This window comes from Cupriavidus sp. AU9028, assembly GCF_019795295.1.
In the GTDB taxonomy this organism is placed as follows: domain Bacteria; phylum Pseudomonadota; class Gammaproteobacteria; order Burkholderiales; family Burkholderiaceae; genus Cupriavidus.
The window spans coordinates 56,006-112,635 of record NZ_JAIMCG010000013.1 but is presented as its reverse complement, the minus strand read 5'-3'; the positions used below and the strand labels follow the sequence as shown (position 1 = coordinate 112,635).

The 56,630-nt window shown below is 65.8% G+C and carries 53 protein-coding genes, 1 tRNA gene and 2 pseudogenes (2 of these 56 running past the window's edge); 47 read left to right on the top strand and 9 right to left on the bottom strand.

The genetic code is table 11. The features are described 5' to 3' along the window. The 4 genes from ccsB to msrQ all read left to right on the top strand — a co-directional run. Positions 1-980 carry the 3' portion of a c-type cytochrome biogenesis protein CcsB gene (gene ccsB, locus K6V06_RS15175; protein WP_222244746.1) on the top strand. Its footprint begins 205 nt before the window's first position, so the window shows 980 of its 1,185 coding nt (coding positions 206-1,185); the start codon falls outside the window, past its left edge; it ends in the stop codon at positions 978-980. A 308-nt stretch (positions 981-1,288) separates the two neighbouring features. Next, positions 1,289-1,645 carry a hypothetical protein gene (locus K6V06_RS15170; protein WP_304524124.1) on the top strand — a complete coding sequence of 119 codons (357 nt, stop codon included), beginning with the start codon at positions 1,289-1,291 and terminating at the stop codon, positions 1,643-1,645. 77 nt (positions 1,646-1,722) lie between these two features. Then, positions 1,723-2,745 carry a protein-methionine-sulfoxide reductase catalytic subunit MsrP gene (msrP, locus tag K6V06_RS15165; protein WP_222244743.1) on the top strand — a complete coding sequence of 341 codons (1,023 nt, stop codon included), beginning with the start codon at positions 1,723-1,725 and terminating at the stop codon, positions 2,743-2,745. Further along, the gene (msrQ, locus tag K6V06_RS15160) at positions 2,745-3,449 is read left to right on the top strand and encodes a protein-methionine-sulfoxide reductase heme-binding subunit MsrQ (RefSeq protein WP_222244741.1); all 705 of its coding nucleotides are present in this window, start codon (positions 2,745-2,747) and stop codon (positions 3,447-3,449) included. The genes msrP and msrQ overlap by 1 nt, the downstream gene beginning before the upstream one ends. A 38-nt stretch (positions 3,450-3,487) precedes the next feature. On the opposite strand, the gene lysA is transcribed toward msrQ, so the two are convergent. Further along, on the bottom strand, positions 3,488-4,756 hold the full coding sequence (lysA, locus tag K6V06_RS15155) for a diaminopimelate decarboxylase (RefSeq protein ID WP_222244739.1): 1,269 nt from the start codon (positions 4,754-4,756) through the stop codon (positions 3,488-3,490). Between the two features lies 1 nt (position 4,757). Next, entirely contained in the window at positions 4,758-5,009 is a 252-nt protein-coding gene (locus K6V06_RS20755) for a lipoprotein (protein WP_255581872.1), read from the bottom strand. A gap of 146 nt (positions 5,010-5,155) precedes the next feature. Here K6V06_RS20755 and cyaY point away from each other — a divergent pair, with 146 nt between their 5' ends. After that, positions 5,156-5,491: an iron donor protein CyaY gene (gene cyaY, locus K6V06_RS15145; RefSeq protein ID WP_222244738.1), complete on the top strand. Its 336-nt coding sequence runs from the start codon at positions 5,156-5,158 to the stop codon at positions 5,489-5,491. A gap of 46 nt (positions 5,492-5,537) precedes the next feature. Here the strand turns inward: cyaY and K6V06_RS15140 are convergent, their stop codons facing one another. Continuing rightward, the gene (locus K6V06_RS15140; protein ID WP_222244737.1) at positions 5,538-7,913 is read right to left on the bottom strand and encodes a penicillin-binding protein 1A; all 2,376 of its coding nucleotides are present in this window, start codon (positions 7,911-7,913) and stop codon (positions 5,538-5,540) included. A gap of 349 nt (positions 7,914-8,262) precedes the next feature. Between K6V06_RS15140 and K6V06_RS15135 the strand changes: the two genes are divergently transcribed. The 9 genes and pseudogenes from K6V06_RS15135 (at position 8,263) to K6V06_RS15095 (ending at position 22,061) form a co-directional block, all read left to right on the top strand. Next, a complete protein-coding gene (locus tag K6V06_RS15135; protein WP_222244736.1) occupies positions 8,263-8,991 on the top strand; it encodes a PilN domain-containing protein in 729 nt (242 codons plus the stop codon). Then, positions 8,981-9,889: a hypothetical protein gene (locus tag K6V06_RS15130; protein ID WP_222244735.1), complete on the top strand. Its 909-nt coding sequence runs from the start codon at positions 8,981-8,983 to the stop codon at positions 9,887-9,889. Before K6V06_RS15135 ends, K6V06_RS15130 begins: the two co-directional genes overlap by 11 nt. Positions 9,890-9,999: 110 nt before the next feature. Further along, positions 10,000-11,421, top strand: a pseudogene (locus K6V06_RS15125) (type IV pilus secretin PilQ); the annotation flags it as partial. Between the two features lie 175 nt (positions 11,422-11,596). Next, complete coding sequence (locus K6V06_RS15120; RefSeq protein ID WP_370637479.1) at positions 11,597-12,292, top strand: shikimate kinase; 696 nt, start codon at positions 11,597-11,599, stop codon at positions 12,290-12,292. Continuing rightward, positions 12,279-13,385, top strand: coding sequence for a 3-dehydroquinate synthase (aroB, locus tag K6V06_RS15115; RefSeq protein WP_222244733.1), 1,107 nt, complete (start codon positions 12,279-12,281; stop codon positions 13,383-13,385). Before K6V06_RS15120 ends, aroB begins: the two co-directional genes overlap by 14 nt. Before the next feature lie 136 nt (positions 13,386-13,521). Continuing rightward, a complete protein-coding gene (locus K6V06_RS15110) occupies positions 13,522-14,661 on the top strand; it encodes a deoxyguanosinetriphosphate triphosphohydrolase (RefSeq protein WP_222244732.1) in 1,140 nt (379 codons plus the stop codon). A gap of 72 nt (positions 14,662-14,733) precedes the next feature. Next, positions 14,734-15,444 carry a transposase gene (locus K6V06_RS15105; protein ID WP_222244730.1) on the top strand — a complete coding sequence of 237 codons (711 nt, stop codon included), beginning with the start codon at positions 14,734-14,736 and terminating at the stop codon, positions 15,442-15,444. Between the two features lie 390 nt (positions 15,445-15,834). Next, positions 15,835-20,502: a glutamate synthase-related protein gene (locus K6V06_RS15100; protein WP_255581871.1), complete on the top strand. Its 4,668-nt coding sequence runs from the start codon at positions 15,835-15,837 to the stop codon at positions 20,500-20,502. A gap of 95 nt (positions 20,503-20,597) precedes the next feature. Beyond that, on the top strand, positions 20,598-22,061 hold the full coding sequence (locus K6V06_RS15095) for a glutamate synthase subunit beta (RefSeq protein WP_222244726.1): 1,464 nt from the start codon (positions 20,598-20,600) through the stop codon (positions 22,059-22,061). Positions 22,062-22,152: 91 nt separating this feature from the next. On the opposite strand, the gene K6V06_RS15090 is transcribed toward K6V06_RS15095, so the two are convergent. Beyond that, a complete protein-coding gene (locus K6V06_RS15090; RefSeq protein WP_222244724.1) occupies positions 22,153-22,743 on the bottom strand; it encodes a GNAT family N-acetyltransferase in 591 nt (196 codons plus the stop codon). Between the two features lie 209 nt (positions 22,744-22,952). On the opposite strand from K6V06_RS15090, the gene K6V06_RS15085 reads away from it, so the two are divergent. From K6V06_RS15085 to K6V06_RS14960, 26 genes are all read left to right on the top strand, one after another. Beyond that, positions 22,953-24,122 carry a tripartite tricarboxylate transporter substrate binding protein gene (locus K6V06_RS15085; RefSeq protein ID WP_222244723.1) on the top strand — a complete coding sequence of 390 codons (1,170 nt, stop codon included), beginning with the start codon at positions 22,953-22,955 and terminating at the stop codon, positions 24,120-24,122. Between the two features lie 121 nt (positions 24,123-24,243). Continuing rightward, positions 24,244-25,092 (top strand): ABC transporter ATP-binding protein, encoded by an 849-nt coding sequence (locus K6V06_RS15080; RefSeq protein WP_222244722.1) that lies wholly within the window; start codon positions 24,244-24,246, stop codon positions 25,090-25,092. Positions 25,093-25,100: 8 nt separating this feature from the next. Then, positions 25,101-25,880: a lipid asymmetry maintenance ABC transporter permease subunit MlaE gene (gene mlaE, locus K6V06_RS15075; RefSeq protein ID WP_222244787.1), complete on the top strand. Its 780-nt coding sequence runs from the start codon at positions 25,101-25,103 to the stop codon at positions 25,878-25,880. A gap of 47 nt (positions 25,881-25,927) precedes the next feature. Beyond that, positions 25,928-26,407, top strand: a complete 480-nt coding sequence (gene mlaD, locus K6V06_RS15070) for an outer membrane lipid asymmetry maintenance protein MlaD (protein ID WP_222244721.1) — start codon at positions 25,928-25,930, stop codon at positions 26,405-26,407. Next, a complete protein-coding gene (locus K6V06_RS15065; RefSeq protein ID WP_222244720.1) occupies positions 26,404-27,273 on the top strand; it encodes a VacJ family lipoprotein in 870 nt (289 codons plus the stop codon). Before mlaD ends, K6V06_RS15065 begins: the two co-directional genes overlap by 4 nt. A 253-nt stretch (positions 27,274-27,526) precedes the next feature. Next, complete coding sequence (locus K6V06_RS15060) at positions 27,527-28,150, top strand: phospholipid-binding protein MlaC (RefSeq protein ID WP_222244719.1); 624 nt, start codon at positions 27,527-27,529, stop codon at positions 28,148-28,150. 128 nt (positions 28,151-28,278) lie between these two features. After that, a complete protein-coding gene (locus K6V06_RS15055) occupies positions 28,279-28,563 on the top strand; it encodes a lipid asymmetry maintenance protein MlaB (RefSeq protein WP_222244718.1) in 285 nt (94 codons plus the stop codon). Positions 28,564-28,948: 385 nt separating this feature from the next. Beyond that, complete coding sequence (locus K6V06_RS15050; protein ID WP_222244716.1) at positions 28,949-29,899, top strand: ABC transporter ATP-binding protein; 951 nt, start codon at positions 28,949-28,951, stop codon at positions 29,897-29,899. After that, on the top strand, positions 29,896-30,744 hold the full coding sequence (locus tag K6V06_RS15045) for an ABC transporter permease (protein ID WP_255581866.1): 849 nt from the start codon (positions 29,896-29,898) through the stop codon (positions 30,742-30,744). Before K6V06_RS15050 ends, K6V06_RS15045 begins: the two co-directional genes overlap by 4 nt. Positions 30,745-30,771: 27 nt before the next feature. Next, positions 30,772-31,023: a BolA family protein gene (locus K6V06_RS15040; RefSeq protein ID WP_222244714.1), complete on the top strand. Its 252-nt coding sequence runs from the start codon at positions 30,772-30,774 to the stop codon at positions 31,021-31,023. A 13-nt stretch (positions 31,024-31,036) separates the two neighbouring features. Beyond that, positions 31,037-32,290 (top strand): UDP-N-acetylglucosamine 1-carboxyvinyltransferase, encoded by a 1,254-nt coding sequence (murA, locus tag K6V06_RS15035; protein ID WP_222244712.1) that lies wholly within the window; start codon positions 31,037-31,039, stop codon positions 32,288-32,290. Positions 32,291-32,349: 59 nt separating this feature from the next. Beyond that, complete coding sequence (gene hisG / locus K6V06_RS15030) at positions 32,350-33,012, top strand: ATP phosphoribosyltransferase (RefSeq protein WP_222244710.1); 663 nt, start codon at positions 32,350-32,352, stop codon at positions 33,010-33,012. A 27-nt stretch (positions 33,013-33,039) separates the two neighbouring features. Beyond that, positions 33,040-34,380 (top strand): histidinol dehydrogenase, encoded by a 1,341-nt coding sequence (gene hisD, locus K6V06_RS15025; RefSeq protein WP_222244707.1) that lies wholly within the window; start codon positions 33,040-33,042, stop codon positions 34,378-34,380. A gap of 207 nt (positions 34,381-34,587) precedes the next feature. After that, positions 34,588-35,688 carry a histidinol-phosphate transaminase gene (hisC, locus tag K6V06_RS15020; protein ID WP_222244705.1) on the top strand — a complete coding sequence of 367 codons (1,101 nt, stop codon included), beginning with the start codon at positions 34,588-34,590 and terminating at the stop codon, positions 35,686-35,688. A 4-nt stretch (positions 35,689-35,692) separates the two neighbouring features. Further along, positions 35,693-36,280, top strand: a complete 588-nt coding sequence (hisB, locus tag K6V06_RS15015; protein ID WP_222244704.1) for an imidazoleglycerol-phosphate dehydratase HisB — start codon at positions 35,693-35,695, stop codon at positions 36,278-36,280. Positions 36,281-36,377: 97 nt separating this feature from the next. Further along, positions 36,378-37,031, top strand: a complete 654-nt coding sequence (gene hisH, locus K6V06_RS15010; RefSeq protein ID WP_222244702.1) for an imidazole glycerol phosphate synthase subunit HisH — start codon at positions 36,378-36,380, stop codon at positions 37,029-37,031. Between the two features lie 79 nt (positions 37,032-37,110). Beyond that, positions 37,111-37,857, top strand: coding sequence for a 1-(5-phosphoribosyl)-5-[(5-phosphoribosylamino)methylideneamino]imidazole-4-carboxamide isomerase (gene hisA / locus K6V06_RS15005; protein WP_222244700.1), 747 nt, complete (start codon positions 37,111-37,113; stop codon positions 37,855-37,857). Between the two features lie 67 nt (positions 37,858-37,924). Beyond that, complete coding sequence (gene hisF / locus K6V06_RS15000) at positions 37,925-38,695, top strand: imidazole glycerol phosphate synthase subunit HisF (protein ID WP_222244698.1); 771 nt, start codon at positions 37,925-37,927, stop codon at positions 38,693-38,695. Positions 38,696-38,697: 2 nt separating this feature from the next. Continuing rightward, positions 38,698-39,102: a phosphoribosyl-AMP cyclohydrolase gene (hisI, locus tag K6V06_RS14995; RefSeq protein WP_222244696.1), complete on the top strand. Its 405-nt coding sequence runs from the start codon at positions 38,698-38,700 to the stop codon at positions 39,100-39,102. Continuing rightward, on the top strand, positions 39,102-39,482 hold the full coding sequence (locus K6V06_RS14990; RefSeq protein WP_222244695.1) for a phosphoribosyl-ATP diphosphatase: 381 nt from the start codon (positions 39,102-39,104) through the stop codon (positions 39,480-39,482). The genes hisI and K6V06_RS14990 overlap by 1 nt, the downstream gene beginning before the upstream one ends. Before the next feature lie 50 nt (positions 39,483-39,532). Next, entirely contained in the window at positions 39,533-39,931 is a 399-nt protein-coding gene (locus K6V06_RS14985) for a hypothetical protein (protein ID WP_222244694.1), read from the top strand. Positions 39,932-39,996: 65 nt separating this feature from the next. After that, a complete protein-coding gene (locus K6V06_RS14980) occupies positions 39,997-40,353 on the top strand; it encodes a histidine triad nucleotide-binding protein (RefSeq protein ID WP_222244693.1) in 357 nt (118 codons plus the stop codon). A gap of 147 nt (positions 40,354-40,500) precedes the next feature. Next, positions 40,501-40,746, top strand: a complete 246-nt coding sequence (gene tatA / locus K6V06_RS14975) for a Sec-independent protein translocase subunit TatA (protein ID WP_222244692.1) — start codon at positions 40,501-40,503, stop codon at positions 40,744-40,746. 272 nt (positions 40,747-41,018) lie between these two features. After that, positions 41,019-41,549 (top strand): Sec-independent protein translocase protein TatB, encoded by a 531-nt coding sequence (gene tatB, locus K6V06_RS14970; RefSeq protein ID WP_222244691.1) that lies wholly within the window; start codon positions 41,019-41,021, stop codon positions 41,547-41,549. A 39-nt stretch (positions 41,550-41,588) separates the two neighbouring features. Continuing rightward, a complete protein-coding gene (tatC, locus tag K6V06_RS14965; protein WP_222244690.1) occupies positions 41,589-42,377 on the top strand; it encodes a twin-arginine translocase subunit TatC in 789 nt (262 codons plus the stop codon). A 369-nt stretch (positions 42,378-42,746) separates the two neighbouring features. Continuing rightward, complete coding sequence (locus tag K6V06_RS14960) at positions 42,747-43,817, top strand: porin (protein ID WP_222244689.1); 1,071 nt, start codon at positions 42,747-42,749, stop codon at positions 43,815-43,817. 574 nt (positions 43,818-44,391) lie between these two features. Here the strand turns inward: K6V06_RS14960 and K6V06_RS14955 are convergent. Then, positions 44,392-45,585 carry a Do family serine endopeptidase gene (locus K6V06_RS14955; RefSeq protein WP_222244688.1) on the bottom strand — a complete coding sequence of 398 codons (1,194 nt, stop codon included), beginning with the start codon at positions 45,583-45,585 and terminating at the stop codon, positions 44,392-44,394. A 19-nt stretch (positions 45,586-45,604) separates the two neighbouring features. Here K6V06_RS14955 and K6V06_RS14950 point away from each other — a divergent pair, with 19 nt between their 5' ends. Next, positions 45,605-46,351, top strand: a complete 747-nt coding sequence (locus tag K6V06_RS14950) for a Nif3-like dinuclear metal center hexameric protein (protein WP_222244687.1) — start codon at positions 45,605-45,607, stop codon at positions 46,349-46,351. A 41-nt stretch (positions 46,352-46,392) separates the two neighbouring features. Here the strand turns inward: K6V06_RS14950 and mscL are convergent, their stop codons facing one another. Beyond that, complete coding sequence (mscL, locus tag K6V06_RS14945) at positions 46,393-46,812, bottom strand: large conductance mechanosensitive channel protein MscL (RefSeq protein ID WP_222244686.1); 420 nt, start codon at positions 46,810-46,812, stop codon at positions 46,393-46,395. Between the two features lie 263 nt (positions 46,813-47,075). On the opposite strand from mscL, the gene petA reads away from it, so the two are divergent. The 6 genes from petA to K6V06_RS14915 all read left to right on the top strand — a co-directional run bounded on the left by petA (position 47,076) and on the right by K6V06_RS14915 (position 51,447). After that, positions 47,076-47,693: a ubiquinol-cytochrome c reductase iron-sulfur subunit gene (petA, locus tag K6V06_RS14940; RefSeq protein WP_222244685.1), complete on the top strand. Its 618-nt coding sequence runs from the start codon at positions 47,076-47,078 to the stop codon at positions 47,691-47,693. Between the two features lie 2 nt (positions 47,694-47,695). After that, positions 47,696-49,099, top strand: a complete 1,404-nt coding sequence (locus tag K6V06_RS14935; protein WP_222244684.1) for a cytochrome bc complex cytochrome b subunit — start codon at positions 47,696-47,698, stop codon at positions 49,097-49,099. Positions 49,100-49,129: 30 nt separating this feature from the next. After that, on the top strand, positions 49,130-49,873 hold the full coding sequence (locus K6V06_RS14930; RefSeq protein WP_222244683.1) for a cytochrome c1: 744 nt from the start codon (positions 49,130-49,132) through the stop codon (positions 49,871-49,873). Positions 49,874-50,127: 254 nt separating this feature from the next. Then, positions 50,128-50,739 (top strand): glutathione S-transferase N-terminal domain-containing protein, encoded by a 612-nt coding sequence (locus K6V06_RS14925; RefSeq protein WP_222244681.1) that lies wholly within the window; start codon positions 50,128-50,130, stop codon positions 50,737-50,739. Between the two features lie 55 nt (positions 50,740-50,794). Beyond that, entirely contained in the window at positions 50,795-51,322 is a 528-nt protein-coding gene (locus tag K6V06_RS14920) for a ClpXP protease specificity-enhancing factor (protein ID WP_222244680.1), read from the top strand. A gap of 49 nt (positions 51,323-51,371) precedes the next feature. After that, positions 51,372-51,447: transfer RNA gene (locus K6V06_RS14915), tRNA-Thr, on the top strand. 168 nt (positions 51,448-51,615) lie between these two features. Here the strand turns inward: K6V06_RS14915 and K6V06_RS20750 are convergent. From K6V06_RS20750 to K6V06_RS14905, 3 genes and pseudogenes are all read right to left on the bottom strand, one after another. Beyond that, positions 51,616-51,895, bottom strand: a pseudogene (locus K6V06_RS20750) (nucleotide pyrophosphohydrolase). A gap of 178 nt (positions 51,896-52,073) precedes the next feature. Then, the gene (locus tag K6V06_RS14910; protein ID WP_255581865.1) at positions 52,074-54,176 is read right to left on the bottom strand and encodes a DUF2357 domain-containing protein; all 2,103 of its coding nucleotides are present in this window, start codon (positions 54,174-54,176) and stop codon (positions 52,074-52,076) included. 180 nt (positions 54,177-54,356) lie between these two features. Further along, a protein-coding gene (locus K6V06_RS14905; protein ID WP_222244678.1) for an MrcB family domain-containing protein crosses the window boundary here: on the bottom strand, positions 54,357-56,630 show its 3' portion. 471 nt of this gene lie beyond the right edge of the window; only the last 2,274 of its 2,745 coding nucleotides appear in the window; its start codon lies off the right edge, out of view; it ends in the stop codon at positions 54,357-54,359.

Sequence of the window (56,630 nt, the reverse complement as noted above, 5' to 3'; positions counted from 1 at the left end):
CCACTTTCGCGCTGCTGGGCTGGTACTGGAAGCCGGTGCGTCCGTTGATGGCAGGGCTGGCGGTGCTGTCACTGCTGGCCGTGCAGCTGTACCAGGGCGAACTGGCGCGCGCGGAGCAGGTCTTCCTGCTGAAGTACGCGCTGTCGAGCCAGTCGGCGATCCTGTGGATGTGCGCACTGGTCTTTCTTGCCACGCTGTTCTACTGGGGCGGCCTGCTGGCGCGCTCGGAAACCGGCTATGCCATCGGCAGCCGCATGGTCTGGGCCGCGGTCGTGCTCGGCTTTACCGGCATGCTGGTGCGCTGGTATGAGTCGTACCTGATCGGTCCCGACATTGGCCATATCCCGGTATCGAACCTGTACGAAGTGTTCGTGCTGTTCGTGCTGATTACCTCGCTGTTCTACCTGTACTACGAGGGCCGTTATCGCACCCGCGCATTGGGGCCGTTCGTGCTGCTGGTGGTGTCGGCCGCTGTCGGCTTCCTGCTCTGGTACACCGTCAGCCGCGATGCGCACGAGATCCAGCCGCTGGTGCCGGCGCTGCAGAGCTGGTGGATGAAGATCCATGTCCCTGCCAATTTCGTCGGCTATGGCACCTTTGCGCTGGCCGCGATGGTGGCGGTCGCCTGGCTGCTGAAGCAGCGCGGCATCCTGGCCGAGCGGCTGCCGTCGCTGGAACTGCTCGACGATGTCATGTACAAGGCCATCGCGGTGGGCTTCGCCTTTTTCACCATCGCGACCATTCTGGGTGCGCTCTGGGCCGCGGAAGCCTGGGGCGGCTACTGGAGCTGGGACCCGAAGGAAACGTGGGCGCTGATCGTCTGGCTCAACTATGCGGCCTGGCTGCATATGCGGCTCATCAAGGGGTTGCGGGGCGCCATGGCGGCGTGGTGGGCACTGATTGGCCTGTTGATCACGACCTTCGCGTTCCTCGGCGTCAATATGTTCCTGTCCGGCCTGCACAGCTATGGCGAGCTGTGACTAAAGGGATACTTTTCTTGAGAGACGAAAGAAAACCTGCCGCTGTTGGCAGGTTTTTTTTTGCTTCAAGGGAACAACACGCCGCGTGGCGGTGTTTACTACAGAGCGAGGCGCCGACAGTCGGCGCCCCTTTTCTGGAGAACGACACCATGGCTCTTACGCGCTTTCTTGCTCGCCGCAGTCCCGGTACGTCCGTCGCAACCCTTGCCTCGCCTTCAGGCAGGCGCGCGCGCGCGGGGTCCTCGGCCGTTCTTCGCGCGGCCGTGCCGGCTGCGGTTGCCGCGGTACTGCTGAGCGCATGCTCCGGGATGGGAGGAAAATCGGCGGATGCGGGTGCGAAGGGCGGCGGCAACATGCCGCCCACCGTGCGCGTCACCAATGGCGTACTGACCGATCCGCAGGGGCTGACGCTGTACACCTTCACGCGCGACCAGGCGGGCAGCGGCAAGAGCGTCTGCAACGGGCAGTGCGCGGTTGCGTGGCCGCCGCTGCTGGCGCAGCCGGGAACCGCCCCGACCGGCGAGTACACCATCATCACGCGGGACGACGGCACCCGGCAGTGGGCCTATCGTGGCATGCCGCTGTACCGCTTTGCGAAGGACGCCAATCCGGGTGACCGCTCCGGCGATGGCGTCAACAATGTCTGGCGGATAGCCAGGCCGTAACCAGCGCGGGCGCCGCACCGTGCCGTCGCAGACGGGGGTGCGGCGCTTCGCCAGACTCAGGCATGCGAGGCAACACCATGCGCAATCCATCGCTGCGCCGGCTGCGCGGAGACCATAGCGACCATCGCGAGGCGATCGCGCCGAGCGAGATCACGCCACAGGCATTGTTCGAGTCGCGCCGACGATGGATGGCGATGGTGGCCGCAGGGGCGGCCGGCGGTGCGCTGGCCCCGTGGGCCGCGCGGCAGGCCTTTGCGCAGAACGGCGCGCATGGCGCCAGGCTGCCGGCCACGCCGAACAAGGCCTACGCGCCGCCCGACAAGCCGACGCCCTGGGAGGACGTCACCACCTACAACAACTTCTACGAGTTCGGCACCGACAAGCGCGATCCGGCCCGCAATGCCGGCAGCCTGCGTCCGCGCCCCTGGCAGGTATCGGTCGAAGGGCTGGTCAGGCAACCGAAGGTGTACGACCTCGATTCGCTGCTCAAGCTCGCGGGCATGGAGGAGCGGATCTACCGTTTGCGCTGTGTCGAGGGCTGGTCGATGGTGATTCCGTGGGTGGGCTATCCGCTCGCGGAACTGATCCGCCGCGCGGAGCCGCTGGGCAGCGCGAAGTACGTGCAGTTCGTCACGCTGGCAGACCGCAAGCAGATGCCGGCTCTGGGCAGCCCCGTACTGGACTGGCCGTACAGCGAGGGGCTGCGGCTGGACGAAGCCATGCACCCGCTGACGTTGCTGACCTTCGGCCTGTACGGCGAGGTGCTGCCGAATCAGAACGGCGCGCCGGTGCGGCTGGTGGTGCCGTGGAAATACGGCTTCAAGAGCGCCAAGTCGATCGTGCGCATCCGCTTTCTGGACAGCGAGCCGCGCACCAGCTGGAACGTGGCCGCGCCGCAGGAGTATGGCTTCTATGCCAACGTGAACCCCGAGGTCGACCATCCGCGCTGGAGCCAGGCGACCGAGCGCCGCATCGGCGAGGACAATGGCGGCGGGTTTGCGGCGCTGTTCGCGCCCAAGCGCAAGACCCTGCCTTTCAATGGCTATGCTGCCCAGGTCGCCTCGCTGTACCAGGGCATGGACCTGCGCAAGTTCTACTGATGGCGGCCGATCCCCGGCCGGCGACGCCGCCTGGACCTGCCGCGGGAACGCGGCGGGCCGCGCCATCGCAGTGGTCCGCCACGCAGGTGCGGGGGCTAAAGGCGGCGATCTGGCTGCTGGCCCTGCTGCCGTTCGCCCGGCTGCTGTATCTGGGCGCGACCGGCCAGTTCGGCCCCAACCCGCTCGAATTCGTCACGCGCTCGACCGGGACATGGGCGCTGGTGCTGCTGTGCGTGACGCTCGCCGTGACGCCATTGCGGCGCCTGACCGGCTGGACCGGGTTGCTCCGGCTGCGCCGTCTGTTGGGGCTGTTCGCCTTTTTCTACGCCGCGCAGCACTTCCTGCTGTGGCTGGCGGTGGACCGCGGCTTCGACCTGGGCTCGGTGGGCGCGGACGTGCTGAAGCGGCCGTTCATCACCGTGGGGTTTGCCGCGTTCGTGCTGATGCTGCTGCTGGCGGCGACGTCGCCGCACGCGATGGTGCGCCGGCTCGGCGGCAGGCGCTGGCAGGCGCTGCACCGTTCGATCTACGCGATCGCGGTGCTGGTCATCCTGCATTACTGGTGGCACAAGGCAGGCAAGAACGACTTCGGGGAGGTGTCGATCTATGCCGCCGTGGTAGCGGTCCTGCTTGGCTGGCGGCTGCTCTGGTGGTGGCGCGGCCGCAAGAACCGGCAAGGCGCGACGACCGCCAGCGCGCGCTAGCCTTGCCTGGTGCCGGCCTTGGCTGCGTGTGCCGGCGCTCAGGCGCCCGGCAGCAACCGCTCGTTGCGGAACAGGTCCTCGACCCGCTCGCGCTCGCGCACCAGGTGGATCGCTTCGCCATCAACCATCACCTCGGCGGCACGGCCACGGGTGTTGTAGTTCGAGCTCATGACGAAGCCATAGGCACCGGCGGACATCACCGCCAGCAGGTCGCCCGGCTGCACCGCCAGTTCGCGGTCACGGCCGAGCCAGTCACCCGATTCGCAGACCGGGCCGACCACGTCGTAGATCGATGCTTGCACGCCGGCCTTGGCCGCCGCGACGGGTTCGATGCGGTGATAGGCCTCGTACATCGCCGGACGCGCCAGGTCGTTCATCGCCGCATCGACGATGCAGAAGTTCTTGGCGGCGCCGGGCTTCAGGAACTCGACCGTGGTCAGCAGCACGCCGGCATTGCCGACCAGCGAGCGGCCCGGCTCGAACAGCACTTCCCGGTGACCGTGGCCACGTTCGGCGACGCGATCGAGCAGGGTGCGGGCGAAGCCGGTGGTATCCGGCGGCGTCTCGTCGGCGTAGGTAATGCCCAAGCCGCCGCCCACGTCGATATGCGACAGCACGATGCCTTCGCGCTCCAGTGTCTCGACCACGTCGAGCACCTTGTCCAGCGCTTCCAGGTACGGCGAGACCTCGGTGATCTGCGAGCCGATGTGGCAGTCGATGCCGACCACCTCCAGATGCGGCAGCGCTGCCGCGGCGCGGTAGGTCGGCAGCACGTCCTCGAACGCCACGCCGAACTTGTTCGCCTTCAGACCGGTGGAGATATACGGGTGCGTGCGCGCATCGACATCCGGGTTGATCCGCAGCGAGACCCGGGCCCGCTTGCCGACACGGCCGGCGACCGCGTTCAGGCGGTCCAGTTCGGGGATCGATTCGACGTTGAAGCACAGCACGTCGTGCGCCAGCGCCAGTTCCATCTCCGCTGCGGATTTGCCGACACCGGAGAACACCACCTTGCGGGGATCGCCGCCGGCCGCGATCACGCGCTTGAGCTCGCCACCGGAGACGATGTCGAAGCCGGCGCCCAGTTGCGCGAACACCTGCAGCACGGCCAGGTTGGAGTTGGCCTTCATCGCATACTGGATGCGGGCACGCCGGCCTTCGCAGGCCGCGGCGTAGGCCCGGTAGGCGGCGGTCAGCGCGCCGCGGGAGTAGACATAGGTGGGCGTGCCGAACTCGGCCGCGATGCGCGCGAGCGCAACCTGTTCGACGGCGAGGGCGCCGTCGCGACGATGGAAAAAGGGGGTCATCTTAGCGGGAGGGGGCGGGCTGGGACGGCGACGCAGCGGCGCCGTTGCCGGCGCCAGTGGTTGCGCCGGTAGGTGCGCCGGTCGATGCACCGGTCGATGCACCGGTCGATGCACCGGTCGATGCGCCAGAGGAGGCGGCCGGCGCCTCTGGCTGCGACAGCCCCGGATCCGGCACGCTCGGGGGCACCGGCGCGGGCGGGCGCTGCGGCATGTAGAGCGGGCCGCGGATTCCGCAACCTGCCAGCAGGGGCATCGCAAGGCTGGCGGCAAAGGCCGCTACAATCGCAACACGACGCAACATCGGGTCGTCCTTCCATGGGTCCGTCCGGACCCGGTCAATCAATCGATATACGCCAGCACGGCCGGCGCGCGGGGTGCCTGGCGGTCTTGGAGTGTAGCATGCCCCTTTTGAGCGAAAGCGAGTTCCTGGCCCTGGCCGAGCAAGAGCTGGACCGCCTGGAAAACGCCATCGAGGCCGCCGCCGACGCGGCCGATGCCGACATCGAGATCAATCGCACCGGCAATGTGATGGAGCTGGAGTTCGAGGACGGATCCAAGATCATCATCAACAGCCAGGCACCGATGCAGGAACTGTGGGTCGCGGCGCGCGCCGGCGGCTTTCATTTTCGCCGCGATGGGGAGCGCTGGGTCGATACGCGAGAAGGCACCGAGATGAATGCGGCGCTGTCGCGCTACCTGAGCCAGCAGGCCGGGGCGACGATCCAGCTGGGCTGACCGTCGCCGCCGACGGAGCGGTTCCCCCGAGGGGGAAACCGCTCGATCAACCTCCGCCGAACATCTCCAGCACGCGGCGCTTCTCGGCTTCGTGCTCGGCCTGCGATTGCGGTGTTTCCTCGGCCTTGCCCGGCCACGGATCGCCCAGGCCGACCGACGCCACACCCGCACCACCGGCGTTCTCTTCGAGTGTCCAGTCGCCTGCCACCATCAGCACGCCTTCGGGCGGCTGACGGTCCGGACTTTCCGGCACGCCCTTGAGCATCTTGCCCATGTAGCTGATCCAGATCGGCAGCGACAGGCCGCCGCCGGTCTCGCGCACGCCCAGGCTCTTGGGCTGGTCGTAGCCCATCCATGCGACCGCCACCAGATTGGGCGTATAGCCGGCGAACCAGGCATCCACCGCGTCATTGGTGGTGCCGGTCTTGCCCGCGAGGTCGTTGCGGCCCAGCCGCTGCTTGGCGCTGTAGGCAGTGCCGGTGCGCACCACGTCGCGCAGCATGCTGTCGGCGATAAAGGCGGTGCGGGCGTCGAGCACGCGGACGGCGTCCTCGTCGGCCCGCTGCGGCTTGGTCTCGGACAGCACATGGCCGCGCGAGTCGACCACCCGTTCGATCAGATACGGATTGACGCGATAGCCGCCGTTGGCGAATACGGAGTACGCGCCCGCCATCTGCAGCGGCGTGACGCTGCCAGAGCCCAGTGCCATCGGGAGGTAGGCCGCGTGCTTCTCGGCGTCGAAGCCGAAGCGGGTGATGTACTCCTGGGCGTACTGCGTGCCGATCGCGCGCAGGATGCGCACCGACACCAGGTTCTTGGACTTGGCCAGCGCGCGACGCATGGTCATCGGACCTTCGAACTTGCCGTCGTAGTTCTTCGGCTCCCAGACCTGCCCGCCGGTATCCGGACCGATCGACAGCGGCGCGTCGTTGATGACGGTCGCGGGCGAAAAGCCCTTCTCCAGCGCCGCGGTATAGATGAACGGCTTGAAGCTCGAACCGGGCTGGCGCCATGCCTGCGTGACGTGGTTGAACTTGTTGCGGTTGAAGTCGAAGCCGCCGACCATCGCGCGGATGGCGCCGTCCTTCGGGTTCAGCGAGACGAAGGCCGCGGCCACTTCCGGCAGCTGGGTCACCGTCCAGGCGCCCTTGCTGTCCTGCGTCACGCGGATGATCGCACCGGGGCGGATCTTGACCTTGGGCTGGGCATTGGCCGCCAGCGACGAGGCGATGAAGCGCAGCGCCGGGCCTTCGATCACGACCTCTTCGCCGGAGATCAGCACCGCGCGCACCTGCTTGCTGGACGCCGCGGTGACCACGGCCGAGCGCATGTCGTCGCTGGCCGGGTGCTCGAGCAACGCGTCGTCGATGGCCTGCTCGCGCTCGGCCGCGCTGGCGGGCAGGTCGATGAACGCCTCCGGTCCGCGGTAGCCGTGCTTGCGCTCGTAATTCATCACGCCGTCGCGCACCGCTTCATAGGCGGCATCCTGGTCGGCCTTGGTCAGCGTGGTGTAGACGGTCAGGCCGCGGGTATAGGTTTCCTCGCGATATTGCGTGTACATCAGCTGGCGCACGATTTCGGCGACGTACTCGGCGTGGGTCGAGAACTCGTTGCCCTCGCTGCGCACCTTCAGTTCCTCGGCGATCGCCTGCGCGTACTGTTCCGGCGTGATGTAGCCAAGCTGGTGCATGCGGGTCAGGATGTATTCCTGCCGCACCTTGGCGCGCTTGCGGTTGACCACCGGGTTGTAGGCGGACGGCGCCTTGGGCAGGCCGGCCAGCATCGCGGCCTCGGCCACGGTGACGTCCTTGATCGACTTGCCGAAGTAGACGCGCGCGGCGCTCGCGAAGCCGTAGGCGCGCTGGCCCAGATAGATCTGGTTCATGTACAGCTCGAGGATCTGATCTTTGCTCAGGTTCGCCTCGATCTTGTACGCGAGCATCATCTCGTAGATCTTGCGCGTATAGGTCTTCTCGCTGGAGAGGAAGAAGTTGCGCGCCACCTGCATGGTGATGGTCGAGGCGCCTTGCGACAGACCGCCGCGCAGGTTGGCCAGGCCCGCGCGCAGCACGCCGACGAAGTCCACGCCGCCGTGCTCGTAGAAGCGATCGTCCTCGATCGCCAGCACGGCTTTCTTCATCACATCGGGAATCTCGGCAATCGGCACGAAATTGCGGCGCTCCTCGCCGAATTCGCCGATCAGCACGTTGTCCGCCGTATAGATGCGCAGCGGAATCTTCGGCCGGTAGTCCGTGATGGTATCCAGCGACGGGAGGTTCGGGGCCGCGACCAGCAGCGCGTAGCCGAGCAGCAAGGCCGCGGTGACGACACCCGCCGCCAGCAGACCCAGCCCCCAGTACATCGCGCGCAGCCAGAGCGGGCGGCGAGCCGGTTGGGCCGGCTTCTGTTGTGCTGTAGCCATGGGAAATACCTAGATTGGAGTGCCCGGATTATATCGCCCGGTCCGCCGGCATACCGGGGTGGCCGACCGCACATTGCGCCGGGGCGCTGTTACAAGTTGTAAGGCTGCGCGCCCTCGGGCAGGTGCGGTGGCGTGCCAGCCGCCTCATGCGTGCGCGCATCTGAGAACCGGGTGCCTGTCTCATTGCCGGTGGGCGGGCGGCATGGAGAATGAAGCGGTAGCGGTCGCGGCAGGGGTGAGGACCCGGGAAAGGGCGCGGCCCGGATGACGTCGGGCGGACCTTGCTCCTCCCGGTGGACGCCCCGCTTAGAGCGGCCCGGGACTGCCGAGTTCAATCAGGGGAGAGCCGATGACGGATGCATGGTGGTCAGTCGCGGGCAGGGCGTTCGGCCGGCCGATCTGGGCGCCCAACTGTGAGGCGGAGCGGCAGGCGGCGGTCTGGCCGGACCTTGCGCTGCCGTCGGATCGGGAGCCGCCGGCAACGAGGGAAGGCAGCGACGAGGCGCTGGTCCTGCGCTATCGAGCCGACCTGGCCGCGCGCCGGCGGCGGGTGGCGTGGCGGCTTCTGCTCGCCGGCGCCATGGGCACGGCGTTGGCGCTTGCGGGGGCGCTGCTCGCGTCGGTCGCGCTGGCGCGGCAGCTCGAGGCGGCGCAATTGCGTAACGCCCCGTTGCGCGAGCGTCTGCACGGACTGCGGCAACGCGGCGGGGCGGCGGCGATGCTCCAGCAGCGTATCGCCGCGCTCGAGCAACGCGAATCGATGCTGCGCACGCTGCGGGACCAGGCCGGCGTGCTGGCAGGCCAGTTGACGAGCATGGCGCAGGCGGCGCCGGAGCGGTTGACGGTGACACGGATGCGGCAGGTGGGCGAGACGCTGCAGGTGCATGGCGTGGCGGCGTCCCAGCGGCAGGTCGCGCAGTGGCTCGCGGCGCTGCGGGGGCTCCCGGGCCAGCCGGGCCTCGGGGCGACGCTGGAGGAATCGCACGCGGCGGACGAGCGGCCCGCGGGCGGCGCCTCCACGGCATTTACGGTGCGGATTGCCGGGCTGGCGCTGCTGCCGGGGCCGCATGACAACTGAACGCGCGGGAGAGCGGCCGCCCATGCTGGCCGGCGCCGTGGCCATTGCCATGGTCATGCTGACCGGGGCCGCGGCATGGCACTGGCATTGTGGGCCGGCATGGCAGGCGCTGCGGCGAGAGGAGGCGCGCACCGCGGCGCTGCATCACGCAATGCTGCAGGCCGGCGCGGCGGCCGCCGAGCTCGCCAGCCTGCGCCAGAGGGATGAGGCCGTGCGCCGGCGCGTGGCGGAGCTTGAGCGGGAATGGCAACCGTATCCGGTTCAGGCGCTGCTGCTTGCCTTGCCCGGTGCGGCCAGCGCATCGGTAGCGGTGGAGTCGCTGCGCCCGCTCGGCATGGGCGCGTCCGGGTCCGGCGCACCGGTCGGCCTGGCGATGCAGCTTGCCGGCCGATTTCCGGCCATCGTGCAATGGATCGCGCGGGTCCCGACGCTGCCCGGCGTGACGGCGATCGACCGCTTTGAACTCGCCTCGACCGGGGCCGACGGGATGGCACGTCTGAGCGTACGCCTGCAGGCGTACCTGGATGGCGCGCCCGTGGGGTCGATGGTGCCGCCGCTGCCAGCGGCATGGGCGCGGCTGGGGGCGCCTGCAGCGGGTCCCATTCCGGACCTGCTGGCCGGCGATCGGCAGCGGGCGGCTGAGCGGCGGTCGCTGCCCGGCGAGATCGCCGTCGAAGCGTTGCAGCTGCACGGCACCATCCGCTCCGGCCGGGACGCGGCGGCGCTGCTGAGTGCGCAGGGCGAGCTCTTCCTTGCCAGGGCCGGGCAGCAGCTGGACCGGCAGGGAACCCGGCTGTGCCGCATCGAGGCGCGGCAAGTCGAACTCTGTGTGCCGGAGGGGCATGCGGGCCGGCGCGGATCGGCCAGTCGGGTGACCCGGCAGCAGGGGCCGGCATGAGGACCGCATCGCTGCCGAGGCTGGCGCTCCTGCTCGCCCTGGGTCCGCTGGTCACGCTCGCGCCGGCCGTGGCCGCAACGGACGATCTGCCCGCCGATGCGCCACAGCGGCGCATCTCCCTCGATTTCACCGGCGTCGGCGTGCGCCAGCTGCTGCCGGTATTCGGCGACTTCACCGGCCTGAACATCATCGCCAGCGATAGCGTGCGGGGAGAACTGACGCTGCGGCTCAAGGACGTGCCCTGGCCCCAGGCCCTGCAGGTGGTGCTCGATGCGGCGGGCCTCGCCTCGCGCAGGGAGGGCAACGTGCTGTGGATCGCCCCGCGCGCGGAGATCGCCGAGAAGGAGCGTCAGGCGCTGCAGGACTGGCAACGGCGGGCCGCGCTGGAGCCGGTGCGCACGGAGGTGTTCCGGCTCAACTACGCTAAGGCGGAGCAGGTGCACGGCATGCTGAGGGGCAATTCGCGACCGGCCGCCCGAGGGGGCGCGTTGGCACAGCTGCCAGCGGCCGCGTCATGGCCGGCTGGCCGGTCGGCGCTTGCGGCCGGTACCGCTGCGGGCGCGACGGAGGCGCAAGGGCAGGCGGGCGACACGCCGGAGCAGACGCCGTCGGTGTTGCACGCGACGGGCGAGCCCGGCGCGGACGGGGCATCGCGCCTGCTGTCGTGGCGGGGCAGCGTGACGGCGGATTCCCGGACCAACCAGCTGATTGTCTCCGACCTGCCGGAGCGCCTCGACGCGGTGCGGGCGCTGCTGTCGACCATCGATATTCCGGCCCGGCAGGTGCTGATCGAGGCAAAGGTAGTGGAGGCGGACGACACCTTCAGCCGGAATCTGGGCGTCAAGCTGGGCTTTGCCAGCCGGCAGGGGCAATCGGCGGTGGCAAGCCGCTATGGCAGCGCACTGCCCAGGGTGCCGGCCGCCGCGGCGGAGAATGCCGATGCCGAGCACGCGCTGTTCAGCATGCCGGCAGGGGCGCTGCGCGGCGTGGCGCCGGCCAGTATCGCGGTCAGCCTGTTCAGCCGGGCGGCGGGGCGGCTGCTGGCGCTGGAGCTGTCCGCACTGGAGGCGGACGGCGAGGGGCGCATCCTGTCCACGCCGCGAGTGGTCACCGCCGACCATGCGCGCGCGCTGATCGAGCAGGGTACGGAACTGCCTTACCAGTCCGCCAGCGCGAGCGGCGCGACATCCGTGCAGTTCCGCAAGGCGAACCTGCGGCTGGAGGTGACGCCGATGATTACGCCCGAGGGCCATGTGCTGATGGACGTGGATATCAGCAAGGACAGCGTCGGTATCCAGACCACGCAGGGGTTTGCCATCGACACCAAGCATGTGCAGACGCAGGTGCTGGTGGAAAACGGCGGCACGGTGGTGCTCGGCGGCATCTATACGCAGACGCGGCGCACGGACGTGACGCGCGTACCGGGGCTGGGCGACCTGCCCGGCATCGGCCGCCTGTTTCGCGGGCAAGCAAAGGTGGACGATCGCACCGAGCTGCTGATGTTCCTGACGCCCAGCATCCTCGAGCCGTGACGCTGGCGCGTGCAATCGCTGCCGGTGGGATCGATGCAGTAGACTGACGGGCTTGACCGAGATGAAGGCAGCGTCGCCCAGGGCCGCAGACCCAGGATGGCAGCGGCGGCATCGCTTGCCCCATCGGTCCCGACAGACGAAGATGATGCCGTTACCACCCTCCGATCCGTTGCCGATGCTGTCGTGCGGCAGCGGCCAGCCCAACGTGAGCGAATCTCGCCCCAACCTCTTCTTCGTCGGCCTGATGGGGGCCGGCAAGACCACCGTGGGACGCGCCGTGGCGCGGCGGCTGGGCTATCCCTTCTTCGACTCCGACCATGAAATCGAGGAGCGCTGCGGCGTGCGGATTCCGATCATCTTCGAGCACGAGGGCGAAGAGGGCTTCCGCGAGCGCGAGGCGCAGATGATCGACGAGCTGACAGGCCGCAGGGGCATCGTGCTCGCGACCGGTGGCGGCGCCGTACTGCGGCCCGGCAACCGCGACCGGTTGAAGGCGCGCGGCACGGTGGTCTATCTGCGCGCCAGCGCGCACGACCTGTGGCTGCGTACCCGGCACGACCGCAACCGGCCGCTGCTGCAGACCGAGGATCCGAAGGCGCGGCTGGAAGCGCTGTACCAGCAGCGCGATCCGCTGTACCGGCAGGTGGCGGACTTCGTCATCGAGACCGGCCGCCCCACTGTCGCCCAGCTTGCCAACATGGTGCTGATGCAGCTGGAGATGGCCGGCTTTCCGCTGGCGGGTCAGCCCGGCGGCGACCGGCGCGGCCCGGCCCGGCATTCCGCGGCACCTTCCCCGGCACCTTCCGCGCAATCCTCGTCCGCTCCCACCCAACCTTCACCGTCTTGCCCGGATTCCGATGATCACGCTTGAAGTCGCGCTCGGCGAGCGCAGCTATCCCATTCATATCGGCGAGGGACTGCTCGACCGCGCCGACCTGCTCGCGCCGCACGTGCGCGGCAGCCATGCCGTCGTCGTGACCAACGAGACGGTCGGTCCGCTCTACGCCCCGCGCGTGGAGGCGACGCTGGCCAGCCTTGGCAAGCGCGTGCGCACCGTGACGCTGCCCGATGGCGAGTCCTTCAAGCACTGGGAAACGCTGAACCTGATCTTCGATGCGCTGCTGGCGGCGGGGGCAGACCGCAAGACCACGCTGATCGCGCTGGGCGGCGGCGTGGTGGGCGACATGACCGGGTTTGCCGCGGCCTGCTACATGCGCGGCGTGCCGTTCGTGCAGATGCCGACCACGCTGCTGGCCCAGGTCGATTCGTCGGTGGGTGGCAAGACCGGCATCAACCACCCGCTGGGCAAGAACATGATCGGCGCGTTCCACCAGCCGCAGGCGGTGCTCGCCGACATCGGCACGCTGAAGACGCTGCCCCCGCGCGAACTGGCAGCGGGGCTGGCCGAGGTGATCAAGCACGGAGCGATCGCCGACGCTGCGTACTTCGGCTGGATCGAGGCCAATATCCGCGCGCTGAACGATTGCGACACCGCGGCCATGGCCGAGGCGGTGCGCCGCTCGTGCGAAATCAAGGCCGGCGTGGTGGCGCAGGACGAGCGCGAGGGCGGCATCCGCGCGACGCTGAACTTCGGCCACACCTTCGGCCACGCGATCGAGGCCGGCATGGGCTACGGCGAATGGCTGCACGGCGAAGCGGTAGGTTGCGGCATGGTGATGGCGGCGGACCTGTCCCAGCGGCTGGGCTTCATCGACGTCCAGACGCGGGCGCGCATCGAGCGGCTGGTGTCGGCGGCGATGCTGCCGGTAGTGGCCCCCGACCTGGGCGTCGACCGCTATATCGAACTGATGAAGGTGGACAAGAAGGCCGAGGCCGGCGAGATCCGCTTTATCCTGCTGCGCAAGCTCGGCGAGGCGCTGATCACCAGCGTGCCGGACGCCGACCTGCGGGCGACGCTGCGCCATGCCGTGCTGCGGCCGCCAACGGAGAATCCGGTCGCCTGAGGACGGTAGCCAGCCCGACCCGATTGCAGCGTTTCGCCAATCGTGACCGTTTGACTGTTTGATACCGTTTGACTGTTTGATACCGTTTGACCGTTCGGCTGTTTCACCGCTAGCGAACCCGACCCTGGAATTGCGCATGCCCGACCTCGAAAGCCATCTCGCTCCCTATGCCTCGCACGCGTCCCAGAGCCGTGGACGGCTGCATGCCGAGCCGGCTTCGACCTCCCGCAGCGAATTCCAGCGCGACCGTGACCGCGTGATCCACAGCACCGCCTTCCGCCGGCTGGAGTACAAGACCCAGGTGTTCGTCAACCACGAGGGCGATCTGTTCCGCACGCGGCTGACGCACAGCCTGGAGGTGGCGCAGATCGCCCGCTCGATCGCACGCCAGCTGCGCCTGAACGAGGATCTGGTCGAGGCGATTTCGCTGGCGCACGATCTGGGCCATACGCCGTTCGGCCACGCGGGGCAGGACGCGCTGAACGCCTGCATGAAGGAGCACGGCGGCTTCGAGCACAATCTGCAAAGCCTGCTGGTGGTCGATCAGCTGGAGGAGCGCTACGGCGGCTTCGACGGGCTGAACCTGACCTTCGAGACGCGCGAGGGGATTCTCAAGCATTGCTCGCGCGCCAACGCCGCCGCGCTGGGTCCGCTGGGCAAGCGCTTCCTGGAAGGTACGCAGCCCTCGCTGGAGGCGCAGCTGGCCAATCTGGCCGACGAGATCGCCTACAACAATCACGATATCGACGATGGCCTGCGCTCCGGCCTGCTGACGCTGGAGCAGATGCAGCAGGTGCCGATGTGGGAGCGGCATCGCGCCGAGGTGGAGGCGGCCTTCCCCGGTATCGGCGGACGCCGGCTGATCAACGAAACGGTCCGGCGGATGATCAACACGCTGATCGTCGACCTGATCGACACCACCAGCCGCAATATCGCCGAGGCCGGCCCCCGCAATGTCGACGAGGTTCGGGAGGCGCGGCCGCTGGTTGCCTTCAGCGAGCCGATCCGGCAGGAGGCGCAGACCCTCAAGCGCTTCCTGTTCCAGCACCTGTACCGACATTATCTGGTGATGCGCATGTCGGCCAAGGCGCAGCGCATCATTTCGGACCTGTTCGCCGCCTTCAGCGACGATCCCCGGCTGCTGCCGCCACAGTATCAGGCCAGTGTGGGCGGGCCAGATCAGGCGCGCCTGATCGCGCACTACATCGCCGGGATGACCGATCGCTACGCCATTCGCGAGCACCGCCGGATGTTCGCCGTCGGCGAGCAGAACTAGCCCAGCGCCCGTCCCCGAGAAAATGGGGACGGATCAGGCTATCATGGCGGCCTGTTCCGTGAAGGACGCTCCATGGCTCGCCTCCCGCGCTTTTCCCCCATCGATCTTCCCGCCCTCGTGTTGCAGAGGGGCAACAACCGCCAGCCTGTCTTCGCGGACCCTGAAGACTATCGCTTCTATCTCGACTGCCTGCGCATGGCATCGCGGGAGCACGGTCTGGCCGTACACGCCTACGGGCTGCGGCCTACGCATATCCATCTGCTCGTCACACCGAAGCAGCCCGACTCGCTGAGCCTGACCATGCAGGCCATCGGCCGGCGCTACGGCCGCTACTTCAACCGCAAGGCCGGGCGTACCGGCACGCTGTGGGAAGGGCGCTTCCGCTCCGCGGTGATCGATGCCGATACCTGGCTGCTGCCGGCCATGCTCTACGTCGAGGGCAACGCCGTGCGCGATGCCGAAGTCAACACTCCCGACCGCGATCCCTGGTCCACCCACCGGCATCATTGTGGCCTGGAGTCGAGTCCGGTTGTGAGCGACCACTCCGTCTACTGGGCGCTCGGCAACACGCCTTTCGAGCGCCAATCGCGTTACCAGTCCCTGGCGGCGGAAGGGCTGTCGCAGCGCACGCTGGCGACCTTGCGGGAGCACGCGCACAGCGGCTGGCCGCTTGGCGACGAAGCGTTCCTGATTCGTCTGGAGCGGCTTGCCGAGCGTCGCGTCAAGCCGTTGCCGAAGGGTCGCCCGCGGGCGGCAAGAACGAGCGAAGAGTCTGCTGGCTGAACCGGGAGCTAGCGACGAGGTGCCTTCTCATGCCCCAAGTTGGTGCCGCTAGTAATCTGTCCCCAATTAAAAACCATCACCAAAAGAGGGCATGAGTTAATGTTATCTGACCCCATTTAATATTTTTGCGGGTGGAAAGCGATTCTTTTATAGTGGCTGCACCCACAGTCATTGTGCGGCGCGTCATGCACGCGCACGCCGATACGGTCCCCTTGCGCCCGCTCGCCTTCCAGATGGCGGCGCCGTGCCCGGTCCGTGCGGCCTGCCCGTTTCAGATGCGCGCCGCGATCACCGGAATCGAAGCCCGTGGACCAATCGCAAAACCCGTCCGTCCCGCAGGCACAGGGCCTGTACGACCCGACCAACGAGCATGACGCCTGCGGCGTCGGCATGGTTGCCCATATCAAGGGCAAGAAGAGCCACGAGATCGTCCAGCAGGGCCTGAAGATCCTCGAGAACCTGGACCACCGGGGCGCGGTCGGGGCCGACCACCTGATGGGCGACGGCGCGGGCATCCTGATCCAGATCCCCGACCAGTTCTATCGCGAGGAAATGGCGCGGCAGGGCGTCAACCTGCCGCCGGCCGGCGAATATGGCGTCGGCATGATCTTCCTGCCCAAGGAGCATGCCTCGCGCCTGGCCTGCGAACAGGAGCTGGAGCGCACGGTGCGCCTGGAAGGCCAGGTCGTGCTGGGCTGGCGCGATGTGCCGGTCGACGCCGACATGCCGATGTCGCCGACGGTGCGCAAGACCGAGCCGGTGATCCGCCAGATCTTCATCGGGCGTGGCCGCGACATCATGACCACCGACGCGCTGGAGCGGAAGCTGTACGTCATCCGCAAGACCGCCAGTCACGCGATCCAGGCACTGAAGCTCAAGCACGGCAAGGAATACTTCGTGCCGTCGATGTCGGCGCGTACCGTGGTGTACAAGGGCCTGCTGCTGGCCAACCAGGTCGGCCAGTACTACCTGGACCTGCAGGACCCGCGCGCCATCTCGGCGCTGGCCCTGGTGCACCAGCGCTTCTCGACCAACACCTTCCCGGCCTGGGAACTGGCGCACCCGTACCGGATGGTGGCGCACAACGGCGAAATCAACACCGTCAAGGGCAACGTCAACTGGATCAACGCGCGGACCGGCGCAATTTCCTCGCCGGTGCTCGGCGACGACCTGCCCAAGCTGTGGCCGCTGATCTATCCGGGCCAGTCCGATACCGCCTCGTTCGACAACTGCCTCGAACTGCTGACGATGTCGGGCTACCCGCTCGTGCACGCGATGATGATGATGATTCCGGAGGCGTGGGAGCAGCACACGCTGATGGACGACAACCGTCGCGCCTTCTACGAGTACCACGCCGCGATGATGGAGCCGTGGGACGGCCCCGCGGCGATCTGCTTCACCGACGGCCGCCAGATCGGCGCGACGCTGGACCGCAACGGCCTGCGTCCGGCGCGCTTCTACGTCACCGAGGACGACGTCGTGGTGCTGGCCTCGGAAGCCGGCGTGCTGCCGTTCCCCGAGTCGCGCGTGGTGCAGAAGTGGCGCCTGCAGCCGGGCAAGATGTTCCTGATCGACATGGAGCAGGGCCGCATCATCGACGACAAGGAACTGAAGGACAACCTGGCCAACGCCAAGCCGTACAAGAGCTGGATCGAGGCCGTGCGCATCAAGCTCGACGAGATCGATGCGAAGCCGGAGGACGTCGCCGCCGAAGCCAAGCCGGCCGCTCCGCTGCTGGACCGTCAGCAGGCGTTCGCCTACACCCAGGAGGACGTCAAGTTCCTGATGGCGCCGATGGCGGTGTCGGGCGAGGAAGCCACCGGTTCGATGGGCAACGACTCGCCGCTGGCGGTGCTGTCGTCCAAGAACAAGACGCTGTACCACTACTTCAAGCAGCTGTTCGCCCAGGTCACCAACCCGCCGATCGACCCGATCCGCGAGAACATGGTGATGTCGCTGGTGTCCTTCATCGGACCCAAGCCGAACCTGCTGGAGCTGAACAACATCAACCCGCCGATGCGCCTCGAAGTGTCCCAGCCGGTGCTGGACTTCAAGGACATCGCCAAGATCCGCAACATCGAGCACTACACCGGCGGCAAGTTCCGCTCGTACGAGCTCGATATCTGCTATCCGGCCGACTGGGGAAAGGAGGGCATCGAGGCCCGCCTGGCGTCGCTGTGCGCGGAAGCGGTCGATGCGGTCAAGTCGGGCTACAACATCCTGATCGTCTCGGACCGCCGCGTCGATGCGGGCCACGTCGCGATTCCCGCCCTGCTGGCCACCTCGGCCATCCACCACCATCTGGTGGAGAAGGGCCTGCGCACGTCCACCGGCCTGGTGGTTGAGACGGGCTCGGCCCGTGAAGTGCATCACTTCGCGCTGCTGGCCGGCTACGGCGCCGAAGCCGTGCATCCGTACCTGGCGATGGAAACGCTGGCCGAGATGGCCCAGGGCCTGTCGGGCGAGCTGTCGGCCGAGAAGGCCATCAAGAACTTCACCAAGGCGATCGGCAAGGGCCTGCAGAAGGTGATGTCCAAGATGGGCATCTCCACCTACATGTCGTACACCGGCGCGCAGATCTTCGAGGCGATCGGCCTGTCGCGCGAGCTGGTGCAGAAGTACTTCCACGGCACGGCATCCAACGTCGAGGGCATCGGCATCTTCGAGGTCGCCGAGGAAGCGCTGCGCCTGCACCGCGACGCCTTCGGCGACAGCCCGGTGCTGCAGAACATGCTGGAAGCCGGCGGCGAGTACGCGTTCCGCGTGCGCGGCGAGGAACACATGTGGACGCCGGATTCGGTCGCCAAGCTGCAGCACGCGGTGCGCGCGAACGACGGCGAAGGTGCGTACCAGACCTACAAGGAATATGCGAACCTGATCAACGACCAGAGCCGCCGCCACATGACGCTGCGCGGCCTGTTCGAGTTCAAGGTCGATCCGGCCCGCGCGATTCCGCTGGACGAGGTCGAGCCGGCCAAGGAAATCGTCAAGCGCTTCGCCACCGGCGCGATGTCGCTCGGCTCGATCTCGACCGAGGCGCACACCACGCTGGCCATCGCCATGAACCGCATCGGCGGCAAGTCGAACACCGGCGAAGGCGGCGAGGACGAGAAGCGCTATCGCAACGAACTGCGCGGCATCCCGATCAAGCAGGGCGATACGCTCAAGGGCCTGCTGGGCGACGGCGTGGTCGAGCGCGATATCGAACTGAAGGACGGCGATTCGCTGCGCTCGAAGATCAAGCAGGTGGCGTCAGGCCGCTTTGGCGTGACCGCCGAATACCTGGCCTCGGCCGACCAGATCCAGATCAAGATGGCGCAGGGCGCCAAGCCGGGCGAAGGCGGCCAGCTGCCGGGGCACAAGGTGTCGGAGTACATCGGCAAGCTGCGCTACTCGGTGCCGGGCGTGGGCCTGATTTCGCCGCCGCCGCACCACGACATCTACTCGATCGAGGATCTGGCCCAGCTGATCCACGACCTGAAGAACGTCAACCCGCAGGCCGACATCTCGGTCAAGCTGGTATCGGAAGTGGGCGTGGGCACCGTGGCCGCGGGCGTGGCCAAGGCCAAGGCGGATCACGTGGTGATCGCCGGCCATGACGGCGGCACCGGCGCTTCGCCGTGGTCGTCGATCAAGCACGCCGGCACGCCGTGGGAGCTGGGCCTGGCCGAGACGCAGCAGACGCTGATGCTCAACGGCCTGCGCAACCGCATCCGCGTGCAGGCCGACGGCCAGATGAAGACCGGCCGCGATGTCGTGATCGGCGCGCTGCTGGGCGCCGACGAGTTCGGCTTCGCCACCGCGCCGCTGGTCGCCGAGGGCTGCATCATGATGCGCAAGTGCCATCTGAACACCTGCCCGGTCGGCGTCGCCACCCAGGATCCGGTGCTGCGCGCCAAGTTCCAGGGCAAGCCCGAGCACGTGGTGAACTACTTCTTCTTCGTTGCCGAGGAAGCGCGCGAGATCATGGCGCAGCTGGGCATCCGCAGCTTCGACGAGCTGATCGGCCGCGTCGACCTGCTGGACACCCGCGGCGGCATCGAGCACTGGAAGGCGCGCGGGCTGGACTTCACCCGCATCTTCTACCAGCCGCCGTTCCCGGGCGACCAGCCGCGGTTCCACACCGATACGCAGGACCACGGCCTCGCGCCCGAATCGGGCAAGGCGCTGGACCACACGCTGATCGCCAAGTCGCGCGCAGCGATCGACAAGGGTGAGCGGGTCTCGTTCATCCAGCCGATCAAGAACGTGAACCGGACCGTCGGCGCGATGCTGTCGGGCGTGGTGGCGCGCCAGCACGGCCACGACGGCCTGCCGGACGACACCATTCACATCCAGCTGCAGGGCACCGCTGGCCAGTCGTTCGGCGCGTTCCTCGCACACGGCATCACGCTGGATCTGGTCGGCGACGCCAACGACTACGTCGGCAAGGGCCTGTCGGGCGGCCGCGTCATCGTGCGCACGCCGCACGAGTTCCGCGGCGATCCGACCCGCAACATCATCGTGGGCAACACCGTGCTGTACGGCGCCATCGCCGGTGAAGCGTTCTTCAACGGCGTGGCCGGCGAGCGCTTCGCAGTGCGCAACTCCGGCGCCGTCGCGGTCGTGGAAGGTACGGGCGACCACGGTTGCGAGTACATGACCGGCGGCACGGTGGTCGTGCTGGGCGGCACCGGCCGCAACTTCGCAGCCGGCATGTCGGGCGGCGTGGCCTACGTCTTCGACGAGGACGGCATGTTCGACAAGCGCTGCAACACCTCGATGGTGGCGCTGGAGGCGGTGCTCGGTGCGAGCGACCAGGAGAAGGGCCAGAGCCCGGCCACCTGGCACAAGATCGGCGGCCAGCGCCAGCTCGACGAGGTGATCCTGAAGAACCTGATCGAGCAGCACTTCCGCTACACCGGTTCCGAGCGCGCCAAGGCGCTGCTGGCGGACTGGACCACCGCACGACGCAAGTTCGTCAAGGTGTTCCCGACCGAGTACAAGCGCGCGCTGAGCGAGATGTACGCGCAGGAGCAGGCGGCCCAGGGTACCGGCAAGCGCGCGATCGCAGCCTGAACCGGCGCCCGGCCTGCAGGCCGGGCCTACAACAAATGACCTCACGAGGGGCTGCCGCCACGCATGCGGCAGCCCGGCAAGACCAAGGAAGCAACATGGGTAAGGCGACTGGCTTTCTCGAATTTCCCCGCCAGAGCGAGAGCTATGAGCCCGCTCCGGCGCGGGTGAAGCACTACAAGGAATTCGTCTTCCGCCTGGCGGACAACGAAGCGAAGGTGCAGGGCGCGCGCTGCATGGACTGCGGCATTCCGTTCTGCAACAACGGCTGCCCGGTCAACAACATCATTCCCGACTTCAACGACCTGGTGTACCGCCAGGACTGGAAGTCGGCCATCGACGTCCTGCATCAGACCAACAACTTCCCCGAGTTCACCGGCCGGATCTGCCCGGCACCGTGCGAAGCGGCCTGTACGCTGGGCATCAACGAGGACCCGGTCGGCATCAAGTCGATCGAGCGGGCCATCGGCGACAAGGCCTGGGAAGAAAAGTGGGTGCATCCGCAGCCGCCGAGCCACAAGACCGGCAAGGCGGTCGCCGTGGTCGGCTCCGGTCCCGCGGGGCTGGCGGCCGCCCAGCAACTGGCGCGCGTCGGCCATGACGTCACCGTGTTCGAGAAGAACGACCGCATCGGCGGCCTGCTGCGCTACGGCATTCCCGACTTCAAGCTGGAGAAGACGCTGATCGACCGCCGCGTCGAGCAGATGCAGGCCGAAGGCGTGACCTTCCGCACCGGCGTAATGGTGACGGACGGCGCGCTGCCGGCCGGCATCAAGAACTACGCACGCGAGACCATTGGCGCGAAGGAGCTGATGGACCAGTTCGACGCGGTCATCCTGGCCGGCGGCGCGGAAGTGCCGCGCGACCTGCCGGTGCCTGGCCGCGACCTGGACGGCGTGCATTACGCGCTCGAATTCCTGATCCCGCAGAACAAGGAAGTGGCCGGCGACGGCCCCAACGAGATCCGCGCCGACGGCAAGCATGTCATCGTGATCGGTGGCGGCGACACCGGTTCGGACTGCGTGGGCACCTCCAACCGCCACGGGGCGGCGTCGATCACCCAGTTCGAGCTGCTGCCCCAGCCGCCCGAGCAGGAGAACAAGCCGGTGGTGTGGCCGTACTGGCCGATCAAGCTGCGCACCTCCTCCTCGCACGAGGAAGGCTGCGAGCGCGACTGGTCGGTTGCCACCAAGGAGTTCATCGGCGAGAACGGCAAGGTCAGCGCGCTCAAGGCATGCCGGGTCGAATGGAAGGACGGCCGCATGCAGGAAGTGCCGGACAGCGAGTTCGTGCTGAAGGCCGACCTGGTACTGCTGGCGATGGGCTTCACCAACCCGGTGGGCTCGGTGCTGGACGCGTTCGGTGTCGATACCGATGGCCGCAAGAATGCCAAGGCCGGCACCGAAGGCGAGCGCGCCTACTACACCAACGTGCCCAAGGTGTTCGCCGCGGGCGACGTGCGCCGCGGACAATCGCTGGTGGTGTGGGCCATCCGCGAAGGCCGCCAGGCCGCGCGCTCGGTCGATGCCTTCCTGATGGGCAGCAGCGAATTGCCGCGTTGAGCCAGGGACGGCCGCCCGCTGCCGGGCGGCCGCAACCGGCAGGGAACAAAGGGTCCGCGCTCCGGCGCGGGCCCTTTTTCGTTAACCCTCGCTAGCGGAGCCCGGCCGGGCCCGTGGTCGCCGCATCCAGGCGCCGCTCCATCATCAATGCCCCCTCGCCGTAGTGTGCCAATACCGGCGCCAGCCGCGCCAGGTCTTGCGCCGGCAGTGCCACCGGCGCATATCCCATCCGCCGCCACCAGCGCGCGGCCGCCTGCACCGCTACCAGTCGGGAGCAGCGCAATCCCGCCTGCCGCGCTGCCCGGCAGGCGGCGTCATAGAGCCGCCCGGCCAGGCCGTGGCCCTGCGCCATCGGCGACACTGCCATGTCGTGCACATACCAGGTAAGAGAGGGCGGGACCGCAGATTTTGCATCGCAGCAGGGCGGCTCCAATACCGCCCCGAGCGCCGGCAGCGTCTCTCGATTCCAGCGATGAGTGAGCAGATAGGCCGCCACGGAAGGCTGGCCGTCATCGGCAGGATTTTTGCGTGTTGCGACCCAGCAAAGCTGCGGGTCCATCGCCAGCCGGCTTTCGAGCGCCTCGCGCGCTTCGATCAGGTCGGGCCGATAGCACTGCGCCTGCACCGCCAGCACGGCGGGCAGATCGGCCGCCGCCATCGGCCGCAGAAGAAATTCGGACATGGCGGTAATTATAGAAGAGGCGCCTTTCCTCCTTTTGCGGCCCCTGGCGCGCTGCCGTCCCGAGGGTTGTCCCGGCTATGGTTAACGCGGTCTGTGCCCCTCTGGCGGGCCTACTTACAATGGAGACAAAGAAAAGCCAAAGACTGCCTCGCTAATCCCTTGTCATTCAATCCAGACGCGCCGCCTGGCTGGCGCGCCGGAGGAATTTGATGCCCGAAGTTCGCATGCTTGCGCGGCTTTGGCAAGGAAAGGCGAGCCAGCACTTCCTTGCCGTGCCCAGGCCGCCGGCCGATTCACCGATCCGGGCCGATGCGTCGGCTGCGGCGCCACGGCGGCGCTTCCTGCGCCGGGCCGTGGTGCTGCTCGCCGCGCCTGGCGCCGCGCCGCTGCTCGCGCTGCCGTTGGCGGCGCCGGCCCAGGCCGCCGCCGGCAACGGTCGCGGCGAACCTGCCGCGGCACGCTTGACCGATCGCTCGCCCCATTCCTGGCCCTCGCGGCCGGTCCGGCTGATCGTGCCGTTCCCGGCCGGCGGTGTGCCGGATGCCATCGCCCGCTTTCTGGCGGAGCGCTTGACCCAGCACCTTGGTGTGCCGGTGGAGGTGGACAACCGCCCCAGCGCCAACGGCACTACCGCCAGCGATGTGGTCGCGCGCGCCAGCTCGGACGGTCATACCCTGCTGCTGCACCAGTCCACCGTGCTGATCCAGCCCGGCGTCGAGCCGCAGGCCCACGACGTGCTGCGCGACTTCACACCGGTGGCCCGGGTGGTGTCGATGCCGCTGTTTCTGGCGGTGAACGGGCGCCTGCCGGTGCGCACCCCGCAGCAGTGGCTCGATGCCGCCCGCGCCAATCCCTCCGCCTACAGCATCGGCACGGCACAGCCCGGTACACCGGCCCATCTGTACGCCGAATACGCGATCCGCGGCATCCCGAACGGGATTCCGCTGGTAACGGCGAAAGGGGAGGCCGCGCTAGTGCAGGAAGTGCTCGCCGGGCGGGTCAGCGCCTGCTTCTGCAACTATGCGGCGGTGGAGCCGCACCTGGCGAGCGGCGCGCTGCGCCTGCTCGCGGTCGCCGGCTCGAGCCGTTCCTCGCTGGCGCCCGGCGTGCCGACGCTGGCCGAAAGCGGCATGGACGGCTACGGCGCCGGGCCCTGGCTGGGCATTCTGGCGCCCGCCAAGACGCCACGTGTCATCGTCGGCAAGCTGGCTGGCGCGTTGGACCAGATCGTGCGGGAGCCGCAGGTGCGCGAGCGCCTGCACGAGGTGGGGCTGACGCCGCTGCGCGATTCCCCGGAAGCGTTCGCCACCGCGATCCGCTCGGAATCGATCCAGTGGCAGGTGATTCTGCGGCAGGCGGGCCGACCGGTGGAACCCTGACGTGGGGCCGGGACCCGACCGCTCGTCGCGGCGGTTTGCCACCCGGAGTTGTTTTGGCGCCACTCGTCGCCCAGGTGTTGCGAGGCACGGTCACGGGCAAGTATAGGTGTTAGCACTTATAATGCCGTCCGTCCCTCGCGATGCCACCGTGACCGAACTCAATTCCACCCTCGTCGAACTGCAAGCCGTCGACTTCGCCTATGCGGCGGGCGGCAAGCCCATCCTCTCCGGCCTCTCCATGCGTATTCCGCGCGGCAAGGTGGTGGCGGTCATGGGCGGCTCCGGCTGTGGCAAGACCACCGTCCTGCGTCTGATCGGGGGCCAGGTGCGCGCCACGCGCGGCGAGGTGCGCTTTGATGGCGCGGATATCGGCAAGCTCGACCGCGCCGGCCTCTATGCGGCACGGCGGCAGATGGGCATGCTGTTCCAGTTCGGCGCGCTGTTTACCGATCTGTCGGTCTTCGACAACGTGGCCTTCCCGCTGCGCGAGCACACGGACCTGCCGGACGCGATGATCCGCGACCTGGTGCTGATGAAGCTGAACGCGGTCGGGCTGCGTGGGGCGCGCGACCTGATGCCATCGCAGATTTCCGGCGGCATGGCGCGCCGCGTGGCACTGGCCCGGGCGATCGCGCTCGATCCGGCGCTGCTGATGTACGACGAGCCGTTCGCCGGACTGGACCCGATCTCGCTGGGCCTGACCGCCCGGCTGATCCGCACCCTGAACGATGCGCTGGGCGCAACGACCATCATCGTCTCGCACGACGTGAACGAGACCTTCCAGATCGCCGACTACGTGTACTTCATCGCCAACGGCCGTATCGCCGCCGAGGGCGAGCCTGACGCGCTGCGCGCCTCGACCGACCCGTTCGTGCATCAGTTCGTCCATGCCGAAGCGGACGGCCCGGTGCCGTTCCACTACGCCGGACCGTCCCTTGCGGAAGACTTCGGTGCGGGAGGGCGGGGTTGATGGGCGCGATCTACGGTTTCTTTGCCTCGATCGGCGGCGCCGTGCGACGCAGCATCGAGGGGCTGGGCCGCGGCACGCGGATGTTCCTCACCATGCTGGCCATGTCCGGCTCGCTATTGCGGCGCATGCGGCTGGTGTCGGACCAGATCTTCTTCGTCGGCAACCTGTCGCTGGTGATCATCGCCGTGTCGGGCCTGTTCGTCGGCTTCGTGCTTGGCCTGCAGGGCTACTACACGCTGAACCGCTACGGGTCGGAACAGGCGCTGGGCCTGCTGGTGGCGCTGTCGCTGGTGCGCGAGCTGGGCCCGGTGGTCACGGCGCTGCTGTTCGCCGGCCGCGCGGGCACGTCGCTGACGGCCGAAATCGGCCTGATGAAGGCCGGCGAGCAATTGAGCGCGATGGAAATGATGGCGGTCAACCCGTTGCAGCGCGTGGTGGCGCCGCGCTTCTGGGCGGGGGTGATCGCCATGCCGGTGCTGGCCACCATCTTCAGCGCGGTGGGCATCCTGGGCGGCTATATCGTCGGCGTGCAGCTGATCGGCGTCGATGCCGGCGCGTTCTGGTCGCAGATGCAGGGCGGCGTCGATGTGCGGGCTGACGTCCTGAACGGACTGCTCAAAAGCTTTATCTTCGGCATTGCGGTGACATTCATCGCCCTGTATCAGGGGTATGAGGCCCGGCCGACACCCGAGGGCGTTTCGCGCGCCACCACCCGAACCGTCGTGATCGCGTCGCTGGCCGTGCTGGCGCTCGATTTCCTGCTGACCGCGCTGATGTTCAGCACCTGAGCTGTGCATCGATACGCGGTCGACGATTGATTGAAAAGAGAATTCCGATGAGAAAGAACGCACTCGACTTCTGGGTGGGGCTGTTCGTGGTGGCCGGCATCCTGGCCTTGCTGTTCCTGGCCTTGAAGGCCGGCAACATGAGCACGTTCAGCTTCGAGGACACGTACCGGATCCAGGCCCGCTTCGACAACATCGGCGGGCTGAAGGCGCGCGCGCCGGTCAAGAGCGCGGGCGTGGTGGTCGGCCGGGTGGCGGCGATCACCTTCGACGACAAGACCTATCAGGCTACCGTGGTGATGGATCTGGAGCAGCGCTACCAGTTTCCCAAGGACACCTCGGCCAAGATCCTGACGTCGGGGCTGCTCGGCGAGCAGTACATCGGTCTGGAAGCCGGCGGCGACACCGCCATGCTTGCCGAGGGGGCCCGCATCACGATGACGCAGTCGGCAGTGGTGCTGGAGAACCTGATCGGACAATTCCTATATAACAAGGCCGCCGACGCAGGCGGCGCGGGAGCAGAAAAATGACGGGTTCGGGGGTTCACAAGCGATGGCTGCTCGCCGCCGCGGCGGCAGTGGCGTTGTCCGGTTGCGCGACCGGGCCGGACAGGAATCCGCGCGACCCTCTGGAGCCGTTCAATCGCGAGGTCACGAAAATCAACGAGGACCTGGACCGCGGCATCTTCCGTCCGGTCGCCGAGGTCTACTCGGATATCGTGCCGTCGCCGATACGCACCGCCGTCACCAACGTGTTCTCCAACTTCAGCGACGTCTATTCGGCGCTGAACAACCTGCTGCAGGGCAAGCCGACGCGCTTTGCCGAGGACACCATGCGGGTGGCGATCAACACGGTGCTTGGCCTCGGCGGCCTGATCGATATCGCCACGCCCGCCGGCCTGCCCAAGTACAACGAGGACTTCGGCCAGACGCTGGGCGTCTGGGGCGTGCCGTCCGGCCCGTATCTGGTACTGCCGCTGTTCGGACCGAGCACCTTCCGCGATACGACGGGCATGATCGTCGACCGGCAGGCCGATCCCGGTGCCTACATCTATCCGGTATCGTTGCGCAACTCGCTGACCGGGCTGCGGCTGGTCAATACGCGCGCCAACCTGCTCGGCGCCACTTCGCTGATCGAACAGGCGGCGCTGGACAAGTACGCCTTCACCCGCGACGCCTACCTGCAGCGCCGTTCGTACCTGATCCATGACGGCAATCCGCCGGACAGCGACGGCGACGATGCGGACACCGATGCGGCAGCCGAGGGGGAGGCCGCTGCCGATGCGGCGCAGGGCACCGAGCCCGCGCCCGCCTCGCCGACCCAGCCGGCGATCGATCCGAGCCAGCAGCCCATGCCCGTGCCCCCGATGGGACCGACGCCCGGCCTGCGTTTCTGACGCTGGCCGCGCCACGGCGCCTCGTGACGGCCCGGGTATTTAAGCGGATCGAGCATCACTTGTGAACGCTCGGTCAGCGCTGCAACAAGTTGTGAGAAGCAGTGCAGTAGCGTGCATCCCGAGGCAGCATGAACTCCGGACCGCCCGCCCATCTCCAATAACGACAAGTCGGCCGGCACGCCATTCGGTGTGCCGGAGCCGGCAGGCGACGCAAGCCCCTTGCGCTCGCCGGTACTGATAGACAAGGAAATCCATGCTTAAGCGACTCTTGCTTCCCTTTATCGCCGCCTTCGCCCTGAGCGGCCCCGCGCTGGCCCAGGCACCGGACACGTCGACGCCCGACGGCCTGGTCCGCTCGCTGGTCGAAGACGTGATGGCCACCGTCAAGGCCGACAAGGAAATGCAGGCCGGCAGCATCCCCAAGATCACGGCGCTGGTCGAGCAAAAGATCATGCCGAACGCCAACTTCACCCGCACCACGCAGATCGCGATGGGCCGCAACTGGTCCAAGGCGACCCCGGAGCAGCAGAAGCAGATCATCGAGGAGTTCAAGATGCTGCTGATCCGCACCTACGCCGGCGCGGTTTCGCAGGTGCGTGACCAGACCGTGCAGTTCCGTCCGTTCCGCGGCGCGCCGGAGGACACCGAGGCCGTGGTGCGCACCCAGGTGATCAACAAGGGCGATCCGATCCAGATGGATTACCGCCTGGAGAAGACGCCGCAGGGCTGGAAGGTGTACGACATCAACGTGCTGGGCGCCTGGCTGACCGAAGCCTACAAGGGCAGCTTCAACACCATCGCCAGCCAGCAGGGTATCGACGGGGTCATCAAGACGCTGCAGGATCGCAACCGCCAGCTGGCCAGCGCCAAGAACTGACGGCCCGGCGGGCAAGCGCCGCGGCTCCTCCCCTGCGGACAGGGGGCGGGCCGCGGCAACGAAACCCGCTACAATCCGCGCGGCATCCCTGCCGCCATGACCCACCGCTTCACGGAAAGACACCACGAATGATCTCGCTTGGCACCGAACTGACCAATCGCAATGCGACCGCCGTGCTGCGGGGCGCGCTGGATGCGGTCGCGCGGGGCGAGGCGCGCGTGGACTGCGGCAAGCTGAACCGCGTCGATTCGAGCGCCGTGGCGGTGCTGTTGGCCCTGCACCGGGCGGCGCAGGCCCGCGGCGGCCGGATCGGCTTCGTCGCGGTGCCTGCCCAGCTCCTCTCGCTCGCGGCGCTGTATGGCGTGGACGGACTGCTCGATCTGGACGCCACGGCCGACCAGCCGCGACATTGACCCGGCATCCACAGGCCCGGCGCGGTTCGCCCGGCCTTGTGCGATGCCACGGTGACGGCTCCCTCGTCACCGCGCCTGGTACGGATGGCTGGAGCGGCCCCCTGGGCTGCAAAGCGGACCGACCCCTCCATCCCCTATAATCCCCGGTTATCCGTTTTGTTGGCGCCTGTCTGCCAGCGTTCGCGCTGGCGACGTTTCCGGTCTGGCACCGGAGCGCCGGCAAATGCCCCGTCCGGCGCCGGCACGTCCGATGCATATGCATCCGCGATGCCCCCGCCAGCAGCTCACGCGGCGGCTGCCACGTCTGACCGGGCGGTCCCGCCATTTTTCCGGAGGCCGGCGCGGCGCGCAGCCCATCGCGCGTCCCCGCCCACGCAATACGGCCATGAAAGCCATCGAAATATCCGATGTCCGCAAGCGCTACCGCAGTCTGCAGGCGCTCAAGGGCGTGTCGTTCAGCGTCGAGCGCGGCGAGTTCTTCGGCCTGCTCGGGCCCAATGGCGCCGGCAAGACGACGCTGATTTCCATCCTTGCCGGCCTGAACCGCGCGGATTCGGGCAGCGTGCGCGTGCACGGGCACGATGTCGTCGACGACTACCGGATGGCGCGCCGCATGCTGGGCGTGGTGCCACAGGAACTGGTCTTCGATCCGTTCTTCACCGTGCGGGAGACCTTGCGCCTGCAATCGGGCTATTTCGGCCTGTCGCGCAACGACGACTGGATCGACGAGATCATGGCCAACCTGGACCTGACCAGCAAGGCCGACGCCAACATGCGCCAGCTCTCGGGCGGCATGAAGCGCCGCGTGCTGGTCGCGCAGGCGCTGGTGCACCGCCCGCCCGTCATCGTGCTGGACGAGCCGACCGCCGGCGTGGACGTCGAACTGCGCCAGACCTTGTGGAAGTTCATTTCGCGTCTGAACCGGGAAGGCCACACCATCATCCTGACCACGCACTACCTCGAGGAAGCCGAGGCACTGTGCGATCGCATCGCGATGCTGAAGTTCGGCGAAGTGGTGGCGCTCGAGCGCACCAGCAACCTGCTGACGCAGTTCGCCGGCCTGCAACTGGTGCTGACGCTGTCGCGCGGTGCGCTGCCGACTTCGCTGGAGCCGCTGCGGATGCCGTCGAACCCGGGCGAGCGGGCGATCCGGCTGCGGCTGTCCGGCTACCAGGTAGTGGAGCCGATCCTCGCCGCCTGCCGCGAGGCTGGCTGCGACATCGAGGACATGGAAATCAACAAGGCCGATCTGGAGGATGTGTTCGTGCAGATCATGAAACGTGACGGCCGGCTGCCCGAGATACAGGGCGCCGGCGCCGTGGAGGGCGCGGCATGAAGATCCCCCACGATGTCAGCCAGGGCGCGGCAGGCGCTCGCGGAGACGACCCCATCGCCGAGCCAGGGGGCAGTCTGCCGGGCGGCGTGCTGATCGGTTTCCGCACGCTGCTCTACAAGGAAGTGCTGCGCTTCTGGAAGGTCAGCTTCCAGACCGTCGCCGCGCCGGTGCTGACCGCCATCCTGTATCTGCTGATCTTCGGCCATGTGCTGGAAGACCGCGTCAAGGTCTACGACCAGATCACCTACACCGCCTTCCTGGTGCCGGGCCTGGTGATGATGAGCGTACTGCAGAACGCCTTCGCCAACAGTTCGTCGTCGCTGATCCAGTCCAAGATCACCGGCAACCTGGTCTTCGTGCTGCTGCCGCCGCTGTCGCACTGGGAGATGTTCGGTGCCTACGTCGGCGCCGCGGTGGTGCGCGGCCTCGCGGTGGGCCTTGGTGTGCTGCTGGTGACCGTCTGGTTCGCCGATCTGCACGTCTTCAACGTCGGCTGGATTCTTGCCTTCGCCCTGCTGGGCGCGGCGATGCTCGGGACGCTCGGCCTGATCGCCGGCATCTGGGCGGAGAAATTCGACCAGCTGGCGGCGTTCCAGAACTTCCTGATCATGCCGGCGACCTTCCTGTCCGGCGTGTTCTATTCGATCCATTCGCTGCCGCCGTTCTGGCAGGCGGTGTCGCACGCCAATCCGTTCTTCTACATGATCGACGGATTCCGCTACGGCTTCTTCGGCGTCTCCGACGTCTCGCCCGTGGTCAGCTTCGGGCTCGTCGCCGCCGCCTTCGCCGTGGTCGCCACCATCGCACTGCGCCTGCTGCGCAGCGGTTTCAAGCTGCGGCACTGAGCCGCGCAGAACCCAACGAGGACAGCCATGCTGCCTACACCGGAACAAGTCAAGCAATACATCGCCAACGGCCTGCCCTGCGAGCATCTGGAAGTCGAAGGCGATGGCCAGCACTTCTTCGCCACCATCGTCAGCGCCGAATTCGAGGGCAAGCGGTTGATCCAGCGCCACCAGCGCGTCTATGCCGCGCTGGGCGACCGCATGCGTGCGGAAATCCATGCGCTGTCGATGAAGACGCTGACGCCGGCCGAATGGCAGGCGGGGGCGGGGCAGGGCTGACGCCGGGACGAGGATGGACAAGCTCGAAATCCAGGGCAACGGCCCGCTGCGCGGCGAGATTCGCATCTCGGGCGCCAAGAATGCGGCATTGCCGATCCTGTGCGCCGGACTGCTGGCGGCCGATACGCTGACGCTGGACAACGTGCCCGACCTGCAGGACGTGCGCACCACGCTGAAGCTGCTGCGGCAGATGGGCGTGCGCGTCGAGCAGCAGGGCAACCGCGTCTCGCTGGACGGCCGCGACATCACTTCGCCCGAGGCGCCCTACGAACTGGTCAAGACCATGCGCGCGTCGATCCTGGTGCTCGGCCCGCTGCTTGCCCGTTTCGGCGAGGCGCGCGTGTCGCTGCCCGGCGGTTGCGCCATCGGCGCCCGTCCGGTCGACCAGCACATCAAGGGCCTGCAGGCCATGGGCGCCGAGATCCGCATCGAGCACGGCTATATCCACGCCCGCGCAGCCCGGCTCAAGGGCGCGCGCATCGTCACCGACATGGTGACGGTCACCGGCACCGAGAACCTGCTGATGGCCGCCACGCTGGCGGAGGGCGAGACCGTGCTGGAGAACGCCGCGCGCGAACCCGAGGTCGGCGACCTGGCGCGGCTGCTGGTGGCGATGGGGGCCCGCATCGAGGGCATCGGCACCGACCGGCTGGTGATCCAGGGCGTCGAGCGGCTGCACGGCGCCAGCCATGCGGTGATCGCCGACCGCATCGAGGCCGGCACCTTCCTGTGCGCGGCCGCGGCGACGCTGGGCGAGCTGGTGGTGCGCGATGTCTCGCCGCGCATCCTCGAAGCGGTGCTGGACAAGCTGGCCGAAGCCGGCGCGGAAATCGAGCGCGGCGCCGACTGGGTGCGGCTGGCAATGCGCCGGCGCCCCACGGCCGTCGGCTTTCGCACCGCCGAGTACCCGGCGTTTCCGACCGACATGCAGGCCCAGTTCATGGCCCTGAACGGCGTCGCCGACGGCTGTGCCCGGGTCACCGAGACGATTTTCGAGAACCGCTTCATGCACGTGCAGGAGCTGAACCGGCTTGGCGCGAACATTTCCATCGAGGGCAATACCGCGGTGGTCAATGGCGTGCCGCGACTGTCCGGCGCCCGCGTGATGGCCACCGACCTGCGCGCCTCGGCAAGCCTGGTGATCGCCGGACTGGTGGCGGAGGGCGAAACGGTCATCGACCGCATCTACCATCTGGACCGTGGTTACGACCGGATGGAGGACAAGCTGTCGGCGGTGGGTGCGCGCATCCGCCGCATCCATCCATGACCCGACGCGCGGTGCGGTCGATGCAGACCGCTTCCTGCGATGCTAAAACCAATACGACAATGAGCCCTTCTCCGAACCAGCTGACGCTGGCCCTATCCAAAGGCAGGATCTTCACCGAAACGATGCCGCTGCTGGCCGCGGCAGGCATCGAGGTCACCGAGGACCCGGAAACCTCGCGCAAGCTGATCCTGCCGACGACCGACCCTGACGTGCGGGTCATCATCGTGCGGGCGTCGGACGTGCCGACCTACGTGCAGTACGGGGCGGCCGACTTCGGCGTCGCCGGCAAGGATGTGCTGATGGAGCACGGCATGGCGGGCCTGTACGCGCCCATCGACCTGAACATCGCCCGCTGCCGCATGTCGGTCGCGGTGCCGGCCGGGTTCGACTATGCCACTGCCGTGCGGCAGGGGGCGCGGCTGGCGGTCGCCACCAAGTATGTGCAGACGGCGCGCGAGCATTTTGCGAAGAAGGGCGTGCACGTCGATTTGATCAAGCTGTACGGTTCGATGGAACTCGGCCCCCTGGTGGGACTGGCCGACGCCATCGTCGACCTGGTCAGCACCGGGGGGACGCTGCGGGCCAACAACCTCGTCGAGGTGGAGGAAATCGTGCAGATCTCCTCGCGCCTGGTGGTCAATCAGGCGGCTCTCAAGCTCAAGCGCGAGAGACTGGCCCCGATTCTCGACGCATTTGACAGGGCTTCCGCCGCGGTGGCTTGACGCCAGGGCGCGGACCCAGGAACGGACATGAACGACAAGACCGAACAGACGATGACCATTCGCCGGCTCGATTCCGGCGAGGCCGGCTTTGCCATCGCGCTGCGCCAGCTGCTGGCCTTCGAGGCAGGCGAGGACGAGGCCATCGACCGCGCCGCCGCGCAGATCCTGGCGGACGTGCGGGTACGGGGCGATGCCGCCGTGCTCGAATACACGCTGCGTTTCGATCGCCTGGAGGCCGACTCCCTCGCCGCGCTCGAACTGTCCCCGGCCGAGATGGAAGCGGCGCTGGAGGAACTCGAGCCCAAGCGCCGTGCGGCGCTGGAAGCGGCCGCCGCTCGCGTGCGCGCCTACCACGAGAAGCAGAAGATCGAATGCGGCAGCCATAGCTGGGAGTACGCGGAAGCCGACGGCACCGTGCTCGGGCAAAAGGTCACGCCGCTGGATCGGGTCGGCATCTACGTGCCGGGCGGCAAGGCGGCCTATCCGTCGTCAGTGCTGATGAACGCGATCCCGGCGCGGGTCGCCGGCGTCAGGGAAGTCATCATGGTGGTGCCGACTCCCGGCGGCACGCGCAATCCGCTGGTGCTGGCCGCGGCGGCCATCGCCGGCGTGGACCGCGTGTTCACCATCGGCGGCGCGCAGGCGGTCGGCGCGCTGGCCTACGGCACCGAGACGCTGCCCCAGGTCGACAAGATCGTTGGCCCCGGCAACGCCTATGTCGCCGCCGCCAAGCGCCGCGTGTTCGGCACCGTCGGTATCGACATGATCGCCGGCCCGTCCGAAATCCTGGTGATCTGCGACGGCACGACCGATCCGGACTGGGTGGCGATGGACCTGTTCTCGCAGGCCGAGCATGATGAGCTGGCGCAGTCGATCCTGCTGTGCCCGGACGAGGCCTATCTGGACCGCGTGGAGGAGAGCATCCGTCGCCAGCTGGACGACATGCCGCGTCGCAACGTGATCGCCGCCTCGCTGGCCGGGCGCGGCGCGCTGATCCGGGTACGCGACATGGAAGAGGCGTGCGAGATCGCCAACGCGATCGCGCCCGAGCATCTGGAGATCTCCTCGGTCAATCCCCGTCAGTGGGCCGAGAAGATCCGCCATGCGGGCGCCATCTTCCTCGGCGCGTACACCAGCGAATCGCTGGGCGACTACTGCGCCGGACCGAACCACGTGCTGCCGACCTCCCGTACCGCGCGCTTTTCTTCGCCGCTGGGGGTGTACGACTTCCAGAAGCGCTCGAGCCTGATCGAAGTATCCGAGGCCGGCGCCCAGATGCTGGGCCAGATCGCCGCGGAACTGGCCTATGGCGAAGGGCTGCAGGCGCATGCGCGCAGTGCGGAGTATCGGTTGAAGCGGCACGGCTAGCGCGCCTCTTTTTCCAAGCGTTCGCTTGCCCTCTCCCCCGCCCCTCTCCCCCGCCCCTCTCCCGCAAGCGGGAGAGGGGAGAAAACCGCCGGCTTGCCCGATGCCCCGGGTTTGCTCCCCTCTCCCGCCCGGCGGGAGAGGGGCTGGGGGAGAGGGCAATGCACCACAGGCACCACAGGCACCACAGGCACCACCACAAGGAACCCCATGTCCACCCCCGAGCCCACCCTGATCCAGCGAATCATCCGTGACGACGTCCTCGCCATGGGCGCCTACCACGTGCCGGATTCGCATGGCATGGTCAAGCTCGATGCCATGGAGAACCCCTACCAGCTGCCGCCGGCGCTGCGCCAGCAGCTGGCCGACCGGCTTGCCCAGGTGGCGTTGAACCGCTACCCGGTGCCCAGCAGCGCCGCCCTGCGGGCCCGCCTCAAGACCGTGATGGACGTTCCCGACGGCATGGAAGTGCTGCTCGGCAACGGCTCCGACGAGCTGATCAGCATGCTGGCGATGGCCGTGGCCAGGCCCGGCGCGAGCGTGCTGGCGCCCGTGCCCGGCTTCGTCATGTATGCGATGTCGGCCCAATTCGCCGGCCTCGGCTTCGTCGGCGTGCCGCTGCGCGCCGATTTCTCGCTGGACCGCGAGGCGATGCTGGCGGCGATGGCCGAGCATCGCCCGGCGGTGATTTACCTCGCCTATCCCAACAATCCGACCGGCACGCTGTTCGACGCCGACGACATGGCGGCGATCGTGCGGGCCGCGCAAGGGGAGGTCTGCGACAGCCTGGTGGTGGTCGACGAGGCATACCAGCCGTTCGCCCAGCAAAGCTGGATGCCGCGGCTGACCGAGTTCGGCAATCTGCTGGTGATGCGCACCGTCTCCAAGCTGGGTCTGGCCGGCATCCGGCTTGGCTACCTTGCCGGTGCGCCCCAATGGATCGAGCAGCTCGACAAGGTCCGCCCGCCGTACAACGTCAACGTGCTGACGGAGGCGACCGCGCTGTTCGTGCTCGAACACGTCGATGTGCTGGACGAGCAGGCTGCCCGGTTGCGCGAGCAGCGCACCGCGCTGGCTGCGGCGCTGGGCCGTTACGACGGCGTCACGGTGTTCCCCAGCGCCGCCAATTTCCTGCTGATTCGCGTCCCCGACGCGGCCCGGATCTTCGACGCCCTGCTGTCGCGCAAGGTGCTGATCAAGAACGTGAGTAAAATGCACCCGTTGCTGACCAATTGTTTGCGCGTCACCGTCAGCACCCCCGAAGAAAACGCGCTGTTTCTCGAGGCCTTTGCCGCCTCGATGCAGGATTAACACCATGCGTGTTGCAGAGGTCACCCGCAATACCTCCGAAACCCAGATTCGCATCGCGCTGAATCTGGACGGTACCGGCCGCCAGACGCTCAATTCCGGCGTGCCGTTTCTCGACCACATGCTGGACCAGATCGCCCGGCACGGCATGATCGACCTGGAAGTCGAGGCGACCGGCGACGTGCACATCGACGATCACCATACGGTCGAGGACGTGGGCATCACGCTGGGGCAGGCGGTCGCACGCGCCGTCGGCGACAAGAAGGGCATCACCCGGTACGGCCATAGCTACGTACCGCTGGACGAATGCCTGTCGCGCGTCGTCATCGATTTCTCCGGCCGGCCGGGCCTGGAATTCCACGTTCCCTTCACGCGGGCACGGGTCGGGACGTTCGATGTGGACCTGACCATCGAATTTTTCCGCGGATTCGTCAATCACGCCGGCGTAACGCTGCACATCGACAACCTTCGTGGCATCAACGCGCATCATCAGTGCGAGACCGTGTTCAAGGCCTTCGGGCGCGCGCTGCGCATGGCGGTGGAACTGGATCCGCGTGCTGCCAATACGATCCCTTCGACGAAAGGCACGCTCTGACCGGCCGGGTGGCCGGCCGACCGCCGCAGCGAAGCCGCGCCTGTCCACGAAACCCGACTGATGGCCGGCGGCTCACGCCGCGGCCCGTTCAACCATCATGACTACGATTGCTATTGTGGACTACGGCATGGGCAACCTGCGCTCGGTGGCCCAGGCGCTGCGTACTGCCGCGCCGGAAGCCGAAGTGCGGATTGTCGACGTGCCGCAGGGAATCCGCGGTTCCGACCGCGTCGTGCTGCCCGGCCAGGGCGCCATGCCGGATTGCATGGCGGCGCTCGACGCCTCGGGTCTGCGCGAGGCCGTGATCGAAGCGGCGGCGACCAAACCGCTGCTCGGCGTGTGCGTTGGCGAACAGATGCTGTTCGATTCGAGCGCGGAAAGTAGGGCTGGCGCAAGCCGCACACCCGCGCTGGGCCTGATGCGCGGGGATGTGGTCCGCTTCGAGCTGGACGGCATGAAGCAGCCGGACGGCTCGCGCTACAAGGTGCCGCAGATGGGCTGGAACCGTGTTCGCCAGGCCGCCGCGCACCCGTTGTGGGACGGAATTCCGGACGAAAGCTGGTTCTATTTCGTGCACAGCTATTATGTGCGGCCCAGCGACCCGGCGCACGTGGCCGGGGAGACGGACTATGGCGTCGTGTTTACCAGCGCAGTAGCCCGGGATAATATTTTCGCCACGCAGTTCCACCCCGAGAAGAGCGCGGACGTGGGCCTGCAGCTGTATCGGAACTTCGTCCACTGGAAGCCGTAATTCCTGCCGCCGTCAGAACGGGGCCGGCTTCGGCCGGCTCAGCCAAAATAATTTCTTTTTCGAAACGCTCGTCAAGCTTATGTTGCTCATTCCGGCCATCGACCTGAAGGACGGTCAGTGTGTTCGCCTCAAACAAGGCGATATGGACCAGGCCACCGTCTTCTCCGAAGAGCCCGCCGCCATGGCACGACACTGGTTGGAGCAGGGCGCGCGCCGGCTTCATCTGGTGGACCTGAACGGTGCCTTCGTCGGCAAGCCGCGCAACGAGGCGGCCATCAAGTCCATCATCGCCGAGGTTGGCGACGAGATTCCCGTGCAGCTGGGGGGCGGCATCCGCGACCTGAACACCATCGAGCGCTGGCTCGATGACGGCCTGTCCTATGTCATCATCGGCACCGCCGCGGTCAAGAACCCCGGTTTCCTGAAGGACGCCTGCGCGGCCTTTGGCGGCCATATCATCGTTGGCCTGGACGCCCGCGATGGCAAGGTCGCCACCGACGGCTGGAGCAAGCTGACCGGCCATGAGGTCGTCGATCTCGCCCGCAAGTACGAGGATTACGGCGTCGAGGCGATCATCTATACCGATATCGGCCGCGATGGCATGCTGCAGGGCCTGAATATCGACGCCACCGTCAAGCTCGCCCAGTCGGTGACGATCCCGGTGATCGCCAGCGGCGGCCTGTCCGGCATGGCCGATATCGATCGGCTGTGCGAGGTCGAGCCGGAAGGCGTCGAGGGCGTGATCTGCGGTCGCGCGATCTACTCGGGCGACCTGAACTTCGCGGACGCGCAGGCGCACGCGGACAAACTCGGCGCCGCGGAATAAGCCCGGCGCCCAGCGCCACACCGGCGCACCGGCTGCGGCCGCACGACGGCAGCCGGCAAGGATTTCCATGCTAGCCAAACGTATCATCCCCTGCCTGGACGTGACCAACGGGCGGGTGGTCAAGGGGGTCAACTTCGTCGAATTGCGCGACGCGGGCGACCCGGTCGAAATCGCGCGCCGCTATGATGAGCAGGGCGCGGACGAGATCACCTTTCTGGACATCACCGCCACCAGCGATGGCCGCGACCTGATCCTGCATATCATCGAGGACGTCGCGTCGCAGGTCTTCATTCCGCTGACCGTCGGCGGCGGCGTGCGCACCGTCGAGGACGTGCGCCGGCTGCTCAACGCCGGTGCGGACAAGATCAGCGTCAACTCGTCGGCCATCGCCAATCCGGACCTGGTATCCGAGGCCACCTCCCGCTACGGCTCCCAATGCATCGTCGTCGCCATCGACGCCAAGCGCAGCTCTGCCGACGGCGAACCGGCGCGCTGGGAGGTGTTCACCCATGGCGGCCGCAAGGCCACCGGCCTTGACGTGGTCGAGTGGGCGCGCGAGATGGCGCGCCGCGGCGCGGGCGAACTGCTGCTGACCAGCATGGACCGCGACGGCACCCGCAGCGGCTTCGATCTGGAGCTGACGCGAGCGGTCAGCGACGCGGTCGGCGTGCCGGTGATTGCCTCCGGCGGCGTCGGCGGCCTGCAGGATCTGGCCGATGGCATCACGACGGGACGCGCCGATGCGGTGCTCGCCGCCAGCATCTTCCACTATGGACAACACACCGTCGGCGAGGCCAAGCAGTTCATGGCCGGCCAGGGTATTCCGGTACGGCTCTGATCATGGCGACAACATGGCTGAACAAGGTCCGCTGGGACGATAACGGATTGGTGCCGGTGATCGTCCAGGAAGTGGAGTCGAACGACGTGCTGATGTTCGCCTTCATGAATCGCGAGGCGCTCAAGCGTACCGTCGAACTGGGCGAGGCGGTGTTCTGGTCGCGCTCGCGCAAGCGGCTCTGGCACAAGGGCGAGGAATCCGGGCACGTGCAGAAGGTGCATGAGATTCGGCTGGACTGCGACGAGGACGTGGTGCTGCTGAAGGTCACGCAGATCCATGGCATCGCCTGCCATACTGGCCGGCACTCCTGCTTCTTCCAGAAATTCGAGGGCACCGCCGAGGACGGCGAGTGGCAAACCGTGGACGCGGTGATCAAGGACCCCTCGACCATTTACGGCAGTCACTGATGACGCAACTCCCCTCCGGCCAGCCCGACGTGCTGGCCCGGATCGCCGCGACGCTGGAGTCGCGCAAGCCCGAAAACGGCGGCGATCCCGATCAATCCTATGTCGCGCGCCTGTTCAAGAAAGGCGACGACGCGATCCTGAAGAAAATCGGCGAGGAAGCCACCGAAACCGTAATGGCCGCCAAGGATGCGCGCGCCGACGGGCTCTCGCCGGCAGCGCTGGACAAGGTCGTCTACGAAGTCGCCGATCTGTGGTTCCATAGCATGGTGCTGCTGGCACGCCTCGGTCTGTCGCCCGAGCAGGTGGTGGCCGAACTGGCGCGCCGGGAGGGGCTGTCGGGCCTTGCCGAGAAGGCGAGCCGGCCCGCCGACCAGGGCTGAAGCAGCGCCACTCGGCACGCGACGGCAATCACGGATTCAGGAGCAGGGCCATGCAGAACGACTATAGCGGCGCGGTGGTGCGCTCGCCCCAGGCGCGCGAGGACAGCATGCGCAAGCTGACGCATATCCTCTACGCCTTGTACGCCATCTTCTGGCTGACCGGCGGCATCACCGCGCTGATCGCCATCGTCATCAACTACGTCAAGCGTGACGACGCGCGCGGCACGCTCTGCGAGAGCCACTTCGCCTGGCAGATCCGCTCGTTCTGGTGGTCGGTGGCCTGGACCGCGGTCGGCGGGGTGCTGTTCGCGACGGTTGTCGGCATTCCCTTTGCCTTTGGCGCCTGGGCCGTATTGTCGGTATGGATTCTTTACCGTATCGTCAAAGGCTGGCTGTACCTGAACGACCGCAGGCCCATGTATCCCGAAACGACCCAACGCGCGTTGTAAGGGTGTGCAACCGGGCAGCAGGCCCGCTGCGGGCGCGCTTTGTTTGACTTCGAAATGAAACTTTCATGAACGGACACGAGAATTGCATATTCTGCAAGATCGTCGCCGGCCAGATCCCGTCCCGCAAGGTGTATGAGGATGCCGACATGCTGGCCTTTCACGATATTCATCCGAAGGCTCCGGTGCACTTCCTGATCATCCCGAAGCTGCACGTCGAGTCGCTGGCGGCCTGCGATGCGAGCCATGGCGACGTGCTTGCTAAAATGCTGCTCAAGGCGCCGGAACTGGCCCGGGAGACCGGGTGCGGCAACGGTTTCCGGACCGTGATCAACACGGGTCCGGACGGCGGCCAGGAGGTCTATCACCTGCATCTGCACGTGATGGGCGGCCCCCGCACCGAATGGAAGGCGGCGCTGCCCTGACCGGGGTGGCCTGCCTGGGCAGAACATCCAATCGCGTCGGCCGCATGGCTGGCGCACGCGCCGGCTCCCGTCGGCCGGCGCGGCAATTCAGGACGGAACAACGGGTTCGGGAAGCCGGACCGCGCGAGGCTTTACAGGAGCAGGAAAATGGGTTCGTTTAGCATTTGGCATTGGCTGATCGTTCTGGTGATCATCATGCTGGTCTTCGGCACGAAGAAGCTGCGCAACATCGGCCAGGACCTCGGTGGCGCGGTCAAGGGTTTCAAGGACGGCATGAAGGACGCCAACGGCAACCCGGTGGACGACACCGCCGCCGCTGCCCAGCCGAAGGAACTGCGCGACACCACCACCATCGACGTGGACGCCAAGGAAAAGGCCCGTCAGCAGCAGTAAGGACCGAACCGCGCCGGGCTGCGGCATCCGTGCCGCTGCCAGGCGGGTTTGCTCCCGGCCTTTCCCGGCCGATGGTTTCCCGGGCGACGGCGCCGGCCCCGATGGCCGGCGCCGCTGCCTTTCCGGCGATCTGTCCGTGGATGTATCCGGCGATGCCTCACGAGCACGCGCTGGCACCCACGCTGGCCACGCTGACTGGCACCGACGCTGGTCCCCACGCTACCGCCGCAAGTTGAGTCTCGAATGTTGAGCCAGAAGGTTTCCCACCCCGCATGATCGATCTCGGCATTTCCAAGCTGGCGCTGATCGGCGCGGTCGCGCTGATCGTCATCGGTCCCGAGCGGCTGCCCAAGGTCGCGCGCACCGTCGGTGCGCTGATCGGCCGCGCCCAGCGCTATATCGCCGACGTCAAGGCCGAAGTCAGCCGCGAAGTCGAGCTCGAGGAGCTGCGGCGCATGCGCACCGAGTTCGAACAGGCGGCGCGCGACGTCGAGCAGACCATCCACAAGGAGGTCAGCGAGCAGAGCCAGGCCATCAACTCGGCTTTCTCGGGCGACGCCTACGGCGAGACGGCCGGCGAGCAGGGCGGAGGCGTGAGCGGCATCGGCAGCAGCGCCTTCCCGCCCAGCTGGGACTCGGCTCACAAGTCCCACAATGGCCGCAAGAGCTGGCGCGTCAAGCAGGGCGCGGTGCCGAAATGGTACAAGCGCCAGCACAAGATTCGGGGATGGGCGCAATCCGGCGCGGCGCGCGTCAAGCGTCACCGGCCTGCCACCGGCCCGTCCCGTTCCTTCTTCGATTGATATAGCCGTACCTTGCCGCCACGACCGGCGGCTCCCGCCATGAGCGAATCCCGATCCCCCGATCCCCAAGACGAATCCCAGCAGGAAACCTTCATCTCGCACCTGGTCGAGTTGCGCGAGCGCGTCGTGAAGGCCGTCGCCGGGGTGATCCTGGTCTTTGTCGCCCTGGTTTACTGGGCGCCGGACATCTTCAACCTGTTTTCCCGCCCGCTGATCGAGTCGCTGCCCTCGGGCGGCAGGATGATCGTCACCGACGTGACCGGCTCCTTTTTCGTGCCGATGAAGGTGACCATGCTGGTCGCCTTCCTGATCGCGCTGCCGTGGGTGCTCTACCAGATCTGGCAATTCGTCGCGCCGGGCCTGTACCAGCATGAAAAGCGGCTGATCATGCCGCTGGTGACCAGCAGCTACCTGCTGTTCCTGGCCGGCGTCGCCTTCGCCTACTTCCTGGTGTTCCCGACGGTTTTCCACTTCATGGCGCACTACAACGCGCCGCTCGGGGCCGAGATGTCCACCGACATCGACAAATACCTGAGCTTCGCGATGACCACGTTCCTCGCCTTCGGCATCACGTTCGAAGTGCCGGTGGTGGTGATCGTGCTGGTGCGCTTCGGCGTCGTCGAACTGGAGAAACTCAGGGAGATTCGTCCCTACGTGATCGTCGGCGCGTTCATCATCGCCGCCATCGTCACGCCGCCGGACGTGCTGTCCCAGCTTCTGCTGGCCGTGCCGCTGATCCTTCTATATGAACTGGGCCTGGTGATGGCCAAGGTCATCGGCCGGCCGCTGCCGGAGGCCGCTGCAGCGGGAGACGGCTCGGCGGACTGAGCACAACGGCGATTTGCCGTTGTCGTTTTCTTTCTCCTGCTCTTCCCCTTTCCCTTTCGCGGCGCAATTGCCTCTACAGGGTTGGCAGGCGCTGTCGTTTACCCCCGACAAGCGCCGCCAGCGCTGCAGCAGTGCGGCCTTTTTCCACAAGGGGAGTGCTGTCCGCCCCCCGTCCGAAGGGGAAAATCGACTTTTCCCTTGTTGCTGTTCAGCAACAATTTGGGACTCCCATCACGGTTTACGACGAAAAAGCCTTCTGAGCGCCGGGGGGGCTGACACATAATACGCAGCAGACGTGATGGTGCATGCGTCGCCCAAGGACTTGGGCAACCCAAGATTTCCCAATCAGTTGACAAGGAAAGTGTCGATATGAAGATGAAACTGTTTGCAGCTGCAGTCGCCGCCCTGGCCGCTGGTGGCGCCTACGCCCAGTCGAGCGTGACCCTGTACGGCGTGGTCGACGCTGGTATCGAGTACAACAACAACGCTGGCGCTAACGGCGACAATCTGTTCAAGATGCAGTCGGGCGGCCAGTCGGGCTCCCGCTGGGGCCTGCGTGGCGTCGAGGATCTGGGCGGTGGCCTGAAGGGTCTGTTCGTGCTGGAAAGCGGTTTCGACGTCGACACCGGCCGCTCGGGCCAGGACAACCGCCTGTTCGGCCGTGCTGCCTACGTTGGCGTGCAACACCAGCTGGGTACCCTGACCATCGGTCGTCAACAGACCACGATGTATGACTTCGGTCTGATGTACGATCCGGCCGCGATCTCGCCGCGTTACTCGATCACCGCCCAAGCTGCTGAATTCCAGTCGCGTGCTGACAACACCGTCAAGTACGTCGGCAAGTTCGGTGGCCTGACCGGTTCGGCCTACTACAGCTTCCAGCAGAACGGCGCGGAAGTGGCTGGTTCGAACGTCTTCGGCCGCCGCATGGGCGCCCTGCTGGCTTACGCCGCAGGCCCGTTCTCGCTGGGTGCTGCTTATGACGACGAGCACGTCGGTACCGTCGCTGACCAGTCGCCGGTGATCCGCCGCGCTACCGTTGCTGGTACCTACGCCTTCGGCCCGGCCAAGGCATTCCTGGGCTACCGTTGGGCGAAGGCTTCGGACGGCGCGGTTCTGCCGGGCGCTGCCGACATCGACTCGACCACGTCCAACCTGTACTGGGCTGGCCTGGCTTACCAAATGACCCCGGCCTTCTCGGTGACCGGCGCTGCGTACTACCAAGACTTCCGTCGCAGCGGTGCAGATCCGTGGCAATTCGTCCTGACCGGCGACTACGCTCTGTCGAAGCGCACCGACGTGTACGCTTCGGTGTCGTACGCCCTGAACAAGGACGGTTCGGCTCTGGGCGTTGGTGGCTTCAACACCGGCACCACCTTCAACGTGGAGCCGGGCAAGGACCAGATCGGCGCCATCGTTGGTGTTCGCCACAAGTTCTAATTTGACGCGAGCAATCGCATCAAGTTAGCTTGATCGAAACGCCGGCATCCTTCGGGATGCCGGCGTTTTGTTTTTGGGGCGCGGGGATGTGTCACCCATGTCCTCGAACACGTGTCACTCATGTCCGAGCCCGCGGGGCCGCGCTGGTCCCCTCGCTCGCTTGCGGAAGAGGGGCCCGGGGGAGAGGGCAGCGGACGCTGAATCGGCCATAGTGGCAGGAAGAAGCGCCGCAGCCCTCTCCCCCAACCCCTCTCCCACAAGTGGGAGAGGGGAGCCACGGCGGCGGTGTCTGGACACGTGTCAACCATGTCCCCGCACACCTGTCACCCATGTCCTCGCACACGTGTCACCCATGTCCTCGCACACGTGTCACCCATGTCCTCGCACACGGGCCCGGGCCGATTTTCTCCCCTCGCCCGCTTGCGGGAGAGGGGCCGGGGGAGAGGGCAAACGGCGCCCAATCCCCAGGTGGCGCACATCACCCAAGCCCCAAAAACAAAACAGCCCCAGGCCATCACCGCACCCGGGGCTGTTCGCATCCGGACGGCCAGGCCGCCCGTCGCGTCGTAGAACCTTACTCTTCTTCCTCGTACGGCAACACGCGCCGCGGCGGAGGCGGGCGCTTGCCGATGGCGACCGTCACTTCCACTGGCTTGCCGCGCCGGACCAGTTTCATCGTCACATCGGTACCTGGCTTGAGCTGGGCGATCGCGTTGAGCAATGCCGTCGTGTCGCTGATGCTCAGGTCGCCCACGCCCACCAGCACATCGCCCGGCCGCACGCCGGCCTTGTCCGCCGGCCCGCCCTGGACGATGGCGGCGATCAGCGCGCCTTCCTTCGCTTCCAGCCCGAACGACTCGGCAATCTCCGGCGTCATGTCCTGCGGCTCCACGCCGATCCAGCCACGCGTGACCGAACCCGTCGAGATGATCGATTCCATTACCTGCTTGGCGGTGGAAACCGGAATCGCAAAGCCGATGCCGAGCGACCCGCCCGAGCGCGAGTAGATCGCCGTATTGATGCCCAGAAGATTGCCCTGCGCATCGACCAGCGCGCCGCCCGAGTTGCCCGGGTTGATCGCCGCGTCGGTCTGGATGAAATTCTCGAAGGTATTGATGCCCAGATGGCTGCGGCCCAGCGCCGAGACGATCCCCATCGTCACGGTCTGGCCGACGCCAAAGGGATTGCCGATCGCCAGCACCACGTCGCCAACCAGCACGTTCTCCAGCCGGCCCAGGGTGATGGCCGGCAGATCCTTCAGGTCGATCTTCAGCACCGCCAGGTCCGTCTCGGGGTCCGATCCCACCACCTGTGCGTTTGCCTTGCGACCGTCGGTCAGCGCGACTTCGATCTCATCCGCGCCGTCCACCACGTGATGGTTGGTTAGAATGTACCCCTCGGCGCTGACGATCACGCCCGATCCGAGGCTGGACACCGGCTCCTGCCGCTCGGGCAACCGGTCGCCGAAGAAGAAGCGGAACCACGGATCCTCCGCCTGCGGATGCGGAGCCCGGCGCGAACCGTTCTTGCTGGTGAAAATATTGACCACCGCCGGCATGGCAAGCTGGGCGGCCTCGCTATAGGACCGCTCCGCGGAGGGGCCCGTGACATTGGGCACCACCTCCTTCAACGCCACGATAGGCGAACCGGACTGCACCGCCACGCGCCCACGCTGCAGCCATTCTGGCTTCAGTGTCGCCACGACGAACCACACGGCCAGCACGATCGTGACAGCCTGAGCGAAGAACAGCCAAAAGCGGCGCAACATATTGGAGTTTGAGCTGAAAATGAAATCAAAAGAGCTTGAATTGTACTTGAACGACCTGCTCGAAGTGCCGCGCTACAAGGACTACTGTCCCAACGGCTTGCAAGTTCAGGGCCGGGTCGAAATCGAGCACATCGTCACCGGCGTGACCGCCAGCGCGGCGCTGTTGGACGCCGCCATCGAGGCGAACGCCGACGCGATTCTGGTGCATCACGGGTACTTCTGGCGCGGCGAGGATCCGCGCGTGATCGGGCAGAAGCACGGGCGGCTCAAGCGCCTGCTCACCTCCGATACCAATCTGTTCGCCTACCATCTGCCGCTGGACAGTCATCCGGAACTGGGCAACAACGCCCAGCTGGCGCGCGAACTCGGGCTGGTGCCGACCGGGCGCTTTGGCGACAACGATATGTGCTGGAGTGGACGGCTGCCCCAGCCGATGGACCTGCATACCTTCGCCGAGCACGTCGGTGCCGTGCTGGGCCGCCAGCCGCTCGTGCTGGGCAGCGCGGTGCAGCCGGTGCAGACCATCGGCTGGTGCACCGGCGGCGCCCAGGGCTATTTCGACGCCGCGGTCGCTGCCGGGGTGGACGTGTATATCAGCGGCGAGGCCTCCGAACAGACCACCCACCTTGCCAACGAAAGCGGCGTGGCCTATCTTGCTGCGGGGCACCATGCCACCGAGCGCTTCGGCATCCGCGCCGTCGGCGAACATCTGGCGGCGACGTTCGGGCTGCGGCACACCTTCATCGACCTGCCCAATCCGGTGTAACGGGGCGGTCCGATGCGGCCCGCCCGTATGCCCGGACCGCCTTAGGTCTTCAGCGAATCGCGGATTTCGCGCAGCAGTTCGATCTCTTCCGGCGTCTTGGGCGGCGCCTTGGGCTCCTGCGCGCGCACCCGGTTGATGGCCCGCACCATCATGAAGATGATGAAGGCGAGGATCAGGAAGTTGACCAGGATGGTCAGGAAGTTGCCGTAGGCGAAGACGGGCACGCCCGCCTTCTTCAGCGCGTCCAGCGTCATCGGCGTGCCTTCCGGCGGGGCCGCCAGCGCGATGAACAGGTTCGAGAAGTCCAGTTTGCCGATGACCCGGCCGACCAGCGGCATGATCAGGTCATTGACCACGGAATCGACGATCTTGGAAAAGGCGGCACCGATAATCACCCCGACCGCGAGGTCGATGACGTTTCCGCGCACCGCAAAGGTTTTGAATTCCGAGATAAGGCTCATGCGAGATTCCTTGTTGTTGGTGTTCTTTCCATACCACAGTCGCCCAAGACTGCCGCATCGGGCGCCGGAACGCAACCATCGAGCCATGCGCCTGCCGCCCCGGGAGCCGGCCCAGGCATTCCGATAGGAAAGCCGTTCGTGCCTTTTGTCCTGCGTCAATACACGTTCTTGTGGCGTTTTCCCGGTCTATCGGTGCCGAATGTGCCTCGCGTATAATTTTTGGTTGACGCAAAATCCTAAATTGACATCCCCTGGGGTTTGGAATGAGTGACCAGCAAAGCGTGAAGAACGTGGACAAAGGTCGCCGCAATTGGCTGATTGCGACGTCTGTAGCTGGCGGCATCGGAGGAGTTGCGGTTGCTGTGCCGTTCGTCAGCACGTTTGCACCATCGGAAAAGGCCAGGGCGGCCGGGGCTCCGGTAGAGGCCGACATCGGCGGCCTGAAGCCCGGCGAAATGATGACCGTCGAGTGGCGTGGCAAGCCGGTCTGGATTCTGCGTCGCACCGAGGAGATGCTCGCCTCGCTGGAAAAGACGCAGGGTGAGGTCGCCGACCCCAACTCCGAGATTCCATTCACCATGGAAACGCCGGAGTACTGCAAGAACCCCACGCGCTCCCGCCCCGAGCACAAGGACGTGCTGGTCGTGGTCGGGATCTGCTCCCACCTGGGCTGTTCGCCCTCCGGCCCGTTCCCTGCCGGCGCCAACCCCACCCTCGGCGCCGATCCCGGCTTCCTCTGCCCGTGCCATGGCTCGACCTTCGACCTGGCTGGCCGCGTCTTCCGCAACAAGCCGGCTCCGCAGAATCTCGACGTTCCCCCGTACCAATTCCTGACCGACACCACCATCGTGATCGGCAAGGACGAAAAAGGAGAGGCGTGATCATGGCGGCGGACAAGCAAGTCAAGACCACTGGTCTGATGGGCTGGATCGATGCCCGTTTCCCGGCGACGCAGCTGTGGGAAGACCACCTCTCCAGGTACTACGCGCCGAAGAACTTCAACTTCTGGTACTTCTTCGGCTCGCTCGCCCTGCTGGTGCTGGTGATCCAGATCGTCACCGGCATCTTCCTGGTGATGAACTACAAGCCGGACGGCACGCTGAACGCGGCCGGCATCCCGGTCGCCTATGCCAGCGTCGAGTACATCATGCGCGAGGTGCCCTGGGGCTGGCTGGTGCGCTACATGCACTCCACCGGCGCCTCGGCCTTCTTCGTCGTGGTCTACCTGCACATGTTCCGCGCGCTGCTGTACGGTTCGTACCGCAAGCCGCGCGAGCTGGTCTGGATCTTCGGCTGCCTGATCTTCCTCGCGCTGATGGCCGAGGCCTTCATGGGCTACCTGCTGCCATGGGGCCAGATGTCCTACTGGGGCGCCCAGGTGATCGTCAACCTGTTCTCCGCGATCCCGGTGATCGGCCAGGACCTGTCGCTGTTCATCCGCGGCGACTACGTGGTCAGCGACGCGACCCTGAACCGCTTCTTCGCCTTCCACGTGATCGCCGTGCCGCTGGTGCTGCTGGCGCTGGTCGTCGCGCACATCATCGCGCTGCATGAAGTGGGTTCGAACAACCCGGACGGCGTCGAGATCAAGGCCAACAAGGACGAGAACGGCATTCCGCTGGACGGCGTGCCCTTCCACCCGTACTACTCCGTGCACGACCTGCTCGGCGTCGGCGGCTTCCTGATCCTGTTCTCCGCGGTGATCTTCTTCGCACCGGAGATGGGTGGCTACTTCCTCGAAGCCAACAACTTCTTCCCGGCCGACCCGCTGAAGACCCCGCCCCATATCGCGCCGGTCTGGTACTTCACACCGTTCTACTCGATGCTGCGCGCGACCACCTCGGCCTTCCTGCCGATCCTGTGGGTGTTCTTCGCGGTGCTGCTGGCGCTCCTGTTCCTGCGCAGCCGCAGCCTGCTCGTCAAGGGCATCGCGGTGGCCATCGCCGTCATCCTGGCGCTCGGCTTCTACTTCATCGACGCCAAGTTCTGGGGCGTCGTCGTGATGGGCGGCTCGGTCGTGATCCTGTTCTTCATGCCGTGGCTCGATCATTCGCCGGTCAAGTCGATCCGCTACCGTCCGAACTTCCACAAGACCATCCTGACGGTGTTCGTCGTGATGTTCCTGATCCTCGGCTATCTCGGCGTGCAGCCGCCGTCGCCGGTCGGCGAGAAGGTATCGCAGCTCGGCACGCTGCTGTACTTCGCCTTCTTCCTGACCATGCCGTTGTGGAGCCGCGTCGGCCAGTTCAAGCCGGTACCCGAGCGCGTCACCTTCAAGCCGCACTGAGCCAAGAGAAGAGGACAAGGAAAACTCACAATGAAAAAGCTGCTTTCCATTCTCGCGCTCGTCACGGCCTGCTTCGGCGGCACCGCCGCCGTCGCCGCCGAGGGCGGCTACCCGCTGGAGCCGGCGCCGGTCAATACCACCGACCTGTTCTCCCTGCAGCGCGGCGCCAAGCTCTTCGTCAACTACTGCCTGAACTGCCACGGCGCCTCGATGATGCGGTACAACCGGCTGCGCGACATCGGGCTGACCGAGGACCAGATCCGTGAAAACCTGCTGTTCACCGGCGACAAGGTCGGCGATGTGATGACCGTCGCCATGCGCAGCAAGGACGCCAAGGAGTGGTTCGGCGTCGCGCCGCCCGACCTGTCCGTGATCTCCCGCGCTCGCGGCGACGCCTGGCTGTATACGTATCTGCGCACCTTCTACCGCGACGACACCCGCGCGACCGGCTGGAACAACCTGGTGTTCCCGAACGTCGGCATGCCGCACGTGCTGTGGGAACTGCAGGGCCAGCGCGCCGCCAAGTTTGTCGAGCAGGAAGAGCACGGCCAGAAGGTCCACAAGTTCGTCGGCTTCGAACAAATCACCCCGGGCCAGCTGAGCTCCGTCGAGTATGATGGCGCCGTTGCCGATCTGGTCGCCTACCTCGACTGGATGGGCGAGCCCGCGCAGAACCAACGCCGGCGCCTCGGCGTCTGGGTGCTGCTGTTCCTCGGCGTGTTCACCTTCCTTGCCTGGCGCCTGAACGCCTCGTACTGGAAAGACATCAAGTAGCATCACGCCGCAAAAGGGCTGGAGCGGACGCCGCATTCGCGGCGCCGCTTTGGCCCTTTGCCATTCCGGCGCCGTCGCCGGTGCACGACAGGGCCCGCAGAGGCCTCCCGGGCCACAACCCGGTATCAGACCACCTCCAGGTGGTCTTCGAGCAATCCGGGGTTCGCCCTATTTGTAACCAATTTGCTTTCCGCTAGTCGGTTCCGGCAGAATGTCCGACCCAACTTCGGTCTGCACCCCCAAGGAAACTCGCCATGATGGTGTTGTATTCGGGCACCACCTGCCCGTTCTCTCAGCGTTGCCGCCTCGTCCTGTTCGAAAAGGGCATGGATTTCGAGATCCGCGACGTCGACCTGTTCAACAAGCCGGAAGACATCTCGGTGATGAACCCGTATGGCCAGGTACCCATCCTGGTCGAGCGCGACCTGATTCTGTACGAATCCAACATCATCAACGAGTACATCGACGAGCGCTTCCCGCACCCGCAGCTGATGCCGGCCGACCCGGTCCAGCGCGCCCGCGCCCGCCTGTTCCTGTTCAACTTCGAAAAGGAACTGTTCACCCACGTCTACGTGCTGGAGAACGAAAAGGGCAAGACCGCCGAGAAGAACCACGAGCGCGCCCGCGCCGCCATCCGCGACCGCCTCACCCAGCTCGCGCCGATCTTCGTCAAGAACAAGTACATGCTCGGCGAAGAGTTCTCCATGCTCGACGTCGCCATCGCCCCGCTGCTCTGGCGCCTGGACCATTACGGCATCGAACTGTCGAAGAACGCCGCCCCGCTGCTCAAGTACGCGGAACGCATCTTCAGCCGCCCCGCCTACATCGAAGCGCTGACCCCCTCCGAAAAGGTCATGCGCCGCTAAGCGGCCCGGCCCGAGGCATCTCGGGCCGTCCGCCCGAGCTGCAACTGGAAGTCCCATGCCCGAGACCTCGACCAAGCCCTATCTGATCCGCGCCATCTACGAATGGTGCACGGACAACGGCTTCACGCCCTATATCGCCGTCTTCGTCGACAACTCGACCAACGTGCCGCGCGAATTCGTCAAGAACAACGAGATCGTGCTGAACGTCAGTTTCGACGCCACCAGCGGCCTGGATATGGGCAATGAGTGGATCACGTTCAGCGCCCGCTTCGGCGGCGTGTCGCGCAAGATCGACGTGCCGGTGGACAACGTGCTGGCGATCTATGCGCGGGAGAACGGGCAGGGGATGGCGTTCCCGGTGGAGCGCAATGCTTCGGCGGCGTCGTCTTCGGATGCTTCCGATGAGGCGGATACTCCGGCACTGGCCGGTGATGCTGCGGATCGGGAAGAGGGCGCCGGGCCCCGGCTGGCATCCGTGGACAGCGATGCTTCTCGCGAGGAAGGCTCGGACGATGACGAGCCGACGCCGCCGAACATTCCGCGGATCGGCGCTCGGAAGCCGTCGCTGAAAGTGGTGAAGTAGGACATCCTCAAGTGCAGCCGCGTGAGGTAGAATCGCGGTCTGCACATATGCCGGCTTAGCTCATCAGGTAGAGCAGTTGATTTGTAATCATCAGGTGGCGGGTTCGAGTCCTGCAGCCGGCACCAAAGATTTCAAGGGGTTACGCGAGTTTTGCGTGACCCCTTTGCTTTTGGGGGTGACGGAAAGTACAGTTCCGGTACAGGGTTGAAGTTCGGACGCTGTTTAACGACTGCGGCGCGTGCGCCGTTGGCAGCCGTGGCGATCACCTCCACCTTAGCGACCTGGTACTTCCTTCAGTTGATATCCATCTTCTCCACCACAGCTTGGAGCAGATCCACGTCCAGCTTGTTAGCGAGGCTAAACAAATAAACCAACCATCCGCCATTTCATGCCGGACAGCGGTCAACTTGGCCTCACCAAGTTCCTCCTTCTGGCCAGTTTCCAGCCACTGAAAAGGCTCGAGTAATTCGCTAGCTTCAACGCTGAGCGCCGTGCGAGGTTCTTTGGTGTGTGGAATCTCTCCCAGCCAAGTTTAAGGACAGTTTGGCGAACGATATCTCTAATGATGGCCAAATTTGCTTGGTCTTTGTGATTAACTATTTTCGCCCCTTAGACGTGCTTTTTTTCCATTCTATAGGCATTATCTTTCGCGGTGGTCGAGCGTAGCGAGGTAACTCCAATATAGGTGCGTGAGTACCGGAGGCCTTTGCCGAATCTCGATCTATTGGGAATAGCTTCGCTCATCGACCGATCACTCGCCGCCAGTAAGGGACCGAATCTCGCTCCATAAGGCGCTGGCGGGCTCCCCATTCGCCAGCCCTCGAGTTCGAACATACGCCTCAAGCAAATGCGGCGAAAGTCCCCGAATCCACTGGGCCTGCTCCAACCACTGTAACTGCACGCACCAGTAGCTTCCACGTGGCTCTTGATAGCCCATCGCTGCCATCCCGGCAATCGAAACCTCTTCTGCATCAGAAACAATACGAGCAAGTGCGACCTCATGCATGGCGGGGCAGTAGAGGAGCAGCAGTTGGCTTTGCAGGAGTGCCGCACCAGCATGAACTCCTCCATGTCTTCCTTCGGCACGCACGTTGTATGCCTTACGCTCCTGAATCCAACTCCAGTGCTCGCGGCTCTTCACATATCCCAGGAGTACGCTTGTACTTGGCGGCGGCGGTGCGAGCGAATGAGTCAGCCTGCTTAGCAGTGACCGGCCATGTGCATCTTCCAGCCAGTATCGGCCGCGCTCATGTTTAGTTAGGCGGGTTGCAACGTGATCCAGTACGTCGTTGATGAATCGTCTTAGGGCCGGTGCACCGCTCGCACTACCAGTGCCAGTTGGTCGCAATACGAAGGCTCCTAACCCTGGTAGAAGCTCGTGGTATTCCGGATACTGGAGGCCACTCCCTTCGTTGTCGCCGCCGGGATACAGGACGTACGCACCTGCTGTTCGATGGATAGCATCACGGTACGCATGCATCTTCAGTAAATCCGCCCGCAAGGCTCCGCCGCGTTCTAGATTCGGCGCCGGCTGTAGGCTGTCGGCATCCTCGTCCTCAGCGCCGAAGATCTCTTTGACGAAATCGACCCGATACTTCGCGTCAAAATGAAGAACAATTGGTTCGAAGGTTGCTGGCTCTCCTTCAGCCGGGCTGATAAGCAAGGAATAGTCCGGGCGCATAGGCTTGGTCCAAGATGCAATGGGCGACGCGCCACGGCGATATGTTCGATTAAAGCAGAGCTCTACTTTCATGCGCCGATCGAAGCGTTCGATCAGTCCAGCTAGAACGGTCTCCACACCGGTACGAATGCCAACCGTTAGGCCGTCCGGTCGAGACTGCACGAGCGGACCCATATCAAACGTTTGTCCAACCACGTCGCCCACCACTTGCGACAGCTGAATGAATGCCCAGTACTCGTAAAGTGCCGCAACATCGCGCTGTCCTGCGCCATAGTCCTCGGGCGATGACTGCCAGGAGAGGCGAGCCGCAAACTCGGTCTCTACATAGGCCTTGAAGATGTCTCGGTAGCCTTCGCCCTTTTGAAGCACCTGATCATCTGCAGGAAATCTTGCAAGCCGGCCAACATCAGCGAACACGTCGTGGTGAACTACTTCCTCCAACTGCGACATCACCGCTGCGATTTCCCGGCGCCCACGCGTCGCAGCGGGCGTTGGTTGAGCATTGGCAAGACCTTGATCTATATCGCCCAGAATCTGGCGCCAGTGTTCCAGGGCGAACTTCACGAAACGGTTGGGGGCAGTATCGTGTGTTGCCACGGTCCGCTTACGCTCCAGCCGAGACGGGATGGATGCGATCGGCCCTCCCGGCCAAGCCGACCGAGGCCCTGCCTTTGCGAACTGCCGTAGTATGTGCGAATCTGCTCGCATGCCAGCACCTGGCCGCACAGTCTCACTAGTTGTCACCCACGCAGTGTGAGGGCGCCGGATGATCTCGTGAAGCCCAGCTTGGAAGTTCTCGCTTTCAAACAAGGCGCGCAGAAAGGTGAAGCGCTGATAGAGAGTAACCGCGTCGCGCGTGTCGTCGGGTTCGAAGCGCGCGTCGCTGATCGCGAAGCGGTCCATCACTAGCTCCGTCATCCGTTCCGCGATATCACGTAGCATCCAGCGGTATTCGGATAGGTAGGAGAGCTTGCGAGAACGGACGTCGAGCTCTAGCTGGCCTATGGTGCTAGCACCGGCGCGTAGCACGACGCGTATGGTGCCCGTCGCAAGTCCAGGGCGTAGGCGCCCAGATTTTCCCTCCAAGGTATCCGGTTGAAAGATTTCTTCGGGATCGACAATCAGACTGCCGATGTCTGGTTGGACATCTTCCCAGGCATATCGATATTCCATGCCCTCCAAAAGCGCGACAGCGCCCGCCGAGTCAACGGAGGCTGCGGTACTATCGGAGGACCAAAGGGTAGCGCCGGGAGACGCTCCCCTGCGTGGCAGCACCGCAATGTGCAACTTTGCGGTGATCTTCCCAGTCGGACCGTGGAGCGGAGTGGAAGCCTCTGAAACAGCTCGCACGGACTATTCCGTAAAGCTAGCGAACTGATTGGCGCGCAGGCTTCGGAGCATGCGGGTGACCTTGGCGTAGGCGATCGGTAACGCTGCGCCTCGCTCCGGCGTCTCTTCCACCGCTACCGTTGGCAGCGTGTCGTCCCTCGCAACCTGATCTGGCAGCTCTCGGCAGAACTGCGCGAGCGCTAGCAGAGGCAACTCCAAACGTCTGCGCGAACCATGCAGCCTTGGGAGTACCTTCTGCATAATTATCCGGTCCATGATCGCTCTCAGGTCCCGAATCCCCGATTCTTCTGCGAGAGCCGCAAATCGCATTGCCTCATAGAACACGCGGTGGCCAAACTCGAGGTTGTATCGGCTTAGCAATTCGTGCAGTTGGCGCAGTCGATCGGTTAGCTCTCCAGCCACCTCATCTAATCGATCCCGATGCCAATTATCATCCCGCGCAATGCTTAGCAGACCTCTCACCAATTCCTGGTCGCCGGGTTCACACGGCTGGGGCTTGATGGCTTCGATCGACAGATCGTTTGAACGCACGCGAAACTCAAAGGTGTTGGCTCGGTCGAGTACTTTTGGAGAAAACATATAGGTTGTCTCGTCGATGTTGACCGTGCCGACAATCCACAGATTTCTCGGGAAGGCACTTCTCGGTCCTGCGCCGCTACGTAGTCGCCAACAACCGTCTGCGCCCTTCTGGAGATTAGGGATACACGGCTGCCCAGACTCCATACCTGATAGTACATCGGCAAAGTAGCGCTCAACGTGTGCCAAGTTCATCTCATCCAACAGCAGCACATAGGGATGCTGCGGGTCTGCCGCGGCCTTCAAGATGAATTCCAGCGGAGCAGGAACTGCCCAGGCGGGGCGCCCGTCGAGCTCCCGCCTGAGCGCATCTTCGTAGCCGAACAAGGCCTCTGCGCCGGTCCAGTCTGGACGCACTGCGGCGACGTGTAGCCTGTCTTTGCCCAGCCATTCGCCGAAGCGGATGGCAATTTGCGTTTTGCCGGAGCCAGACAAGCCTGTCAGTATGACTAGTGGCTTGGTGACCATACTAGAGATAAAAGACGAGACAAGCCCATCATGCTGCTCGCCAAACTGCACACCGCTGGCGCGCAGAGCGCTGCTGAATGCTTCGACCGCTTCGCGAAGATTGGCCCTGGCCGGGAGAGGGGCATCAGACGGATCTGACACAGCAGTTTCAGGCAATGCATCCTCACCGACGACGGCAAGCACTCCGTTATAGATGTCGATGACGTCGTCCAAATCTTGCTTCAGTTCCGCCATTGACAACGGCTGTGAGAGGTCATATGCCGCGCGGACGAAGGAAGTACCGTAGCGGCCAGGCGTCTGACCATATCGTCCTTTGAACCAATCTCTTACAGTCTGAGCACCATCGAGCTCGCCCCAGCTCAGATGCGCCGCCGCCTCCTCACTCACCCCATAGCACAGGAGCAGCTGTTGCTGCTCCTGGTAGAAAAGCAGCACTGGGTAAATGCCCTCGGAAACTGACTGTCCCTCACCAAGAAAGGCGATCCACGGGATGCGGGCAAAGTTACCCTTGCCAAAGCTCACACGAACGTTAAGGCCACGATACCTGCTCAGGTAACCCTGGGTGCCAAGCTCCTTCCCTTCGTTCGCCTGCTGGAGAAAGCGGTCCAAGAGCTCGGGAATGCCTCCTACAGACTCCTCCTTTGCTCGGACCTCAAAACCCAGGCGTCGCAGCAAACGAAAGGCCGAAGATGACTCCCCCCCAGAAAAAGCAGCGCGATCTAGTGGCTCCCCAGTTGCGTACTTGACTGCCAGCGACAAAACCAACTTCGGCGGATAGCGCTTGCCTTCGTAGAACAAATCGTAGCCAGTGGATTCGGCATCCTGGGGAACGCCTTCTAGATCTATTTCGTTCAATGCCTGCCGGACGTGATCCTTCGTTACGCCCTCCGTTGCGGCTGCGAACGTTTCACTTCGCCACTCGCCTTTCAACGGCGGTACGTAGTAGTCCAGTTGTGTTGTCCCTCGCTCCACTTCAAGGCGTTTGCGGATGGCTTGTAGTTCCCGATCCAACTGGAACGCATCCATCCGATTGACCTCGCGCAGCTGACGCTTCGAGTAATGTCGAACGATAGTTTTGCGGTCGTTCTGTCCGAAGATGCGCTCAAAGTCGTCCGGGAATAGTAGGAAGAGGAGCATATGACGAAACTGCCTTGCTTCCCAATCCGGGACTTGGCGCAGCCACTCATCAAACTTCCAACCGTCTTCCGTCAGCGCACGTTTTTCATCGGTGCT

Bases quoted from the DNA above. Each gene is read 5' to 3' on its own strand.
- tatB (WP_222244691.1), top strand. From the start codon at position 41,019: ATGATCGATCTCGGCATTTCCAAGCTGGCGCTGATCGGCGCGGTCGCG.
- hisB (WP_222244704.1), top strand. From the start codon at position 35,693: ATGCGTGTTGCAGAGGTCACCCGCAATACCTCCGAAACCCAGATTCGC.
- K6V06_RS14935 (WP_222244684.1), top strand. From the start codon at position 47,696: ATGGCGGCGGACAAGCAAGTCAAGACCACTGGTCTGATGGGCTGGATC.
- K6V06_RS15050 (WP_222244716.1), top strand. From the start codon at position 28,949: ATGAAAGCCATCGAAATATCCGATGTCCGCAAGCGCTACCGCAGTCTG.
- hisG (WP_222244710.1), top strand. From the start codon at position 32,350: ATGAGCCCTTCTCCGAACCAGCTGACGCTGGCCCTATCCAAAGGCAGG.
- hisH (WP_222244702.1), top strand. From the start codon at position 36,378: ATGACTACGATTGCTATTGTGGACTACGGCATGGGCAACCTGCGCTCG.
- msrQ (WP_222244741.1), top strand. From the start codon at position 2,745: ATGGCGGCCGATCCCCGGCCGGCGACGCCGCCTGGACCTGCCGCGGGA.
- mscL (WP_222244686.1), bottom strand. From the start codon at position 46,812: ATGAGCCTTATCTCGGAATTCAAAACCTTTGCGGTGCGCGGAAACGTC.
- K6V06_RS14985 (WP_222244694.1), top strand. From the start codon at position 39,533: ATGCAGAACGACTATAGCGGCGCGGTGGTGCGCTCGCCCCAGGCGCGC.
- K6V06_RS15040 (WP_222244714.1), top strand. From the start codon at position 30,772: ATGCTGCCTACACCGGAACAAGTCAAGCAATACATCGCCAACGGCCTG.
- K6V06_RS15085 (WP_222244723.1), top strand. From the start codon at position 22,953: ATGCCCGAAGTTCGCATGCTTGCGCGGCTTTGGCAAGGAAAGGCGAGC.
- K6V06_RS15170 (WP_304524124.1), top strand. From the start codon at position 1,289: ATGGGAGGAAAATCGGCGGATGCGGGTGCGAAGGGCGGCGGCAACATG.
- tatC (WP_222244690.1), top strand. From the start codon at position 41,589: ATGAGCGAATCCCGATCCCCCGATCCCCAAGACGAATCCCAGCAGGAA.
- K6V06_RS15090 (WP_222244724.1), bottom strand. From the start codon at position 22,743: ATGTCCGAATTTCTTCTGCGGCCGATGGCGGCGGCCGATCTGCCCGCC.
- K6V06_RS15130 (WP_222244735.1), top strand. From the start codon at position 8,981: ATGACAACTGAACGCGCGGGAGAGCGGCCGCCCATGCTGGCCGGCGCC.
- mlaD (WP_222244721.1), top strand. From the start codon at position 25,928: ATGAGAAAGAACGCACTCGACTTCTGGGTGGGGCTGTTCGTGGTGGCC.
- K6V06_RS15045 (WP_255581866.1), top strand. From the start codon at position 29,896: ATGAAGATCCCCCACGATGTCAGCCAGGGCGCGGCAGGCGCTCGCGGA.
- hisA (WP_222244700.1), top strand. From the start codon at position 37,111: ATGTTGCTCATTCCGGCCATCGACCTGAAGGACGGTCAGTGTGTTCGC.
- K6V06_RS15135 (WP_222244736.1), top strand. From the start codon at position 8,263: ATGACGGATGCATGGTGGTCAGTCGCGGGCAGGGCGTTCGGCCGGCCG.
- K6V06_RS15140 (WP_222244737.1), bottom strand. From the start codon at position 7,913: ATGGCTACAGCACAACAGAAGCCGGCCCAACCGGCTCGCCGCCCGCTC.
- K6V06_RS14930 (WP_222244683.1), top strand. From the start codon at position 49,130: ATGAAAAAGCTGCTTTCCATTCTCGCGCTCGTCACGGCCTGCTTCGGC.
- K6V06_RS15100 (WP_255581871.1), top strand. From the start codon at position 15,835: ATGGTTGCCCATATCAAGGGCAAGAAGAGCCACGAGATCGTCCAGCAG.
- K6V06_RS15065 (WP_222244720.1), top strand. From the start codon at position 26,404: ATGACGGGTTCGGGGGTTCACAAGCGATGGCTGCTCGCCGCCGCGGCG.
- K6V06_RS20755 (WP_255581872.1), bottom strand. From the start codon at position 5,009: ATGCCCCTGCTGGCAGGTTGCGGAATCCGCGGCCCGCTCTACATGCCG.
- K6V06_RS14950 (WP_222244687.1), top strand. From the start codon at position 45,605: ATGAAATCAAAAGAGCTTGAATTGTACTTGAACGACCTGCTCGAAGTG.
- K6V06_RS14990 (WP_222244695.1), top strand. From the start codon at position 39,102: ATGACGCAACTCCCCTCCGGCCAGCCCGACGTGCTGGCCCGGATCGCC.
- K6V06_RS14955 (WP_222244688.1), bottom strand. From the start codon at position 45,585: ATGTTGCGCCGCTTTTGGCTGTTCTTCGCTCAGGCTGTCACGATCGTG.
- K6V06_RS15060 (WP_222244719.1), top strand. From the start codon at position 27,527: ATGCTTAAGCGACTCTTGCTTCCCTTTATCGCCGCCTTCGCCCTGAGC.
- lysA (WP_222244739.1), bottom strand. From the start codon at position 4,756: ATGACCCCCTTTTTCCATCGTCGCGACGGCGCCCTCGCCGTCGAACAG.
- K6V06_RS14925 (WP_222244681.1), top strand. From the start codon at position 50,128: ATGATGGTGTTGTATTCGGGCACCACCTGCCCGTTCTCTCAGCGTTGC.
- K6V06_RS15120 (WP_370637479.1), top strand. From the start codon at position 11,597: ATGCTGTCGTGCGGCAGCGGCCAGCCCAACGTGAGCGAATCTCGCCCC.
- murA (WP_222244712.1), top strand. From the start codon at position 31,037: ATGGACAAGCTCGAAATCCAGGGCAACGGCCCGCTGCGCGGCGAGATT.
- cyaY (WP_222244738.1), top strand. From the start codon at position 5,156: ATGCCCCTTTTGAGCGAAAGCGAGTTCCTGGCCCTGGCCGAGCAAGAG.
- K6V06_RS15095 (WP_222244726.1), top strand. From the start codon at position 20,598: ATGGGTAAGGCGACTGGCTTTCTCGAATTTCCCCGCCAGAGCGAGAGC.
- K6V06_RS14960 (WP_222244689.1), top strand. From the start codon at position 42,747: ATGAAGATGAAACTGTTTGCAGCTGCAGTCGCCGCCCTGGCCGCTGGT.
- K6V06_RS14980 (WP_222244693.1), top strand. From the start codon at position 39,997: ATGAACGGACACGAGAATTGCATATTCTGCAAGATCGTCGCCGGCCAG.
- K6V06_RS14910 (WP_255581865.1), bottom strand. From the start codon at position 54,176: ATGGAATATCGATATGCCTGGGAAGATGTCCAACCAGACATCGGCAGT.
- K6V06_RS15110 (WP_222244732.1), top strand. From the start codon at position 13,522: ATGCCCGACCTCGAAAGCCATCTCGCTCCCTATGCCTCGCACGCGTCC.
- petA (WP_222244685.1), top strand. From the start codon at position 47,076: ATGAGTGACCAGCAAAGCGTGAAGAACGTGGACAAAGGTCGCCGCAAT.
- hisI (WP_222244696.1), top strand. From the start codon at position 38,698: ATGGCGACAACATGGCTGAACAAGGTCCGCTGGGACGATAACGGATTG.
- aroB (WP_222244733.1), top strand. From the start codon at position 12,279: ATGATCACGCTTGAAGTCGCGCTCGGCGAGCGCAGCTATCCCATTCAT.
- K6V06_RS15055 (WP_222244718.1), top strand. From the start codon at position 28,279: ATGATCTCGCTTGGCACCGAACTGACCAATCGCAATGCGACCGCCGTG.
- K6V06_RS14920 (WP_222244680.1), top strand. From the start codon at position 50,795: ATGCCCGAGACCTCGACCAAGCCCTATCTGATCCGCGCCATCTACGAA.
- tatA (WP_222244692.1), top strand. From the start codon at position 40,501: ATGGGTTCGTTTAGCATTTGGCATTGGCTGATCGTTCTGGTGATCATC.
- hisF (WP_222244698.1), top strand. From the start codon at position 37,925: ATGCTAGCCAAACGTATCATCCCCTGCCTGGACGTGACCAACGGGCGG.
- K6V06_RS15105 (WP_222244730.1), top strand. From the start codon at position 14,734: ATGGCTCGCCTCCCGCGCTTTTCCCCCATCGATCTTCCCGCCCTCGTG.
- hisC (WP_222244705.1), top strand. From the start codon at position 34,588: ATGTCCACCCCCGAGCCCACCCTGATCCAGCGAATCATCCGTGACGAC.
- K6V06_RS15080 (WP_222244722.1), top strand. From the start codon at position 24,244: ATGCCGTCCGTCCCTCGCGATGCCACCGTGACCGAACTCAATTCCACC.
- msrP (WP_222244743.1), top strand. From the start codon at position 1,723: ATGCGCAATCCATCGCTGCGCCGGCTGCGCGGAGACCATAGCGACCAT.
- hisD (WP_222244707.1), top strand. From the start codon at position 33,040: ATGAACGACAAGACCGAACAGACGATGACCATTCGCCGGCTCGATTCC.